This window comes from Streptomyces sp. NPDC023723 (genome assembly GCF_040639815.1).
Taxonomy (GTDB): Bacteria; Actinomycetota; Actinomycetes; order Streptomycetales; family Streptomycetaceae; genus Streptomyces.
This window is the reverse complement of the sequence record NZ_JBFAAP010000010.1, coordinates 1-55662: the sequence shown is the minus strand read 5'-3', so window position 1 is coordinate 55662 and position 55662 is coordinate 1. Positions and strand designations below refer to the sequence as shown.

The following is a 55662-nucleotide window of genomic DNA, read 5'->3' as shown; positions in this document are numbered from 1 at the left end:
ACACCTGGCTGGGCACGCGCCCAGCGCCCGGCCGCCGTCCTGAACGAAGGGCGGATCTGCCCGCCGGCAGTACGCGGACAGATAGCCATGTTCCCCGCGCCCTACCGACTGCTGGAACACCACGCCGTCCTGCTCCGCGACCGGCTCCGGGGCGATCTGGAACGACTGAAACCGCTGATCAACGAAGTACAGAAAGAGCACCGCCTGGGCCGCACCTGGCGCGTCAGCGCCAAGGACGCCTTGGCCCTCGCTCTGGCGGCCCGCGACGCCGCAGGCCAGGACCTGGTCGACGCCGCCATCCTTGACGCCCTGCCTCACCGGCCCTCCGGAGTCACTACGGTCCTGAACAAGGCCGGGCTGCTGGCGCCTGATCTCGACCACGGGGTGGCCGTACTGCCGCACGCCCAGCGGGCCCGCTCCCAACCTCAGCCGCGAAGCTGCGAACAGTGCCTTTCGTGGGGCCGAAACCAGTTGTGCGACGCCTGTAGGCACTGGCGTCGCAAAAACGCTGATCAGCAGGGATGTTGCGGGCGGTGTGGCGCCGGGCCGCTTCCCCTGCAGAACGGTCGATGCCGCGACTGCACAAGCCTTCGCCTGCGGCTGGGACCCGACACCGACGCCAGCACCTGGCGACAGCTGCGGTTCGCCGGGCCGTCCCGCCCGGCGGGCATCAGCGCAAGTCGCCCCGAAGTCCACCGCGCAGATCGACTGGTACTCAGCCCGCCGGTCGCGCAACATGCAGGCCAGTTGACGATCTTCGAAGCGGAGCGGGACTGGCGCCCGCTGGTCAACGCACTCCTGCCATCCCCGCCGCCATCGGTGACGACCCTCCTGGAGGATTTCGCCCGGCACGCCACCGAGCACCGCTGGAGCCGGCAGTCCCACGAGTCCACAGCTCGGGTCCTGCGGATGGCCGCCATCTGGCTGGGCGCCGAGACCACCTTCCGCGAGGATGACCTGCGGGCGCTGACCCGCGCGTGCCGCAGCGGTGGTCGCATCGGCGGTCTGGTCGCCTTCCTGAACCAACGCGAACAGCTCCTGGCCTCGCCCCCGCGCCGCAACCGCAACGAGGCCTTCGTCCAGCGCAGCATCGCCGCCTTTCCACCCCGAATCGGCGACGAACTCGGAACCTGGGTAAGGGTCCTGCGCGGAACCACCCGTTCCCACCACCTCGCCACCAACTACGGCACCATACGCCGCTACCTCTCCTACCTGGCCACACCTCTGGCTGACTGGACCAGCGGCTACACCACCTTGCGCCAAGTGACCACAACCGACGTCACCACCGCTGTCACCGCGGTCAAAGGCCCGCGCGCCCACGAGCGAGCAGTGGCCCTGCGATCACTCTTTCGTGCCCTGAAGCACGCCAAGCTCGTCTTCGCCGATCCCACCCGCAGTCTGCATGTCACCCGCCAGGAACTGTTGCCCACCACTCTGGCCCCCGACCGACTGGCCGGGCTCCTGGAGACGAGCGCCAATCCCGCTACCCGCCTGGTCCTGGCCTTGGTTGCCCTTCACGCAACCAGTGGCACCGACTTGCCTGACCTCACCCTCTCCGACGTTCTGCTCACCCGCCGGCAGCTTCTGATCCGCCGCCCTCACGGCCGCCACATCGTTCACCTCGACGACACCACCGCCGCCCTGCTGCACACCTGGCTCCGCTACCGCCATCGGCGATGGCCACGCACCGCCAACCCCCACCTCCTCGTTACCCAGCAGACCGCCAGCACCACAGATCCCGTCTGCACGGACTACATCTACAGACGATTCACCCCCGCCGGTGTGACTCTGCGCGCTGTTCGCGCCGACAGAATTCTGGACGAGGCCCGCGAGACCGAAGACCCCGTTCATCTCGTTCGTGTCTTCGGAATCTCCGTCACCACTGCCATGAAGTACATCCACACAGCTCACCCCCACCGCGGCGGCCCTGTTCCTCACTGAGGCAGACATCCGCCCCGGGAAGCACCAGCACCCCCAAATAGCGTCGCTCCAGGACCCTGACCTGCCTTCACGATGGCGGCAGCTCAGTGTTGAGCCTCTCGGCAGGCACTCGCTCGATGCGGGTCCATCCCCTCCAGCCCCGCTCCTCCAGGATCTCCAACAACCGTGCGGCGTGCGGTGAGGACTCGACCATGGTTGAGTCCAGCAGGTCGACGAACTGATCGTCGATGCCGTCGTCGGCACCCACCTCGCCGGCCTCCACAGCGCGGACCATCAAGCGCTCCATGATGTCGGCGACCTCGACGATCCGCGGATCGTTGGCCGGCCAGTCGAGTGCCCCGCTGAGAAGGCTGTAGAGCTTCACCATGTCGGGGTCGTTCAACTCCTCGTGTTTCTTGGCGATCACGGAGTCGATCGAGTGCGGCACCTGGGCGGCGATCATGATCCAGGCGTCCCGCTCCATCTCGATGTACCGCTCCTCAACGCCGAGACCGCGCAGCCGGTCGAGGTAGTCCACGACGCTCTGCGGGAGCGCCAGGTGCTCTCCGGCGGCGAGCTTGGCGAGTCGGCTGCGAGTGTCCTGCAGCCGCCGGATTTCGGCACGCAGGGCCTTGTCGATCTCCTGGACGCCGGCGGCGAACTCCTCCGGGCCGGCGGCGAGCAGTTCCTGCACCCGGGCCAGCGGCACGCCGGCGTCTGCGAGCGTGCGGATCCGGATCAGTCGCCCGACCGCGACCGCGTCGTAGGACCGGTATCCGGACCGGTCGCGCTCGGGTTCCGGCAGCAACCCGATCCGGTGGTAATGGCGTACCGCCCGCACCGTCACCCCGGCGTACGACGCAAGCTGGCTGATGGTGAGCATGGGTCTCAGCCTGCCTCAGGCGATCTTCCGGCGATAGGCGGCCATCGCGAAGACGTACGCCACGACGAGGATGCCGACGCACCACGCCAGGGCGGTCTAGATGTCGTCACCGACCGGCTGCTGGGCGAACAGGTTGCGGATCGTGTTGACGATCGACGTCACCGGCTGATGTTCGGCGAACCAGCGCACCGGGCCGGGCATGGTCTTTGTGGGCACGAACGCCGAGCTGACGAACGGCAGGAAGATGAGGGGGTAGGCGAACGCGCCTGCTCCCTCGACCGACGACGCGGAGAGCCCGGGGATCACGGCGAGCCAGGTCAGCGCCAGGGTGAACAGGAGCAGGAGGCCGGCGACCGCGAGCCATGCCGACACTCCTGCCCCTGAGCGGAAGCCCATGAGCACAGCGACGCCCACGACGAGCACGAGCGCGATCAAGTTGGCGACCAAAGAGGTGACGACGTGGGCCCACAGCACACCCGACCGCGCGATCGGCATGGACTGGAATCGTTCGAAGATCCCGCTCTTCACATCGGTGAACAGCCGGTACGCGGTGTAGGAGATGCCTGAGGCGATGGTCATGAGCAGGATGCCGGGCAGCATGTAGTTCACGTACGGAACCGACCCGGTATCGATGGCGCCGCCGAACACGTAGACGAACATCAGCATCATGGCGACCGGCGTGATGGCGGTCGTGATGATGGTGTCCATGCTGCGTGTGACGTGACGCAGGGTCCGCCCCGTGAGCGCGGCAGTGTCGTTGAAGAAGTACGTGGTCATCCTCGTCCCCCAGTTGTCGTGCCAGTGACGTGGCTCTTGTCGCTGCCGCCGATGACTGCGAGAAAGATTTCCTCGAGAGTCGGCTGCTTCTCGACGTACTCGACCTTGGCGGGCGGGAAAAGCTGCTTGAGCTCGGCGAGGGTGCCGTTCACGATGATCCGACCCTGGTGGAGGATCGCGATCCGGTCGGCCAGCTGCTCGGCCTCTTCCAGGTACTGCGTGGTGAGCAGCACCGTCGTTCCGTGACCGGCGAGCTCCTTGACCGCGTCCCACACCTCGATGCGCGCCTCTGGGTCGAGTCCTGCCGTTGGCTCGTCCAGGAAAATCACCGGCGAATTCCCGATGAGGCTCATCGCGATGTCCAGCCGGCGGCGCATCCCACCCGAATACGTGGACACTCGCCGCGCGCCCGCCTCGCTCAGCGAGAAACGCCTCAGCAGGTCATCCGCAGTCGCGCCAGGGTCCTTGAGGTGGCGCAGCCTGGCGACCAGGGCGAGGTTCTCCCGACCGCTGAGGATCTCGTCGACGGCCGCGAACTGCCCGGTGAGACTAATGGACTCCCGCACGTTCGCCGCTTGCGTGGCGACGTCGAAGCCATTGACGCTCGCCGCCCCCGCGTCGGCTCTCAGGAGCGTGGCGAGGATCCTCACGGTCGTGGTCTTGCCCGCCCCGTTGGAACCGAGCAGGGCGAAGATACTGCCCGGCACCACGTCGAAGTCCACACCGCGCAGCACTTCGAGCTTCCCGTACGACTTCTTGAGACCTTGCACGCGAATCGCCGGACCGGCGATCGATTGGGCTGTCATGGTCATCTGCCTCCTTCGCGGAGCTGTTCCAGGCGACTGCGCGGAAGCTCCTCCCGGAAGGATGGAGGGTTGACCCAGCGTCAAGGTCAAGCCCGTTCCGACCACGGCACTCAGATCGCCTACCGGCCAGACACACTGCAGCGATGACGGGCCGCTCGCCCCGAGCTCGTTCGGCCGCGAACCCGCCATACTCATAGCTGTCGGTGCACCACTCACGCGTCGGTTCCTGCGACTCACCGGCCAGAAATCGACGAACCCGCCTGCTTCGCCGGGCGGCCACGTCGACCCCGGCGAGACGAGCCTCGCAGCTGCGGCCCGAGAGGTCGGGGAGGAGACCGGCGTTCACGTCACCGCCGACAGTCTGCGCCCGATCGGCGTCTGGGACGCGCCCGGCCGCGACCCGCGCGGCCGGTACGTCACCGTCGCGTACGCGGCCGTCGTCCCCGCCGGCACCCAGATCGTCGCCGGAGACGACGCCCGGCGCGCTCGCTGGTGGCCCCTGGACAACCTGCCGAGTCTGGCGTTCGACCACGCCGACATCGTCCGCGCGGCGACGGCCCGCACCCGCTGAGACACCACCACGGCACAGGAACGCCGCCCCGGCCTTCCCAGCCGGGGCGGCGTTCCTGTGCCACCCCCGATATCGAGCCCTGGAGGCTGTCCGTGACGTCCCCTGACCCTGACGTGTTCATCGACTCCTACGGCGCCCGCTGGCAGGACCCGCCCCCACCCCGCTGCCGCGCCGCCGTCCTCGGCATCAACCTGACGAACGAGCTGCTGAACCCGCCGGACGACCCGGCCCTGGCCGGCATCGTCGCCCAGCAGACCGGACAGGACGCTGACGTACGCGACTACGTCCTGGGCACCCCGGGCGCGGCCCGCATCATCACCGACGCCGTCCACGAACTGACCGCGCTGCGCGGTGCCTCGCATGGCCGTCCGATCCAGCTCCTGGTGAACTGCTGGTACGGGAGGCACAGGGCACCCGCGATCGCCGACGCCATCGGCCGCCGGATGCGGAAAGCCGGCGCCCAGGTGCAGGTCACCCACCACCACATCAACCGGCCACCAGTCCCCCGTAAGCACCCGCGCCCCGACTGCCCGTTCTGCCGGATCGTCCACAGCGGCGCGCCCGCCACGATCGTCCACGAGTGGAGCGACGCCCTCGCCATAGTGCCCCGTAGTGGCGGCTGCACCGACGGCCACCTCCTGGTCCTGCCACGCGGCCACGTCGCCGACTTCACCACCGATCCCGTCGTCTCCGCCACCGTGCAGCTGCGCGCCGCCGAACTCGCTGCGCAGATCGGAGGCCAGTGGAACTACCTCACCTCCTGCGGCCCGGCCGCCACGCAGACCGTGTTCCACCTGCACGGCCACCTCGTGCCCCGCACCGCCGGCGACGGCGTTGCCCTGCCCTGGACCCACCTCGCCCACGAACAGGAGCCCACCCGATGAAACGCCTCCTCTTCCGCCGCTGCGGACACGCTCCCGGCGCCTCTTCACCAGTAGACCAGGCCGTCGTCGACCAGTTCCGCGCGATGCTCACCGCCGTACACAACCCCGAGCCCTGGACGCCCGGCACCGGTAGCGCCCGGGACATCGCCGTGAGGATCGGCCCGTTCGTGTAACGCGCACAGACCCGGCCCGGCGACGACCACGGACCCGACATGATCGCCGTGACCCTGGTCCACCCCGGCACCCCGCACGCCGGCGCCTACCTCCACGGCCGCCAGCTCGGCTACACCGAACGCGGCTGGCTGCGCTGCAAGACGACCGAGATCCTCGGAGTCTGGCAGCCCGGCTACGCGATGCTCACCCACGCCGCCGCGGGCCTGCCCCTGCCTGACGACGTCGGCATGGAACCCGCGCACTACGCCCTCCACATCGAGGCCCGCCGCCGGCGTGACGACAGCCTCGACGGCTTCACCCTGCTGCGCCTCGGCCCGTACACCCAGACCCGGCAAGCCCAGCAGGACTACGACCGGCTCACCGCCGCACTGGACGGACGCGAAACCACCCTCGTGCCCGGCCACCGGGTCTCCGTGCGGTTCGGGCCGTTCGTCGTCAGCGATTACCAAAAGTTCGCCGACCCGTACGAGGCTGACGCCGTCGCGCTCCTGGACGCCGCCGTTGCGGGGATGAGCGCATGACCGCCCCGGCCCTGTACGAGATCGAGACCAGCGAGGGCGACGACGGCACCATGTACCCCGCCGAACAGGTCTGGACGCCCTGCGACGGCACGGCCGACCACGGATTCATCGCCCACCAGGGCCTGTTCGTTGCCGGGATCGACGGTGGCGCCGACGATGACCTTTACCCGGTCGGCTTCCTGGTCCTCGGACACCAGCGGTGGGCCGACATCATCGAGGCCGCCGCCGCGTACATGGCCCGGACCCACGGCTGGCGCAACCTGCATCTGTACCCGGGCGACGACCCCTCCGTCCTCATCCCCCGCATCCCACGCGCCATCCACACCCACGGTGTCTTCTTACGACACCCCCACCCTGACCACGCCTGCGCGTGCGAGTGGGACACCACCTGGCGCATGGTGTGGGCGCCGGCCACCGAGCCCGGCGCCGTGCCGATCACCGCCATGCGGCACCCGGCCGCCCCGGCGACTGCCGCCGGCATCCCCAACCCCGACGAAGGGGCGCCCGCGACCTGGGCTGCCTGACCGCACGATTGACACGCGAAGGCCCGCACTGCCCGCTTGTCGCGGGGGTGCGGGCCTTTTGCGTTTGCGGAGCCCAGGGCCCGCGTGGATGCTTCGGGCCGTCGAAACAACTGTTTCCAAGTCGTTCGACCGCCTCGAACGACAACGAAGCTGTGGCTCGCGGTGCGGACTGCAAGTCATCCGGCTCGCCAACCGCGAACGAGCGCCAGGCTCTTAACCTGGTTAAGGCTGGCTCCCTATCTCTGTGCGCTCAGGCTCCTTCGATCTGAGCGCGCAGAGCTTCGTCCTCCTCCAAGCGCCTGCGATCGACGAAGGTGTCTGAAGCGAGGTTCATCCACAGGTCCTCATGGATGCTGCCATCGGCGTACGTAAACGTTGCGGCTGGCCCCATGGCGACATCTTCGTAGAGATGATCGAAGTAACCGAGAAGGTAGCCGTCCAGGGCGAAGCCGCAGACGCTGCACAGAAAGTGGCGAGTGACGAGGATGACCTGCGGCTCTTCCTCCGTGAAGCTGGTGTCCAGATCACCGCCGGCCCACCCGCGGTTGGAGCACGCAGGACAAACGCGCATCGCTGCGGCCTGCCCGGCGACCATGCTGTGTACCTCTGCGCTGGCTATGGCCTTGCGCCGCTCCTCGGTATCGCTGGTGCCGAACCGTGTCGCGTAGGTTTTCTGAGCGCGGATCTTCAGCGCTTCGATCCGGATCCAGTCCACACGACGCTTCTCATCAAGGATCTTGTCGTGCAGAGGCTGGAACTCTCCCCAATACTCGGCAGCATCCTCTTCAAGCGCGGCGAGTACCGCATCGATGATCTTGATCCCGGTACTGAGCAGGTCCTCGAGCTGGGTGGTGTCATGGACTCCGATGTGAGCGACGCCGTTGCGCGCGTCGGCGATCACGCGGAACTGCTCCTTAGTCACTTGCAGCTTGTCCTTCTCCAAGATCTGACTGACTCGCGAGAAGGCGTCGACCGCGCCGATGGTTTTGGTTAGAGGCAGTTCCTTCTTTGTGAGATCGCCTCGGCCAGCAGCGTGCAGCAGACTCGGGAGATCGCGACCGTCGGCGACAAGTGATGGGTGGATGTCGCACAGGTGTGCCTTTAGAGCGTGCTCTATGGCGACGCCTGCGTGCAGGACGACTACGTCAGCCTGTTGGTCGGCAGCACCGAGGTCTCCGAGGGCCAGGTGCATGAGCCGCCTGCTGGAGGCGAGGAGGTCGCTTTTGTTCACGTCTTCTTCCATGGCGGTTGTGGGGGCGTAGCGGAACCCGGAGAAGCACCCGGCATGTCTCGGACTCGACGAGAAGGGTCCGGACTCCGTAAGAGGATCCGGACCCTCAACCATCCAACCCGCTTGCTGGTTGTACGGGCGTCAGCTATCTGCCATGAGTAGCAGTACGAGCTCCTCGCGGTGCTCAGCCGACATGTGGGCGCGGAGCTGGTCGTTGAACCACTTCGGGTCGTTCCAGGGGAGGGCCGACCTGCTGTCGCCCGTCTGCTCCCGCCCCCCCTTAACCGGGTTAAGACCTTCGGTGCCCGTTCCCTTGGCTGCCGTCGCGGCAGCCGTCTGCGATGGAATCGCAGATGCTGCGGATTCCGCAGGCGGGACACTCGCTTCCTTGGACCTCGGCTTCCGGGGCGTCTTAACCCGGTTAAGGGCTGCGGTGGCCTCGGTTCGTTGCTGGTCGGCGGGGAGCCGACCAATGCGGCGTCCGTCCTTGACGGTCAGCTCGCCGGACTCCACCTTCTCCTGCAGATCCTCGGTCAGCCCGAGCAGCGCCAGGCGCTGCGACACCCAGGCCCCCGATTTCCCGAGCCTCTTGGCCACCTTCTCCTGGCTGCCATGCTTGCTGAGGAGCTCCTGGATGGCCTTCGCCTGGTCCAGCGGCGGGACATCAACCCGGTGAACGTTGGCGATCAGCGCACTCTCCAGCATGTCTTCCGCACTGGCAGCGAGATCGTCATTGACGTCGATCCGCAGCTCTGCCAGCCCGGCGACGGACGCGGCCGCCAAGCGCCTGTTGCCGTCGATGACGACGTATTCTGCGGCCCCAATCTCCTCTTCCCGGCTGGGGTGGGCAGTCAAGAAAGCCGCTCGCCGGACGACTGCGACGGGCTGAAGCTGTCCCTTCTCCTTCAGGGAGGCTGCGGTCTCTTCGATCTCGGTCAGCTCATCGCGAGGGTTGAGGGGATTGTGTGCCAACACGGACAGCGGCACAGCCGCCGGCGGGCGCTTCCCCTCCCCGTTCATGATCTGCTGCCGAGTCCGGATACGGCGGGGCGCAGGTTTCGCGTCCGGGCTGTCCTCATCGATGCTGAAGCCACGGGTGACCCGCTGCGTAGGGGGCGTCATACAGCCAGCTCCTTTGCCAGATCGCGCATCACTTGCGCGTGCTCACTGTCGGGTGCGTACTCCAGCAGCGGGATCTCACCGTCCGCCGCTTCACGCCCCTCTTTGAGGTCGCCGATCACGGCGAGGACAGACGGGGAGCTGCTTTTCTCCCACTGGTCCTTGTTCTCCTTCACGAGCTTGCCGCGGCGGCTGTCGTAGGCGTTGATGATCAGCCCCAGGTAGTCGACCTGGATGCGCCCCTTTCGGCAGAGGTCGTCCATCTGGGACTTCAGGAGCCGGAACGCACGGTGCGACGCCTTGTTCGCCCAGACGGGCGTGATGACGCCGGAGCGGTCGGCGAGTTCACCGTCGCGACGCCGTACGTAGTACAAGGCGGTGTCCATGTTCAGCCCGAGGCTGGGCGGTCCGTCGACGATGATGACGTCGTAGTCCGCCTCCAGCGGCTCCAGCGCACGCTCCAGGGCGGCCTCGCTGAAGCTCACCTTGGATAGAGCCACGTCACGCAGGAATGCGTCGTCAGACGCCGGCAGCAGGTGAAGCCGCTCCCCGAACCGCTCGCCGTCCAAGGCCACCAGCAAGTCATGGATGTCGCCCTTGGCGCTGCCATCCATGTGCATCATGAGGGTTTCGACGTCGTCCTCGTACATGAGGTCCTCGAAGCCCAGCTCCGCCGTCAAATGCCCCTGCGGGTCGTAGTCGACCAGCAGAACACGATGGCCGGCCTCCGCGAGAGCCTGCGCGATCCCGGAGGACAGGAACGTCTTCCCCACGCCGCCCTTCTGGTTCGCCACTATCACCCGCACCACCGGCTGAGCCACCAACGGAGCCGTGGGGGAGGGGTGGTTGTCGAGCCAAAGAGTGAGGGCCTGTGCCAGCCCCTGGACGTAGGTGACACCGCGCTCCGAGCAGGCCGCCTTGAACTTGTCCGGCCCGCCGACCGGGAGGAACGTGCCCCAAGTCTTCGCCCCGTCGGTCTTGACCTCGGGCAAGCCATCCGCCGAGTACCAGGCGTTGATCGCGTGCTCGGTCGCGTCTTGGATGTCCATGCCGTGCTCGAAGGCCCGGATCTTCAGATGCCTGCGTAGCTGGGGAGTGAGGGCTGTAATTAGCTTCTCTCGCTCTCCCCGAGGGTTGGGGATGCTCATGCGGCCGAACATTACTAGGCATGCTGCCGTTTGCTCCGCAACCTGGGTACACCTCATGCAGCTCGCGTCGGGTGAACGGACGGATCTCCTGAAGGGATGTCCCAGTTTTTCCATCGTGGGTGGGGTACGGACCTCTTCCGTGGCGTGATGGTCGGCGACGGCCACCAAGGTGGCCGCCACGATCCAGGACAGCAGGCTGGCGCGCGAAGCCGCCCACGGCCTGCGTCAGCCGCTTGCCTCCGCGCCCACCGACCAGATCAGTTTCACGCGTAAAAGTGGCCAGGATAACTCGGTCAGGGGCCCGTGAAGATGTCGTGCCCGCCCACGCGGCGCCAGACGATGTGCTGCACTCCCGGAACTATCTCCGGGCCGTACTGCCATGTTGCCCGGCCGTTCCCGTCCCAGGTGAGCTCAAAGACACCGTGAGCGCGGCGCACACCCTTCACGCGGAGGCCGGCGCGGAAGCGGCCTCCAGTGCGCAGATCCTCGACGAAGGCCGTCACGGTCTGGCGGAACCGGCGGCGTTGTTCTGGGGTGAGGCGGTCCAGGTCGGTGGCGAAGCGGGACGTGGTCTCGTAGGTCGGCACGTCGGTCCTCCAGGCAGCAAGAAGCCCCCGGCGATGCCGGGGGCGGCGGGTCCTACTCGGGTTGAAGGGAGTCAGTGACGTGGTGCGGGCTGGTGCGTCTTTGGCCGATGGGTGGGGGAGCGGTACGTAGATACGCGTTGTGGCAATAGCGATGTCTGCTGGCGGTTCCCGGGACGGATGAGGCGTGTGTGATCGGGAGCCGCGCAGGATTTGCATGGCCTCGGGGGCGTCCGCAGGACGGGCGCAATGTTGTCGCCGGCGCCCGCCCGGTGGGATCCGGCGCGAAGTTCCGGTGAACCCTCCCGCCCCACGGGAACGCTCTTTTCCGCAGGTCAGAGCCGGTGTTCGCTGCCCGGATGATCAGTGTTGCGAAGGTGCAGAGGCGGAATGCCTGGCGGTACTACGTGCGCGGAGTCGCGTTCGGGGACGGACGTCGTCCGGTCGGCCAGTCGTTGAAGGACGCGCAGGCGATGGCCGGCCTTCCGCCTGGGAGGTGGTTGGGGCGCGGCCTGGCCGCGCTCGGGCTCACCGCCGGGCAGACGGTGACGGAGCGGCAGATGGAGCTGCTGTTCGGGGAAGGCCGGCACCCGGACGCCGACCGTATGGAGGGCGAGCTCCTGGAGGACGGCGCCGACCCGGAGACGGCGCGGCTGGCCACGGTCCTCGGTCAGCCGATCGAGGAGATCGAGCAGCGCAAGCAGAAGCCGCTGCTCGCGTTGGACTTCGTGTTCCGGCCGCAGGCGTCACTGGTCGTGCTGTGGGCGCTGGGGGATGCCAGGACGCGCTGGGTCATCGAGCGGGCGCACAGGCGGGCCGTCGGCAAGACGCTGCGCTGGCTGGAGGATGAGGTCGCGGAGACCCGGTGGGCGTCCGGCCGTCAGCGCGCGAAGGCCCCGGCCCTGGTCGTCGCGGCGTTCCGGCACTACGACAACAGGAACGGATTTCCCCTCCTGCACGAGCACTGCCTGATCCTGAACCGGGTGCAGCGCCCGGACGGCTCCTGGTACGCGCTGGACACGGTCCGGCTCTACAAGAACATCGTGGCGGCCGACACGCTGTACACCTTGGAGATGACGACCGAGGTGTGCGAGGAGCTCGGGCTGGCGACCGTGCCCCGGGAGGTGACGCCGGGCCTGCGCCCGGTGATGGAGATAGCCGGCGTCGACCAGGAGCTCATCGACTGGTCGGCCACCCGCCGCCGCCGGATCGAGGACGTCCTTGAGGGCATCACCGACGACTACGTGAAGAAGCACGGCCGGCTGCCCAGCGAGCGAGCCCGCCACGGCCTGGCGTGGTGGGCGTCGCAGGAGACCCGCCCGGACAAGAAGACCCCGCGCCCGCTGGATCAGCTGCTCGCGTGGTGGCGTGTCTCCGCGCTCCTGAAGTTCGGGCAGCGGATGGTCGACGGGCTCCTTCAACGGTGCCGGTCGGCCGGGGCGGCGATCCGAGCCCGGGTGGGGCCCTGGGTGGACACCGCGCTCGCCACGGTCGATGTCGCCGCGATCGTCTTCACCGTGCGTGGAGTCTTCTCCCGCCGCCACGTCCTGGCCGAAGCGCGCCGGCACCTGCTGGAGACCCTGCGCGGCCGCGCCTACGTGCCCGGCATCGACAGCCACATCGCCGACCGGGCCCTGGAGCGCTACAGCCGTCAGCTCACCGTGCCCCAGAAAGGCCGACGAGCCCCGGCCCCGGATCAGCTCTCCTACACAGCCGAGTTCACCACGCCCAGCCGCTGGTGGGTCGCGGGCACCGATGGGAAGCCCCGGGAGTCGACCCGCTACGAGCGGGCCCGGGTCGCCAGCCTCGCCCTGCAGAACGCGATCCGCGCCGCCCTCACCGCACCGCCCGCACGGGACGAAGCCCCGGCCGCGACCGCGTCAGCCGCACCCCCGCCCACCGGCGACCACGACCAGGCCGCGCCGCACGGCGTCGACCATCCCGGCCGGGTGGCCGCTCAGACCGCGGCGCAGCGGGCCGCAGCAATCCACGCCCACCAGCAGGCCGCGATGCCGCAGGAGTACCTGGAGGGCCGCACAACGGACCCCGCGACGTGGTTGACCTCGCCGCAGAACCTCGCCCGCATCGCCGCCCTCACCCGCGCAGCCGAGGCCCGCGGCCGCACGGTCGAAGAGCAGGCGGACCAGACCAAGCACGCGCACCAGGCGAAGCAGACTCCGGCCGCCGACGCGCAGCAGCAGCACCATACGGCGCAGCCCGACCAGAGCAGGGGAGCCGGCCCCGACCGGTGAAGGGATGCCAACCGGCCAGCAGGTGGCCGATCTGCGCCTTCAACCGCGAGGCCCGGCGATCCTCAGTTGGACCCACAGAGCAGCGCGGCCGACTGCGGCGCGAACGAGCTGTTGCTGAGCGACCTCAAGGCCATGGTGCAGAACTGACCGCAGCCACGCCCGGACGCCCACGGAGCAGCCCGTCCGTGGGGCGTCCGCGCGTACGCCTCCCGCACGCCGGACTGGCAGCGTCCCTTCTCGCGGGGGACAGGGCGAAGTCGGCGGCGCACCTGCCGGGACGCGGTCGACGCGCACGTCCTGGAGGTGACAGCCAGGAGCGAGGGTGCAAGACCGCACCCGACTATGGAGGCCCGCATGGTTGCCCCGACCCCGCCGCATCTTTCGCCGGAGCAGCGCGAGCGCCTGAAGCGGCTCGCCGACGCGGCCCGGCTGCGCACGGCGCTGTACCCGTCGCCGAAGCCGTCACCCGCCCGGCGCCGCTCCCGCTCACGGCAGTACCCCGCTGGCCGGCCCAACCCGTGGCGCACCGCACGGGGCCGCCGCCGGGGATGAGTGGACACGGTGGACTCCACCGCACCCGATGGCCGGACGGGGTGGACTTCACTCGATCGACGGCACCGGGTGGGAGTGGGTGGCGGCGCGGCGGGGGAGTGGGGCGCCACCCGTTCCACGGTTCACGGCGAGTCGTGCCCCCCTTGTCCACTTCCGCTACCTCCGGCATCACCGCCGAAAACGGGCAGCACCCGGGGGAGGTCAGATCTCTGTCCCCGGGCGCTGCCCAGGCCGGTCCGGCTCAGGCCGCGGCCGCCGGCCGCCCGGCGTAGGCACCGCGGACGTCGTCGAGGAACTGGTGGACCTGATCGACCTCCTGCATGATTTCGATCAGGAACCCGGCCGCGATTCACGCGGTGTGCGCCCCGCCACCAGTGAGGCACCACCGCTTGAGGTACCGGCTCGCCACCGTCACCAGCTTCTCGGTGACGTACGCGGACTCGCAGTCGGCGTGCTCGTCGGGCACGGCGGTGAGGTAGTCGGCCAGCAGCAGCGCACCGAACTCACCGATCAGCCGTGCCAGCTCCGGGCCGTCCGCGTGGAACTCCGCCAGCGCGGCCTTCTCCTCCTCGCTGCCCTGCTCCCGCCAGACCAGCTCCACGTAGTCGGCGGCCCGCAGGATCTGCTCCGGGGCGAGCTGAGGCATCTTGGGCGACGTCGTATCCATGACGGCTCCTTGCTGTTCGCTGGCCGGATGCCTGCTGCGCCCGGCCGGTCGCCCTACGGTGCGCGCCCGGCCCTGTGGACAGAGTCCGCGCTCCGGGACGCGGTGTAGGCGTGACTCCGGTCACGGACAAACTCGGACTGCAAGGTGCGGTCAAGGAGGAATCGGGCGCTTGTTGTCGGTGGCCGTCAGACCGCGGTCAAGGGGTGGCTTCACACGGTGGCTCCGGCCCGTGCGCAGATCCGCGCGGGCCGGACGACTGCCGACCCGGCCTTGTGCGGCCGGAGAAACCCGAGGACACGATGACCACCGCACCCGACCCGCACACTCCGCCGGCCCTGGCGGACACCGCTGCGACGGCAAGCCCCGCTCCGAGCCCTGCGACAAGCCCCGCTCCCAGCCCTGCAGCCTCCAGCCGTCGACTGACGGTTGTTGCTGATCAGACCCCCGATTCGCCTGCTCCGGCCGGTTGCAACTCCGCTTCTACAGGTACTGATGTACCTGGAGAAGCGTCCCGGGCCCGGAAGGCGGCGGCGGCGAAGGCCGGCGCGGACCTCCGCGGTGAGGTCCTGCTCACCCTCACTCAACTGCGTCTGGCCACACCCCGCCAGCTCAAGGCGCTGCTGCTGCCCCATCAGCAGGACACCGACCATGTCCGCCGCGCGCTGCGCAATCTGCTCGCCGAATCCCCGGCCCTGGTCGGCCGGACCCACCGTGCCCAGCAGAGCTACTGGTACTGCACCCCGGCGGGTCTCGCCGAAGCCGCCGCCTCCGGTGAGCTCGCATCGCCGGTCGGCCGGACGACGGGGAAGCGCATCGCGGCCAGCAAGACGGGCCTTCGGGAGCACGGCCTCGCCCTGGTCGACACCGTCATCGCCTTCCACCAGGCGGAGATGGCTGACCATGCCGACTGGCGGGTGGAAGTTCCCCACCCCACCCCGGCCGGGAACCTTCTGCCCGACGCCGTGGTGCTCCTGGCCGACGGCTCCAGCGCGTTCGTGGAGATCGACCGCACCATGTCCTACGCCGGCCTGCTCGCCAAGCTGGAGCGCTACGACGCCTACCGCGTCGCCCCCGCGTCCGGGCGCGGCAACGCCGCCCGCGCCCCGCGCAGCCACTGGCAGGAGACCTACGCCGGGCCATCGCTGGAGCGGCCCTTCCCACCGCTGCTGTTCGTCTTCGCCCCCGCCCCACGCCGCGCGACCCCAGACACGAGGGAGGCCACCTTCCACGACCGCGCCCGGCCGAACTGGCGGATCACCGTGGCGACAACGACCCTGCACCAGCTCACCCACGACGGGGCCGGCCGGCCCGTGTGGCGGGTCGTCGGCCACGGTGAGGACCGGCGGGCGCTGACCGCATTGCCCAAGCCGCGGTGAGCACAGCGGGCCCGGCCGCCACCCAGGCCGGGCCCGCCGGCCCTGCCCGGCGTGGTGGCTGGAAAGCCGGCCCGCGTCCGGTCCGCCCTTCCGGACGGCGCGGGACGCGGGCGGGCGCAAGGACCTCGGAGGCTTACGCCGGTACGGGTGCCGGCTCCGGGCGCAGCGCCGCAAGGGGAGAGCGCCGGCCCTTCTCCACCGCGCGCAGCTGCTCCCAGTCGACCTCCGGGTGGGCGGGGACGACCGCGTCGACGGAGGCGGTGGTGTAGAGCGCGACGTCGACGGCTCCGGCCCGGCTGGTGCCGAAGCGGACCTCGATGGACTGCGGGGAGCGGACCCAGCCGAGCCGGACCATGTGGTCGAAGTCGGCACGGCGGACCCGAAGGCGGGCGGCGGCCTGCTCGGGTCCGAGCGGGGTATCGGCGGCGACCAGGTCCGCCAGGTCCTCGCGCTGGCAGACCTGGTCGACCTGGCCGGGGTGATGCAGCGTCCCGTCCGGGTTCGCGCTCAGGTCGACCAGGAGGCCGCGGTCGACGAACCGGCGCGCCACGAACGCCGTCACGTTCGCCTTCTCGCCGTGAACAGTCCGGTTCGGGGTACCGAGCGCGTCGGCGATCCGGTCGGCCGCCGCGCTGCCGGAGATCGGCGGGAAGGACATCGCGGCCCGGATGACGTCGGCGTCCAGAGCTTCCACGGCGGCCCGGGACCACTGGCAGGACGACGCGTTCGGGGCCGGGATCAGACCGGTGTGCCGGGCCCACCGGAAGGCGGCTGCGGGCACCTTCAGGCGCTTGGCGGCCTGTCCCGCGTCGTACTCGGTTCGTCGCATGAGATCACCTCTCGCTCGTTCGCCGGAAGTGGAAGACAGAACATGACAGAATGCATGAAAAGCTGTCAATACTCGTTAAAAATAGGCAAGTTGGAAGTGCACCGTCAGGACTGCGCCCGCGTACGCGAAGGGAAATCACCCGTCCGGCTGACAGGGTGATGGGCCGCCGGTCCGCCGTAGTGGCCGGGCGTGCAGGGCGCGGGACGGTCGTCCACGCAACTACGCGCAACCGGCACGCCACGGGTCCGCCGGCCACCCGTCCGGCCCACCGATCTGTCGCGCGCGCTCTACGATGACCGGGTGACTGATCGCCGCGCTCTCGGTGCCGGCCCGCAGGCCGCGCACACCATCCGTGCCGCCCAGGCCGACCTCCTCACTGACCTGCCCGGGGTCCGGCTGCCGGATCTGGACGAGCTGCGCGGGCGGGGCATGTTCGCCCCGCCCCGCACCGGTGCGTCCGCGGCCCGGCGGCCGTTGGGAGACGGCGGCAGCGCCACCTCGCAGCCGTAGGGCCGGGGCCTATTCCAGTTCGTCCAGCAGCCGGGCCCGCTCAGCTTCCTCGCGGACCAGGACCGCCTCGTACACGCCCCTGTCCAGGCGGTCCTCGATGGCCGTGCGCACAAGGGCGGCGAGCCGGTTGGGCGGGAGCGCCTCCAGCTGGGTGGTCCCGTGCGCGGTGAAGGAGCGCCGGTCGGTCGGCTTGGCCGGGGCGGAGGGCAGACGGTAGCGGGCGACCTGGTCCTCGGTGACCGCGACGCGCACCAGCTCGGTGCGGCCGCCGTGCACGGAGGCGAACGCCGCGACGTCCTCGGCCAGGGCGCGCGGCACATGGACGCCGGACGGGTCGAGGTCCCCCAGGTGCAGGGTCACCAGCGGTCTCCCGTACGAGGCAGCCCGCAGTGCCGCCTCGTGCTTGCCGGACAGCGAGTCGAAGCCGCCGCCGGAGCGGACGGTGAGCCCGTAGGGCTCGGCGATCCGCGCCAGCTGCGCGGTGGTGCCGGCGCTCTCGCTCCACAGCTCCAGCACCTGCTCCTGGCCCTCCTGCCGGTCGCGGCGGTAGCCCTCGGCTGCCCGGCGCATCATGGTGCGGAAGTCCTCCGGGCCGGCGAACGCCGGCGGCGGCGCAAGACAGGTACCCGAGTCGTCGCGGAGGGCGTCCCACGCGATCCGTCCGGAGCGCCGGCCCATCCCGACGGCCTCGCCCAGCCGCCGGTAGGCCCGCTCCGTCTTGTCCAGCACCCCGTCCGACACCGCGGCGTAGAAGCACTGCCGCAGCGAGATCGGAAGCAGTTTCGTGTAGCGGTCGAGGATCACGTCGACCGCGGCCAGCAGACCCAGCGTGGCAGGCCGCGGCCGCCACAGCGGCTGATATCCGCGAGGACGCTTGTCCGGCATGACATCCCACCCAGAGAGAGGGAAGGACGCCAAGACGTCCCTTCCCCGTCGGGGCCCGTCGCAAAGGCGAGGACCGTCCCACCGGTTCCTCCCGGCGCTGCGCCAGACCGCACAGCGCGCCGGATGGGGCCTGGAGGGCGCCGCCACCATGGCGTCGACGCAGGGCATCCAGATGGCCGGGCAGGCACTCGCCGCGCTGATGCAGTGGTTGCCTCAGCGCCACCACAGGCCCCGGCGCGCGGCACTGCCGTCACGCGGTAGCCACCCCCGGCCCTGCGTCCAAATCGCCCTTTCCCGCACCGCAGTCAGGCTGTGCGCGTGCGGTCGAGCAGCATCACGGCATACAGCGGGGAGTCCGGGAACGGCCGGCGCTCGCCGATCTTCCTGTATCCCCAGCCCTCGTACAGGGCCTGGAGCCGGGGCCGCTTGGTGTCCACCGTGAGCACGGCCAGGGCCTCGGTCCGGTCGGCGAGCAGCTCGCCGTGAAGCCGCTCCCCAAGGCCCCGCCGGCGCCACTTCGGCTTCAGCATCAGTTCCGAGACGGAGAACGTCGAGGGGTCCGCCGGCTTTTCGCTCAGGTACTCGCGCCACCATTCGCGCCCCGGCTCGCCCGGGGCCCCGTAGGTGAACCCGATCGGCTCGCCGTCGGCGTAGGCGACCACGCACGCGAATCCCGCGCGCCCGCCCCAGTGGTCCACGAACCAGGGGAAGCGCTTGACGAACTCCTCGTGCCGCCGCTCGAAGTAGGCGCTGGCGTGGACGTCGAGCAGGGTCTGCCGGATGCCGGGCAGGTCGTCGTGTGCGTAGCGGCGCAGGTCGATGACGGGTGCCGTGGTCACGCGGAGCTCCATTCGGATCGGTAACGGTCGGCCCACTCGCGCGCCACGGTGGCGGAGGGCGCGAGCGTGAGGAGATCACGGTAGAAGTCGCCGAGCAGGACGCGCAGCCGGCCCGGCAGCGGGCTGCCGGACATCAGGGCGAAGGCGTCCTGGGAGGTGGTGCAGGCGTGTTCGGCGTCGCCCTGGCGGAGCTGGGCGATGGCGAGGTCCAGGGTGGTCATGGCGCGGTTGCGCCGGTAGGCGGCCGGCAGCGCGGCCAGGGCGCGGTGCGAGGCCGCCTCCGCCTCCGCAGGCTGGCCCAGCCGGATGCGGACGATACCGGTCAGGGCGTGCAGTTCCGCGGGCCCGTAGAACGCGACCCACGACGGCCGGGGCCGCATCTCGGCCCGCGCCAGGGCCTCTTCGGCGTACCCGATCGAACGGAGCGCGGCCTGCTGATCACCCCGGTAGGCGTGCCCCACCGCGGCCCGGGCGTGCGCGAGGGAAGCGAACAGCGGATCACGGCGCGTGATCGCGCAGGACTGGGCCGCCTGCGCCGCCGCCACACCCTCGGCGTAGTGCCCGAGCTGGTGCGCCAGGAGCGCGGTCGAATTCCACACCCGCATCTGTGCCACGGGATCCTGCGACAGCCCGGCCAGCCTCAGCGCCTCGTTCACATGGCTGCGGGCGCGGTCGAGCTGGCGGGCGTCGATGCACGACCAGGCGGCCGTCGTTGTGTAGTCGGCGGCGGCAGCGAACAGCCGCTGGCGGATCGTCTGCGAGGCGGAGTGGTCCTGCAGGCCCACCGCCTCGGCCGCACCGGCGAGGGCGGCGCGCTCGAGGGCGGCGTGTCCGCCGCGTCTCTGGTCGAGCACGGTGAGCTGGTCCAGGCCGTCGCGCAGGCGGAGCACATCGGAGGTGCCCACGGCGGTGGGCCGGGTGCCGGCGGCCGGCAGGGCAGCGGCTGCGACGGTGGACGTGGCGGCTGTACAGAAGCGGCGGCGGAGCATGGCTGAGAGGTCCTCGTGGGGCGGCGTGGGCATGCCGGGGGGATAGAAGCCGAGGCAGGCGGGTGTGCACCCGAATACTGCCGTGAGGGCGTCCCGCTGGCGCCGGTGCGGCCAGCGGGTTTTTCCGGTTACCCAGTTGCGGACCGTGCGATCGCCGACGGTCCCCGCGTGACCGGCCGCCGTCAGCTCGCTGTTCACCCTGTCGGCCAGTACGGCCTGCTTGAAGGCGTGTTCGGTCATGTGGGCCTGCAACCGGAAATTTCCCTCCACACACTCACCGTAGCCGCGTGATCATGGAGCGTAGAGAGGTTGCGGGGAAAATCAACCCGCAGAAATTTCCGGTCACCGCGAGTAGCAAGCAGCGTACTTTTCCTACCGGTTGACCACGCTCCGGCGTTGGACTGGACACGCGCCCCGAAGGCCGAAGGCGCCGGTGGCCGTCCCGCCTCCCCCGAGGGATGGCCACCCCGGACTCACCGACCGCGAGCGCGAGGCACCCACCATGACGACGCGCAGCACGACGCCCGAGCCCTTTGCCGGTGGCTACGTGGACGCCCCGGCGATCCACCGCGAGCGGCTGAGCCCGCAGCAGATCGCCGGCCGCTCGTGCTGCTGGTGCAGCGGAACCCCCAATCCCAGGTTCCCGGTGCGGATACTCCGCGACGATGTCCTGCTCGCCTGCACCCCGTGCGCCTCGCTCTACGGGGTCCCGGCCGTGGAGCCGGACCGGTGAGCCGCCCCGGCACCGACGACTTCCCGGCCGGACTGGAGAAGTGGACCGCCCACGACTGGGAGGACTACCGGGCCCGGATCGCCGACGGCGAGGGCAGCGCGAGGGCGATCGACGCCATACAGCGCCACCGCCGCCGCCAAGCGCAGAACGAGATGTCGCAGGAGAAGGGGAGCACGCGGTGAGCGGCTCAACGGCATCCCGCACAGCGGAGGTGGGCGACCTCGTCCGCGCCACCGGCCGGGGCTGCCAGGCCGTGCTCACCGACGTGCGCGACGGCATCCCCTACCTGCGCCACCGCTACGGCGCCGCCACCTTCGCCGAGCCGTGGCCCACCACCTGGACGGCCGTCGAGCTGATCTCCAAGCGCGGCACCTGGGAGGGCCCGTGACCCGCCGTCGCCGCAGACGTCGCCGCGGCGGAGCGCCGTGGTGGGCCTGGTGGCAGACCTGGTACCTCGGCGCCGCGCTCCTGGCCCTGGCGTTCATCGTGCGCCGCCCGCTGTGAAGCTCTGGCGGGGCCGGGGCGGAACGTCACAGACTCCCGGCCCGCCGGTTGGCAACACCGGCCGCAGCCGTCCGGCCCGGCCGGCCCACCGAAGCACAGGAGGACTCCATGCCCCAATCCACCCAGCCCGCGTCCGGCGCGGCCCCGGCCCCGTCCGGCGGCCTGGTGCGTTCCCGGAAGCTGATCACCGCCGCCCGGTCGCGCGGCACCACCCCCTCGGACGGCGGCGGCACCGGCAAGAGCGACGGCAACGACTGACGGGACGGACCCCACGCGATGACAACGACGTCGATCGCGGCATGCCTGGGCGGCGACTTCGCCGCCCAGGCACTGCACCGCGACTACCGACACTTCCCCGCCGCCGTGGACGTGAGCGGGCTGATGACCTGGGACGACCTCAACAAGCTGCTGGCCACGCACCGGATGGAACCGCCCCGGATGCGGCTGCACCGCGACGGGACCCAACTGCCGCCCGGCGACTACACCGAGCCGGTCACCACCCGCCGGCACACGATCTGGCGGCGCCTGCAGCCCGCCGAGCTGCACGCCCGCCTCGCCGACGGCGCCTCCCTCGTCCTGGACTCCGCCGACGAGATGCACCGCCCGCTCGCCCACCTCGCCGAGGACATCGAGCGGACCCTGCGCACCCGTGTCCAGATCAACCTGTACGCCTCCTGGACGGCTAAGGAGGGCTTCGGCGTCCACTGGGACGACCACGACACGATCGTCGTCCAGCTCGACGGCAGCAAGCACTGGCACCTGTACGGCACCACCCGCCCCCACCCGCTGCACCACGACATCGAGTCACCCGCCCAACCACCCGCCGAGCCGGTCGCCGACCTGGTCCTGCACGCCGGCGACGTCCTGTACGTGCCGCGCGGCCTCTGGCACGCGGTCGCCGCCGACCAGGGCGCCCGCTCCCTGCACGTCACCTGCGGCCTGCAGACCCACACCCCCGTCAACCTCCTGGCCTGGGTGGGCGAACAGCTCCTCACCCACCAGGAATGGCGCCGCGACCTGCCCCTGCTCGCCGCCCCCGAAAAGCAGGCGCAGGCGCTGCACGGACTGCGCAAGCTGCTGGCCGAACAGCTCGACGACCCGAAGCTGATCACCCGCTACACCCGGGCCATGGACGGGCGCGCACCGGGCCGGATGGTGCCCAGCCTGCCGTATGCCGACGCCGTCCCGGCCGACGGGGACCTGCGGGTGCGGCTGACGACCGCCCGGGCGGTGCTGGAGATCGGTGACGACGCGGTGTTCCTGGACGCCGCCGGCAGCACCTACGAGTTCGCCCCGGCCGCCGAGGCGGTCCTGCGTCCGCTGGTCGACGGACAATCCGTGGCCCTGGCCACGCTCGCCGCGGCCGCCGGCCTCGACGTCGCCTCCGTCGCCGATCTGGTCCAGGAGCTCGTCGCCGGACAGGCCGCCGTGGTGGGGAGCATGCCGTGACCGCCGAGCTGGCCCTGGGCACCTACCGGTGCCGCGATATCCCCGAGGCGGCCGCCCGCGCGACCGCCTCCGGCGCCCGGTGGATCGACACCGCCCCCAACTACGCCGACGGACACGCCCAGAGACAGCTTGCGCAAGTTCTGATCACCCAGCCGGCCGTGCACGTCTCCACCAAGGTCGGCTTCTTCACCCCGGCGACCGGCACCGCCGCGGTGGACGCCGGGTTCCTCACCCCCGGCGAGGCCACGGCCGGGCACAGCCTGGCCCCCGAGTACGTGCGCTGGCAGCTCCACCGCAACCTGGCCGAACTCGCCCGCGACCGGCTCGACCTGGTGCTGCTGCACAACCCCGAGCGGACGCACCACGGCGACCGGGCCGGGCTGTACCGGACGGTCCGCCGCGCGTTCGCCGTGCTGGAACAGGAGGTGGCAGCCGGACGCGTCGCCGGGTACGGGGTGGCCACCTGGGACGGCTTCCAGCAAGGGGCGTTCTCCGTGCCGACGCTGCGGGCCCTGGCTGCCGAGGCCGCGGGCGGTGACCACCATCACCTGGCCGCGATCCAGCTGCCGGTCAGCCTGGTGATGATGGACCCGATCCAGCAGGCCCTCAACGGAGACGGGCCCATCAGCGCGGCCGCCCGCGCGGGCCTGCGGGTGATGGCCTCCGCCCCGCTGCACGGCGGCGGACTGCCCGCGATGGTCGACCCAGAACTCGCCGACCTGATCCGGCCCGGCCTCACCCCCGCCCAGGCGTCACTCCTGACCACGGCGTCATGCCCAGGAGTGACGCAGGTTCTCCTCTCCGCCTCCACTGCGCCACACTGGCGCCAGGCGGCCGACGCGCTCGCCCAATCCCCGCTGGATACCGCCCATCTGCGAAAGATCACCGGTGTACTCACCTCCCTCTGACCCCGCCGTCGAACAGCAGATGCGCACCCACCAGCACCGCGCTGCCAAGGCCCTGGCTGCCGACGTCGAACCGGGAGCAGAGTTCTGGGGCTGGGCCGGGCGCACCCTCGGCGCCCCGGTCCGCACTGCCGCCGGCGAGGCGGCATGGCTACGCCTGATCTCCGCCCCCGAAGACAAGGCGTCCGGCAAGCTCTGGGACGGCGCGGCCACCGCCCAGCAGGCACTGGGAGACCTCGACGGATACCGGCCGGCACTCCTCGCCATCCACGACGAAGCCGACAACGGGACCGCCTACCGGGCAGAGCTGTCGGTCCGCGTGCGCGAACCGCTCCTGTCCGACGACCCGGTCCTACAGCACGAACCCGACATCCCCCTCGGCTGGTGGGCGGACCTGATGCACGCCTTGCAGACGCTGGCAGCGGCCACCACCGACCGCATCGCCGTCCGCACCCCCTACATGGACCGCGCCATCCCCGCCTTCATCGGCATCCCCGCCCCCGCCGCACCCCATTGGGCGCCCGCCCACGGGGACCTGCACTGGGCCAACCTCACCACCCCGCTCCAGCTGCTCGACTGGGAATCATGGGGGCTGGCCCCGGCGGGCTTCGACGGCGCCACGCTCTACGCCTACTCCCTGCTCCAGCCCCTCACGACCGCCCGCATCCGGGCGGCCTTCCCCGTCCTGGGCACCCCGGCCGGCCTCGCCGCCGAGGCCACCGTGTGCGCCATGCTCCTGCAGACCGTCGACCGCGGAGACAACCTCCCCCTCGCCGAAGAACTTCAGAAGTGGGCCGCCGACCTAGGCTCCCGCGCCAGCCAGTGACCTGCCCGGGGCCGCACGTCTACTTGTACGGTGAAGCCCACTGACTGCTGAAGCCGGGTTGAGTGGGTGCTGCTCACCTACGACCAGGTCCATCGGCACGCCCTGCCCGCGACCGCAGGCAAGCGCGACGACCCGCGATGGTCGGCCTTCGCCCGCCGCTACGGCTTCGACATCGACAAACCCGTGCAGTGGGCAGTCGAAGCCCTCGAACCCGGCGAACTTCAGCGCCTGGTCCTCGCTGCCGTTGCCCCCTACGGCGACCGCGATGTCCTCGCCCGGCAGGTCGCCTTCGAGGATGAGCAATGCCGCGCCTTGGCTGTCTTCCTGGACAGCTGGGAGGCGGCGGGCGCGGGAGGATCGTCATAGCGCCGGACGGGCGCAGCGACGCGAGCGGAGAGCGTCGGTCCTCCTCTTTCGCGCGCAGCTGCTCCCAGTCGGCCCTCTTCCCGTTCGGACCACTCGATACCCCAGGTCAGGTCGTAGAGCTGATGTGTGCAAAGGACGGTCGCGGGCCACCCCGCTGAAGTCCACCGGATATAGGAGACCCGGTTCCCCGGTGTCGGAGGCGTTCAGCGTTGTGGCTGCTTCGTGTAGTTGTAGACGGTTGCCCGGGAGACGCCGAGTTGGTGGGCGATAAGTTGTGCGGAGCTCCGGGTCTCGAAGAAGCCCTCGCTGTGCAGCCGACGTACCAGCTCGCGCTTCTGGTCGCGGTTGAGGCTGCGCGGTGTGCTGGAGCGCTGCGCCGCAAAGGAGTCGATGGTTGAGCGAAGTTCGCGTCCGGTGCGGTCGCGCAGCGTCTCCAAGGTCTCGTCTTGGTGTTCGGCATTCGTGGTGACGAGGTTGGCGAGGGTTAGGGCCAGCGGGGACAGCGTGCTGACGTCCAGATTCAGGCACAGGGCCGCGACGTAACGTCCCTCGGCATTCTTGATGCCGATCGAGGTGCTCTTGGCCGGGCGCCCGTCGGGGAACTGGTTGCTGTAGTTCTGGATGACGCTGGGACAGTCGGGATCCGCGACGCGGCGCAGGCCCAGTTCGGTGGCGGAGTCGCCGACCTGCCGTCCGGACAGGTTGTTCTCAATGGCGCGGATGGCGTTGTCGGGGCGGCGTAGATCGTGCAGGACGACCTCGCACAGACCTGGGAACATACGTCCGACGGCGACAGCGATGCGCTCAGCTTCCTGTACAAGGTGCTCGTCTTCTGGTGCGGCGGGCTGGTCGGTGCTTTCATCGTCCAGTCGGCCGGTGGGGCGGGTCATTGCGTGCTGCTCGATTCCTCAGCGCCGTCGCGGTCCCCGGCGAACACCGCGGCCATCCTCTCGGCGGACTTCAGCCCCGTACCGGTGAGCACGACCACGGTCGTATCGTGCGGAGCGATCTCCCCGGTCGCGATGAAGTGGTCGAAGGTCGCTGCGGCGACGCTGCTGGTCGGCTCGGCGTACAAGCCGCGCGCGCTCAGGGTGCGGACCGCTGCGTGGATCTCCGCCTCGGGGACCGCGTAGGCCGCGCCGTCGGAGCGGCGGATGGCCTCCACCGCCTCGGGCAGCCGTACGGGGTGGGCGATGGACGCGCCCTCGGCGATCGTCGGCACCCGCTCGCCGCGGCTGGCCGGGTCGATGCCGTTGAACGTGTCGGCGATGGCCGCCCAGTGCTCGGGTTGCCCGACGAACAGGCGCGGGCGCCTATCGATCTGGCCAGCGGCGAGCAGTTCGCCGAACGCGATGTCGCACCCGATGATATTGCTGCCGGCCCCGGCCACGAGGACCACGTTGTCGGGCGCGGTGAAGCCGAGGGACTCCCACATCTCGTAGGCGATGGTCTTGGTGCCCTGGATGAACATCGGATGCCAGTTGTGGCTGGCGTAGGGGATCTGCTCCGACTGCCGGATCGCCTCGTCCGAGACCTCGTCGCGGGTGCCTTCCACGAGCTCGACTTCGGCTCCGTGGGCACGGGCCTGGAGGATCTTGGCCGCAGAGGTGGCGGCGGGAACGATGATCTTGGCGCGTATGCCGGCAGCGGCGGCGTAGGCGGCCACCGCGGAACCGCCGTTGCCCGAACTGTCCTCGAGTACGCGCTCGGCGCCGTGCCCGGCGAGGTGGGAAATCATCACCGATACGCCCCGGTCCTTGAAGCTGGAGGTCGGGTTGAACCACTCCAGCTTGAAGTGGACGTGCTGGCCGGCCCAGTCGACCGGGACCATCGGCGTACATCCTTCGCCCAGGCTCACCCGGCGGTCGGCCGGGACGGGCAGGGCCGCGTGGTAGCGCCACAGAGACCGTTCGGCGGTGTCGATCTGCTCGGGTCGCAGGCCCGGCAGTGCGCTGAGGGCGAGAGGGCTGCCGTCCTCGCCCCGCCAACGGGGGTCGTCCAGGGAGTAGCGCTTTCCGGATCGGTCATACAGGTCAGGGGCGGCGACGGCTGAGTGCTGTTCGACGTTCATAGGCGGTTTCGGCTTCCACTCGCTCGACGTGCTGTCGTGTCGCTTGGTCTTGTGGCCCAGCAGGCACCCTGCCCTCTTGCTTTAGATTTCCAATCCAGATATCGATAACAAGTCTAATCATGCGTGACTGTCGTCGCCAATCCGAGCTACCACCAGTAGTGCCTGCTCACTTCAACAAAGCTGGCGCTTAGCTGTTACGAGGGCAAGCAGAACGGTCTCGCGCCACAGGTCGCTCTCCTAGCGAACTCCTGCCCGTCCGGCAAGATCACAAGATCCTTCACGCCGACCCTGCCTGTCCGCGCAGCTGGTCCGGGTGCGCCACGAGAGCCGCTTTCCCGACCTGAGCGACACCGCCCGCGAAGTCCACGGCCTGTACGGCTCGGCCGGGCTCAAACATGTTCGTCGCGCAGCTGTAGCTGACCGGCTGAATCGCCAACGGATGCACCCGGCCTCGGTGTTCCGGAGCTCCGGCTCATAGCCGTACGCCGACGTCGTCCGTGTTTCAACAGTTTGTTGGCATCGGCTTGGCATCGATGTGACATCGCTGCTCCGTAACTTCATGGGCACGAAGAGGGGGACGCCTCTTCCCTTTAGCGTGGGGAGTGCATTTCGATGAGAACGGCCGTGCTGCAGCAGACGGAGATTCGTATTTCACCCGCTGACGCGCAGAAGGCATGGGAACTCTCTGTCCAGGCCGCTGGTCAGCCGGTCGGTGATATGTCCACACTGGCAGACCTGCTCCTGGACATGCCGCCGGCCATCCGCGACGGGCTCCTGTCCTTCGCCGACGGAACCTCGCAGGCGGGGTATGTGCTCCTGCGGGGGCTGACGATCGGCGACCTCCCTCCCACCCCCGTGGTGCACGGGTCTCACATGGACGATCACCCCACCTCGGGCACCCTGCGTCTGGTAGCTGACCTGGTGGGCTCGCTTATCGGCTATCAGGACGAGAAGGACGGTGCCCTGCTCCACGACGTGCACCCGGTCAAGGGCGAGGAAACCCGTATAGAGAACAGCGGTTCCATCGCGTTCGACTTCCACACCGAGAATGTGCACCACCCGCTGCGTCCGGACTTTCTCGGCTTGCTGTGCTTGCGCCGGGACCACGAAGGCGTAGGTGCCACACGCGTGGCCTCCGTGCGTGAAGCGCAGGCGCTCCTGACAGACCAACAACTGGACGTACTGCGCTCGGCCAGGTTCAGCAGCGCCTATCCGACCTCATTCGCCCGGAACATATCCGGTCCGCGGCCGACCGCAGGGCCGCACCCCGTCCTCTTCGGACAGGAGACGGAGCTCTTCATGCGGTTCAACTCCCACAACACCACGGCGCCCGATAGGCAGGGCACAGCCGCGCTTCAGGCGCTCTCCGAGGCCCTGGAGTCCGTCTGCAAGGACATCGTGCTCGCTCCTGGCGACATGGTCCTAGTGGACAACCACATCGCTGCACACGGGCGTTCCTCCTTCACACCGCGCTACGACGGGACGGACAGGTGGCTGCGCCGCTGCTACTCGCTGCGCGCGGTGCCTCGCTGGGCGGAGCTGATGATGCCGCGACGCCGGGTGATTCCCCAGCTTGCGGACATCAACGGCATCTTCTGACAGTTCTGTCCCCTACATGACCAACGATTAGCGCTGAGGAAACAGTCTTGGATGCCATAGACGTAGCGGGGCTCATGGCCGTTGCCGGCGCCGCCGGGTGGGTCGACGCGGTGGTCGGAGGCGGTGGTCTACTCCTGATTCCCACGCTGCTCCTGGCATTCCCGCAACTGTCACCGGCGGTCGCCCTGGGAACGAACAAGCTGACGGCCATCGCGGGAACCACGGTGGCCGCCGTGACATACGCACGACGAACAAAGCTCGACCGCTCGGTCGCGGTGCCGGCAGGTCTGCTGGCGGTGCCGGCTGCGAGCTTCGGGGCCTTGTCGGCTTCACACTTGCCGACGGGGTGGTTCCGGCCAGTGATTATGGCGCTGCTCATTGCAGTTGCGGTGTTCGTCGCCATGCGCCCGGCCTTCGGTGCTGTGGAAGGCGCTGAGGCCGTGGGAAGGCGGCGCCGGATGCTGGCCATTGCTCTGGCCGGCAGCGGTATCGGCTTCTACGACGGAATTTTTGGACCCGGCACCGGAACGTTCTTGATACTCACCTTCACCAGCCTGCTTTCTCTTGAGTTCGTTCAGAGTTCGGCGTTGGCGAAGGTCGTCAACGTGGGAACGAACTTTGGTGCACTCTGTGTGTTCGCCTTTCAGGGACAGGTGCTGTGGCTGCTGGGAGCGAGCATGGCAGTGTGCAACATCGCAGGGGCCGCCATCGGAGCACGCACGGCGCTACGGCGCGGCTCCGGATTCGTGAGAATCGTGTTGCTCGTGGCCGTGACGGGCATGGTGGTGAAACTCAGCATCGATCAGTTCGGGTGATGGCTGTGACAGGTGAGGGCACAGCAACAGATTTGCACTACGCAGCACTGCCGAATGCTGCTGTCTTGAGCAGCCACTACGACGAGGAGCGCATGCGCTCAGACCTGGCGCAGTTCGCTGCCCGGTCGGGAGCCGTCTTCTCCGCATCGACCGGGTGGCGAGTGCTGCCCCTGTACAGCGTGGCCGGTGACCCCTATCGCACCGACAGCGGAGGTCCGAGTCTAAGTGGCTTCCGACGAACCCCCTGGCTACGGCATCTGCCGTACTTCCAAGAAGTACTCGACTCGCTTCCCGCGCCGATACGTGCTGCCAGGCTATGGGCAGTGGGCCCAGGTGGAAAGGAGTTGACGCTGCGGGGAGACAAAATGGGCCCGCCGTGGGGGTTCTGCCGCCTTCACCTTCCGATTATGAGTGAAGATCAGACACATGTCATGTTCGTCGGCGAAAGACACTCCTGGTCACCCGGCACACTCTGGTTCGTCGCGGCTTGGCGGGAGTACGCGATCGTCAACCGAAGCCGGTCCGAACTCGTGCACCTCATCATTGACCTCTATCACACCGACGAACTCGAAGCTCTCTTCCCCCCCGGCACCCAGCATCTTCTGACCGGGACACAATCCGTGCGGCTGCGACCCCAAGCAGTTCTCCGGAACCCGGCTCGCTGTAAACGCAGGTTCTGGGTACCCGAGACGTTCGCCAACTGGGATCGGCCAGGGCTACTTTTGTACGCTGAGGCGCAGAGGGTTCGTTCCGCTAGGCGTCGGATTTTCGTTCCCGCCGAGATACGCGTCACGGCAGACACTCCGGTCTTGTACTTAGCCGGACGCCCCTTCTGCTCACTCGAACACGTCGGAGACGCCGAGTTCCGTCTTCGGGGATGGAGCGACGAGCGAACACTCCAGCTCACCGAAAAGGAAGATACGCCGGTCATTTTGTGCCTGCGTGAGGGCACCAGAACCTATCGGATCGAGCTTCCCGCAAACACAACGTCACCGGACGCAATAGTGACGGGAGAATAGCACCGGATCAACGTCCTGGGACAGGTCCGCCAGTGCCTCCTCGAACTGTTTCAATCGAAATGACGCATTCATATTCCTACACAGGGTCTTTCCCTGTTCCAGCAGGTCGAAAGCTTCGTCCGGCTTGCGTGCGAGGTATCGCGAGGCGGCAAGAGCGAGGAGAATGTCCGATTCCAGCAGCGGATCATGAATACTCTGAGCCAGAGCCTGCGCCTGGCGAAGGTGATTCTCTCCTTCTGCACGGCGCTCCGAGAGCAAAGCAACGCATCCCAGACCCCACAGTGCGTAGGTGCGAGCGCTCAGGTCACCGCTGCTGTCTGTCGCCTTCAAACTCCAGCCGAACTCAGCGCCGGCCTGGTCGAACTCACCGAGAACGAGGTAGTGCCCGCCCAAGGCAAGACGGACCTGTGCCACACTTCGGCCCCCGAAACCATCTACGACCTGCTCTGCTTCGCGAAGCAGAGCTCCCCCTTCTTCGGGCTGTCCAATCTCAAGCAAGGTCTGCCCGCTCCATCGCAGCACCTGAGCTTGAGCCTCGATGTCACCCGCCTCTCGCAAGATGGGAAGGCATTCCTCCCATCGGCTCAGAGCGCGATCGAAACAACCCTGGACACGATCCGCTGCAGCTGCCTTCCGTAGCGCGAGAGCATAACCGTAGCGATCGCCCACCTTCTGGAACAACTGATGTGCTTCTTCCAACAGGGGGACCGCTTGGGAGTAGTCCCGTCTGGTGAGGTGCAGATCCCCCAGCCCCAGGAGCATGGCTGCAGCACCGCGCTCATTGCCGTGCAGTCGTGACGCACGCAGTGCTGCCTCGTGTGTCGTTCTCCACTCGTCGAAGTGAAAGCGGAGACTGAACTGGCAACGTGCAGTTGAAGCCAGATCCCAGGCGAGTTCGTCCTGTCCTTGATCCGCCAAGCGCTGGCACAGTGCGGACAGCATGAGGCGATCGGCTTCGTACCAGGCGAGCGGGTCTCGCGCAATACGCTCCAGGACGTCCGGCATGACGGACGGAGGTTGGGCCCGGTTGTGGAGCACCGTGAAATCTCCGCCGCACACAGCCCGGTGAGCACGGTCTGCCAGCGCCAGCGTAGTCATGCCTAAACGGATGAGAGCAGCCGTACGCTGCTCTTGTGGTTCCAACTCGTGTGCCTGCTCCAGCGCATAGAGCCGTACCAAATCGTGCATTCGATAGCGCAACTCGCCTGCGCTCTCAGAACTGACCACATCGATCAGGCGTGCGTCAAGCAGCTCCTCAAGAAGATCTTCGGCCTGGTGTAATGGGAGTTCGGTCAAGGGCGCGCACACCCATTCGGCGAAATCTGACGTGGTCACCAGTGCGATTCTCCGGAAGAGCTGGCGGGCAGCCGGGCTGATCCCTTGATGTGACAATTCCAGGCTAGCCCTTACCTCGAGGTTGTCGTGCTTCAATTCATCGAGTCGCCGGTGTTCGTCCGATAACCGTGCAGCCGCCTTACGTAACGTCCAATGAGGTTTGGACGCAAGCTTAGCGCCTAAGATCCGGACCGCGAGAGGCAGTCGGCCGCAGTACTCCACGAGCTGATGCGCGGTCGCCGGATCCGATTCAACCCTGTGGTTGCCCACGAGTAAAGACAGCAGGGCAAGAGCCTGTCGTCGCTGGAATACATCGAGTTCCAATACCTGTGTGGCAGGAATGGCGGTGAGTCGGGACCGGCTGGTGACTAGGACGGCGCTGCTGTTTGTTCCCGGCAGTAGGGGAATCACCTGTGCCGCGTCCGCAGCGTCATCCAGCAAGATCAGCATACGCCGGTCAGCGAGCAGACTACGATATGAATCTGCGCGTTCATCGAGGGACTCGGGGACCGGCCCTGGCATTCCCAGTTCTCGTAGAAATCGCCCGAGAGCTTCGGCAGGCGTTACGGGGTCCCCGCTCATCCCGCGCAAGTTTATGTAGAGTTGCCCGTCACAAAAAACAGCACGCATGAGGTGCGCGGCGTGCACAGCCAGTGCTGTCTTTCCAGTGCCACCTGGGCCCGCGAGCAGTACTAGGGACACAGAGCCAGCATCCGAAGCAATGGCCGCCTGCACTGCGGCGAGCTCTCCCTCACGCCCAACGAACTCCGCAAGGTCACCCGGTAGTTGGCATGGAACTGACTTGGCTGCAGAGTGCTTTGGCGCCGAATTATATTGCACCGGAAGCGGAGACTTATTCCCCGTTTGCAATGTGATGGGGATTGAGTCGGCTACGACCGGTGGCAGAGATCCTCGCAGTATCTGTTCATGCAGTTGCTGCAGTTCATGCCCGGGTGCGACGCCGAGTTCCTCACGCAATTTCGTGTCCGTGTCACGGTATATCTGGAGGGCATCTGCTTGACGCCCGGATCGAGCAAAGGCGATCATAAGAGTGGCGCGACTTTGTTCCAAAAGTGGATATTGCTGAATAAAGACAGAGAGTTCGGCTATGAGGTCGTCGTAGTGGTGAAGATGCAATTGTATCTCTGAGCGTAATCTCCTGAGAGATACATACTCCTCCTCCCAGCGCTGAATTTCAGGGGCCCAGATGCGTCGATTGAAACCGGACAGGGTTGGGCCACGCCAAAGAGACAGTGCTTCATGAAGAATGGGAAGTGCCTGTGCAGGACCCCCCTTAGCCACTATGTCTTGCGCCTCTGAACGCAGCCGCAGAGCAGAATAAGTGTCTAGGTTCACCTCATCTGTAATGAAACGGTATCCTGGTGGTTGCGTAGCCAGTATTTCACCTGGGACACCGAAATCTCGAAATTTTCTTCGTAACATGGAAATGCAAGTGGCGACCTGATTTGACGGGTTCGAAGGAGGGCTGTCCTCCCAGATGCTTTCAATCAGATAATCCACGGTGACGATCTCATTGGCGCGCAGGAGAAGCGCCCCCAGTGTCGCCTGAAGTCGCGGGGCCGAGATGTGTAGAAGTCTCTCGGATAGTGTCACCTCGAGCGGTCCGAGCAGTCGTATAGCAAGCCTGCCACTATTTACTTTTGCAGCCGACACCGACTACTCTCCCTCGCTGTCTTCGTCTTGTAGTCGAAGATTAGATATAGCAAAAAGATGTCGGGGCTTAAGTGCCTGAGTGATCAATGTCACACGCCGTTGCCAAGTTTTTACTCTCAGTAATTACACAGGTGCGAGGAAGACATTCCTTGATATATCCGCCATCGGGGTAAGTGCTACCCAGCGTCGCGCTCAACCGTCCAAGCTTGCGGCCGCGCCACCGAAGCCTGGCCTGTAACTGCTCGAAGGAGAGGAGTCATGAACCGTGCGCGCCACATTCGAGGTCGAAGCTTCGGCCTGTGCCGTCGTAGAAACGGACAGCACTCGGACAGGGAGGAAGATCCGTCTCAGGTCTTGTTTTTTCTGGCCATGGTGGCGCATTGTGGCCGTCTCGCCGCCTCACCGGTGCCTCCCCCTTCGCGGGGAGCCGGCGCCTCCCGGGGGCGGCGGGACCCGGCGCCCCGTGACGCTTCCCAGGCGGGATCGCGGTGCCACGCCCCCGCTGAACCCTCGTCAGCGGGGGCCAACGCTGGGCGTCCAGGCACCGCCCGCTGACCAGGCCCCGTGTGTGACCGCCCGTCTACCAGCGCCGCGCGGCTGCTGCGGAACCAGCGACAGCAAACGCTGCGGTGACGGCGGCTACCGGGCCACTTCCACGGTGAACTTCTCATCCGGGCAGTCGGCCAGCTGGTCTTCGAGGGCCTCGTGCTCGGCTCGGTCGACGGACAGCCCCCAGCGGGTCTTCACCACGATCCACTCGGTGTTGTACTCGCACCGGTTGCCTTCCGCCGGCGGCTGCCACTGCGCGGGATCCTTCTCTCCCTTGGACCGGTTGCTGCTGCCGGACACCATCACCAGGGAACGAGGGTCGCCGAGATCGTTGGCGAAGTCCTGCCGCTCCTGGGCACTCCAGCCGGCGGCGCCGCTGTCCCATGCCTCGCCCAGCGGGACGCGGTGGTCGGCGTCCAGCCCGCCGGGACCGTCGATGTATTTGTCGTCGTAGGCGCTGTACCACCGGCCCCCGGTCAGCTTGCAGGGCTCGCCCTGCTCGGGTGTTTCGACGGCTTCCTCCAGGAGCAGTTCCATGCGGGTGTTGCAGCCGTCCTTGTCGGCGTCGATCCAGTGCTTGAAGTTGCTGCGCTTGTAGGCGGTGGTGTCCTCCTCGGCGACGTCCAGCGCGTCCAGGGCCTCGCGCACGGTCAGGGTGACCGTGTCCCCGGGCGCGACGGCCCGGACGGGGCTGGCGTGGGCGGAGGCAGGAAGAAGCAGAGCAGTCACAGCGGCGGCGAGCGCGACGGTACGGCGCACGGGTATCCCTTCGAAGAACCGGCCAGTCGTGGTCTTGGTACCGGTGCGAGGCGGTGCCGCGCCCGGGACCAGTACGGCGTCCACCGGATCGAGGGAAAAGTGGGCTGGTCTTCGAGGGTCGCGGGCGACCAGACACGGTCGGCCCTGAGCACGAGGCTGCGACTACCGGTTGCGCTGGAGGTTGCGACAGGGGGGTGCGCCTGCTGTTGGCCAACCCGGCGCCTGTCGGGTTGTCAGTGCCTGGTTCTACCGTCTATGCAACGACCTATGACGGTGAAGGCGGTGTGTGTTGGCGAATGCGGTCTGGCACAAGAAGCTCCGGATTCTCCTCGATCTGACCCGGGACGATCTCGACCACCCGGAGCTGCCCGACCTGTGGGAGACGGTCTACAAAACGGACCGCTTCTACGGACGCCTGGGTGTTCCGGTCGGGGAACGGGACCTGCAGTGCGGAGGCGTGTGCCGCGACGTGGGTGTGGAGGCTCCCATGCACCTGCGGATGCGCGGCGGCCGCCGCGAGGCCGTCCACGAACGCCGGGAAGACGAGGAACGCCACACCGCCCCGATGAGCGATGAGCACAAGGCTTACCAGGAACGCATTCTGCGCGCCGCGCAGGAAGGCGGATTCAACGGCGACAGCGAGGTCCGTACTCGGGTGGGGCGCAGCTGGATCCAGACCGACACTCTCGTAGAAGGAGCCGATGGCCGGCGCATCGGCTGGGAAGTTCAGCTGTCCGCTATCGACCCGAGCGGCCTGCGCGGCGTCCGCGCCCGCGCCGCCAAGGCCGCCAAGAACGGCATCACCCCGGCCTGGCACACCGACCGCGCCGCCTACGCCCAGCGCAACGACACCCACTGGACCCGCAGCGACCACCTCCCAGCCCACGTCATCGCCCGCAACGGCGACCTCCGGATCGTCTCCGGCTTCCGCGTCCTGGACTTCTGGCACTGCGACATCCACGCCCTCTACCCGTGCCCCCACGGGGTCCGCCGCTGCGGCAAAGCCCACGCCACACCCAAGCCCCGGGACGTCCTCTTCGACGACATGGTCCGCCGGACCGCCGCCGGCGCCATCGTGCCCATCCAGTTCCGCGCCGGGACCACGGTGCATCGCTACTGGGTGACTAACACCGACCGCGACCGGCTGGACGACCTCCACAGCGACGACACGCGCCTGCCGCCCGAGCGGGAAGCAGCGCCCGTGACCGGCGCCAGCCGCAACCGACCCACCTGCCAGCCCACACCCGCTCCGATCACCGTGCGCACCTCGCCGTCTCTGACTGCCCTTCCGGCCCTCCCTGTCCAACCGCCCGCGCCGAAGATCGAGACCGACTCAACAGCCGGGGAAGCGCAGAAACCTCACACTCGCCAGGCGGCCGACGACACGTCAGGACTGCCCAGCGAACTGATCACGCTGCAGCAAGCCGCCGACGAGGCCCATCTCCAGCTCCAGCAGCTTCACGACCACCACGATCGGGATCTGCAACGCCAGGTATGGCGGAACGCCGCAGCAGCCGTTCAGACGGCGGTGACGCGCTATGCCCGCACCAAGCGCCTGAACCGACACGAGGTCGAAGCACGTCTGCGACAGCTCGTGCGCCACAGCGCGCGGTAGGCATAGGCCAGCACCGGCCGGCACCGCGTGAGGCGAGCAAGGACAGCCAGTTCGTCGCCGGGGCCAGCGGTGCGGCTTCATGCTCTGCCGGACGCCGAGCAGGTCCGCGCACCGCCCCCCGACGGCGTCCGTCGTGTCGGCGGGCGATCGTCCAGGTGACCTCGGTCCGGTCCTTCATACCGGCCCAGTTGGCGCGGTGCCTGCCCGGTTGCCCTCGCTGACTGCGTCGTCCTGGTCGTCGTCGGGGTGGAGGTCCAGGAAGAGGCGCAGCCGTACCCCGGGCTCGCCCGGCTCGTGAACGGTGCGTTCCGCCGCGGCGATCGCGCACCGGGCGGCAAGCAGTTCCTGCACGGCGAACGCGGTCGCATCGTCCAGGGCGGCGACCTCCACCACGGCCAGCCCCGGCCGCGCCACGTGTGCCTCACTGATCGATCTCATGACCGCTGTCACGCGCACCGGTGCTCTGACAGTTCTCCGGCTCCCGTGCTGTCACCCGATCGAGGCGCCCACGCGGTCAGGGGCGGGTGCTGACAAAGCGCACCGTTGACCCCCACCGTTCCTTGGCCTACTCGAAGCACCACGTGCACAGCGGGCAGCCGCCCGAGCCGTACCTCCAGGTCGAACGCCGGCACCTGGCGCACGGGCCGACCTTGTCGCCGGGGCAGAGGTGCGCGGACGGATCGGGCTCGGTGACCGGGGAGGGGTGGTGCTCATCGTGGGGGTTCCCGTTCCTGGCGACGGTCCACCGCCGCCTCACTCGCAGGACACCGACCTGACCGGCACACCTGTTCGAGCAGCCGGCGGTGCGCCACGCATCCGGAAGTCGGGTTTACGCGGTGGCGGTGTAGTTGAGGAAGTCGGTGACGGCGGGGATGCCGCGGCGGCGGGCGAGCTTTTTGCGGAGGTCTTCGAGGGTGTGGGTGCCGCGGGCGGAGGTGACGCCGCCCATCCGGTCGATGGCGTCGTGGGCGGTGGCCACGGCCGCGTCGACGTCCCCGAGGGCGAGGTGGGCTTCGGCGAGCCGGGCCAGGTAGATGGCGTGGCCGCGGGGGAAGGCGTCGCCGTTGTACGCCTCCTGGCTGGTGTGGGCGGCAGAGGCCTCCAGGAAGTGGACGACGGCCCGTTTGGGGTTGCCGAGGTTGAGGGCGGAGCTGCCGATGAGCTGGTGGGCCTCTCCGAGGTTGTACCAGTACACGCACGGCAGGTCGTCCTGGATGGGGCCGGCGTTCTCGTAGGCGTCCAGTGCGGCGTTGGCGGCCCGGTCGGCGGCCCGGCTGTCACCGGCGTGTGCGTGGGCCCGGCAGGCACGGGCGTGGAGCATGGACGTCAGCCGGGCTGAGCCGGTCCTGGGTGCCTGGGACAGGGCGGCCTCGACCAGGTCGACAGCGCCGCGGGGATCGCCGGTGGAGTAGTGCTGGATCGCCCAGAACGCGAGGGTGTTCGCCGCCACCACGTGATCGCCGGCACTGGCGGCGGCCCGCAGGGCGGTGGAGTAATGGCGTTCGGCGGCGGCCGTCTTCCCGCTGTCGTAGGCTGTCCAGCCCGCACTGCGGGACGCTTCGGCCGCCGCGGCGAACAGCCGGCGCTCCACGCCTTCGCCGAAGGACGCGTTCTTGAGCGTGGCCCTGATCATGCGAAGTTCGGTGCGGGCCGCCTCGTAGACGTCGCCGGAGCCGACGGTGTCATCGAGCCGGCGCAGGCTCTCCAGGCGGCGCTCGAAATGGTCGGGGACGTCGCGGCCGATCCGGCTGCCCGCGGTGGGGGCCGCTCCCGCAGGCGCGGCGGCCGACCACTGCGCCACCGTGGCGCCCAGGGTGACGGATGTGGTGATCAGAAAAGCCCTGCGGTCCACCGAACCGACGCGGTGCGAACCACCCTCGCGGCGGTCGCCACCTGCGCCACCGGCCGCCGCGTGAGGCCCGGCGACCTCCCGCCCGACGCCCTGCGCCGCCCCCGCTGCGAGGTCCTGGCGCTCCTGGGTGTCGCAGACCCGGACGACGCGTGCGACCGCTGGTGGGACGGCGCGGCATCGGCGACCGCAGTCCACACGTTCCCCGGCGTCCTGTCCGGGCTGCTGGCCCTGCGCCTGCAGGGCACGGCCGTCGGCGCGGTCACGGTCCAGGACCCCGACCGCGTTCGGTGGCTGCTGCCCGAGGCCCTGGCCGAGCTGCTGGAGGTCGTCATCACCCGGCAGGACGCGCCGCCCAAACCGGCTCCCGACGGACTGCACCTCGCCCTGACCCGGCTGGACGTCACCCCGCGGCGCGCAATCTTCGTCGGGGACAGCCCCGGCGACATGACCGCGGCCCGCGCCGCCGGGGTCATCGCCCTCGCAGCGGCCTGGGGCTGGCACCCTCCCGCCGCACTGCGCGAGGCCGGCGCCGACCACCTCCTGCCCGATCCCACCAGCCACCTGCCCCCAATCGACAGCGCGTGACCCAGCCGCACGACTACAGTGAAGGGGCGCCCCTACAGGCGCCCCTTTTCGGTACTTGTGCACTCAGAGGACACAGGCGAATGCGCGTGATGCGGCGACGAGCGCCCGGCGTCGAGCTGGAGCACTGAGGACACTCCGTCCTCAGCCCCGACTCGCGGTCCGGCTCGGCGCGCACCCCCATCACCCCGCCACCCGTATCTCCATACCTCTGAAGGCTGCCCCGATGCCTGTACCGCCCACCAGCGGCCGTCTGCGATGGACTGACGTCCCCGCGCCGCTGCGCGCCCGCCTCGAAGACGAGCTCGGCGCACCCGTCACCGACACGGTCACTCCCGCCGGCGGCTTCGGCCACCAACTCGCCGCCGCGCTCCGCCTGACCGACGGCCGACGGGTCTTCGTCAAAGCGGCCCCCGACGACGACCCGCTCACCACCGCCAACGTCCACGAGGCCGCCGTCCTCGCCTCGCTGCCGCCCGGCGCACCGGCCCCGGACCTGCTGGGCATTTACCGCGCCGCCGACTGGACCGCTGTCGTCATCGCCCACCTCGACGGCCCGCACCCCGACCTCTCCCCGGCCTCCGGCGACGCCGCACAGACCTGGGCCCTGCTGGACAAGCTCACCTCCAGCCCCGCCCCGGCCCCCTACGTCGCAGCGGTGAACGGTACGCCCTCCACCACGGCGGCCCTGCACGGCTGGGATGAACTGCTCGCCGATCCGCCGGCCGACCTCGACCCCGTCGCCCGTGACCACCTTCCGCAGCTTGCCGAACTCGAGGCGGCCTGGCCCGCCCTCGTCCACGGCGACCGCATCGTCCACGGCGACCTGCGGGCCGACAACATGGTCCGCGACCACCACCTTGGCGTGACCTTCGTGGACTGGGCACACGCCACCACCGGCCCGGCCTGCATTGACGCGGCCTCGCTCGCCCCGCAGCTCATCCTCGCCGGACACGCGCCCGCCGACGTCGCCCAGCTGCTCCGCGACCACCCCGCCACCGCCAGCAGCTCTGAGACCACCACCGCTTTCCTCGCCGCACTCACCGGCCACTGGCACCGCAACGCCCGCGAGCCCGCGCCCCCTGGCGCCCCCGGACTGCGCGCCTACCAGCACCGCGCGGCGGCAGCCGGCCTCGCGCTCCTCAGCCACCGCCTGAGCTGAACCGCAGCTGTCCGACCCTCGTGTCAGTGGCTGGTCAGCCTTGTATCAGCGACGTCTGATCAGCCACGTGCTGTGCGGCCGCCTCCGCGAGCAACGCGCGTCGCCCCGTACCACCAGGCGTGGGGTGGGACGTCCGTGAGATCCTGCCGCGTCTCGCTGCGTACGCTGCGAGCATCGAGGTGTTTTCGAGGAAGAGCTGCGGATGACTGAGAAGGCGTCTGTGCCCGGGCCGCGCCGGGACATGGCGATGCACAACGACTGGTGGGTGTCGGGCTGGGAGCACGTCCTGCCCCGTCAGGGCTTCCCGCTGACCATGTTGATCGGGACGGCATGCCAGCCCGGCTTCAGCGGCTCCCTGGACGACCTGGTGCACGAGATCTTCGACGGGCACTGGGACATGATCGGCGGCGACCTCGACGGCGCGCTCACCTTCTCCTGGCCGGATGAGGAATGGGACTACGAGGCCGCGCCGGAGGGCCGCGAGGCATGTGAGGCGGCCCGCTGGGAGCAGTTCAGCGCCATGCTGACGACCGCCGGCTTCCCGGTGCCCATCACCGTGCGGGACCTGTCCGAGCTCTACTTGACGTGGGGCCTGGCCCGCCGCGAGGAGACGCCGGGCGGCACCCGGTGGTCGATGCCTGCCGCGCTGCCGCTGCCCGCCGACCTGCTGCCTCTGGACCCCGAACTCACCGAGCGCCTCGACGGGATCCGCTGGACGATGCGCACCGGCCCGCTCCTCGACACCCTCATCAACCACCTGGCCGACGATCTGGGTGAACCGGCAGAGACCCTCACCTCCCTGGACCGGCTGGCGGCAGCCACAGGCCAGGATGTCGACGACGTCCGGCTCGCTCTCGCGGAACTCGTGAAATCCGGCGACGCCCGTGTCCAGCGCGGCGAGAAACTGGCCGACGCGGAGCGCCTGGAGGCCCACCGCCGCTTCCGCCTGGTCATGGACTGGGAGCACTTCCACGACAACCGCATCCAGATCAGCCACGGTGACTGAGGCCGCACACGGCACCGTGGGAACCAGCGACACACGCCTGATCGTGCTCCGAGGCAACAGCGCCTCGGGCAAGTCGTCCGTCGCGGCCGGCCTGCGCGAGAAGTTCGGCCGCAACCTCGCCATCGTCGCCCAGGACAACCTCCGCCGGATCATGCTGCGCGAACGCGACCGGCCCGGCGGCGCCAACATCGGACTGATCGACCTCACCGCCCGCTACGCCCTCGACAACGGCTTCCACGTCGTCCTGGAGGGCATCCTGTACGCCGACCGCTACGGCACGATGCTCCAGGACCTGGTCCGCGCCCACCAGGGCGTCACACGGTGCTACTACTTCCACGTGCCCTTCGAGGAGATGGTGCTCCGGCACGCGACGAAACCAGATGCCGAGTACCTCATGCACGTCAACGAGGGCCACCTACGCGACTGGTACCGAAAGAAGGACCTGCTCCCCAACGGCCTGGAGATTGTTATCGGGGCGGCCAGCACCCTGGACGACACGGTCCAACAGATCCTCTCCGAGAGCGGCCTGGACGGCGTCCTCCCGATCGACCGCTGAGGGGCGCCACCGCAGGTACGGTCATCATCACGGCACCGACGACGGCACACACCACTGGACCCAGGGGGCAATGGGCGTGGAGAACGGACCGCAGAGCACCCCATGGGGCGGCGAGTGGCGACGTCACCTCCGCTCCGATGCCGAGATGGATCTCGTGCGCTCGTGGAGGCGCCGTGTCGAATGCCCGACCTGCAAGGCAGCCGCAGGGCGGGCCTGCCGCACCGCGGGCGGTCGCCCGACCAACGCACACCGTGCACGCCGTGACGCCGCCGGCCCCATCCCGTACGCGAAGTGGCGAAAGGAGGGCCTCATCCCGGAGAAACGGACGTACACGATTCCGTCCGTGCTCAAGGAGTCGGAGAAGGCCCGCGCCGACTACAACGTGGACACCGCCCTGGCCGACGGTGTGGCGGTCGTCCGGATGTTTCTCGCTGACCGGCTCAAGTTGTTCCTCAAGGGCGAGGAGGCCATGGACCGCATCGACGACACCGTGCGCAAATTGATCGAGGTCCGCGGCCCGGTGGGGACGGCCGACGTGGTCACTGTCCTCGCCAGCCAAGTCACCTCGCTGCTGGCTGCGAACGCCGGACCCGACGGCGATCCGGAGGCACTCTTCGACACGATGATCCGCGCACAGATCGACATGGTCCGCAGGATGAATGCGATCGAGAAGGAACGATCCGACGGCTGACCGGCCGGTCAACGCCCATCGCGACCGCGATCTGGGCAACGGCATGTGGGAGTACACGACGACCACGGCCGTCAGCGCGCGTACCCAGCACGCCCACCACGAAGACAGGCCGGGCACAGCCGTTCACACCCCGCACCGGTCCGGTCAATTCGCGACGTATGACGTCTACGCCTGCGGCTGCGCCCCTGGCCGTGCTGGACTGGCCCCGTCCCCGACACGGACTCCCGGAGGAGGGGGACCATGAGCGAGCCGGCCACCCCCGTCGGCGGGCCGACGCCCAGCGGGCCGTCGGGAGCGAACTCGCCCGAATCCCTTGACCGGTGCTGGTCGTGAGCGGCGCCCATCTGCTGCGCACACCGGCCCTGCACTGGCTCACCCCGTGACGGCACGGATATCCCGGCCCGTACCGAGCCCTGGTGCGACGCGGAAATGCGCCTGCCAGAAGCCCGGGAGCGGCGCGTGCCCGCGCCACGGGGCGGGAGGGGGCGAAGAAGCAACGCCCCGGGGAAAGCCACAGCAATGGGAGATTTCGTGAGGAGTCGTCATGGCGATGTCACGGCTGAGTGACCCGGACCGGCAGTGCGTTCTGCCCGGTGATGCCTCGTGGTTGCACGAGGTGCGCTACCTCGAGGAAGTGCTCCGTCTCATCGCCGGGGCCGCCGTGGTTGCCGCCGGGCGGTTCGATGAGGACCGGTTCGTGCTGTCGGCCGGCACCTTCGAGGGCGCGGCCGCCGTCATCGGCCGCCTGGCCGACGAGATGGAAGAGCCGGCCGACGGGGAGGAAGAGGCCATCACGGTGCTGTTCCTGCCGCCGTGGGAGCTGGACTACCTCTGGCAGGTCCTGGCCGTTATCCGCCGTGCGCAGGCCGGCGAGCCCGCGGCCGCCGATCTGTGCGAGCTGCTGCACGACCTCTCCTTGGGGCTCGGCCGCACCGTCGAGCAGATCACCGAGGATCTGCAGCGCGTCGTGGCCATGCTGATGCTGGACATCCCGGCCGTGCACACGCTGGCCACCGCGGCAGCACGCGCCGTCGGCCTGCCGTCCGGCTGTGCCGGGCCTGCGCCGGACGAGGCTGCCGTGCGCGAGGCGTTAGGGCAGGTCAAGGCCGGGTGGGCGGCGGCCGGTGTCCGCTGACCAGATACCAGCCATGGTGAAGAACTCCCTCGTGCTGCTGGACGGCCCACCGCTGTCGGGTGTGACGCGGTCGATGGACGAGACGGTGCGGCGGCGCCTTCCCAACGCGCGGCTGGCACCGTTCACCGCCCTCGGTCTCGCCGAGTTCAGCGCACGCTCCGACGTCGGCGCTCAGTTCAGCAGCGTCGAGCAGACCGTCCTGCGGCTCGACGACCTCTCGCCGGCAGACCTCGTGCTCCTGGGCCATGGAGTACTGGACGACGTTCTCCCACATGCCCTGGTGATGGCCACCATGGCCACCGCCTGGTGCGAGCGCCTCCTCAAGGACGGCTCCGCGGTCACCGCTCCGGCGCGGGCGGTCCTTGTGCAGTACGCGAAACGGGTCTCAGTAGCGTTCGCCATGACCCCACGCGAAGAAGCTGCGCTCCGCGAGATGGGCTTCCCCGTCAGCAAGGGATTCGCCGAGTCGATCGTCGGTGGCGAGAGCCTCGTCAGACGATATCGGCGCCGGGCCCGCAGCCATCGTGAAGGACACCTCCTCGTCCAGGCAGCCGTCGATGCACGCCGCTGCGGCATCCATCGCCCGCTCGGCACAGAAGAGATGTACAGGCTGTGGTGTGTTTTCGGTGACTATGAGCATGATCGATGCTGTCTTGCGTTCCCGCGCGCGCTCGACTGGGCCAGAGCCCTTCCGCGGGATGCCGGGACCGGGCTGCTCGTCCACGCGGCCGGTGGCACGTCGCCGCACTGGCGTGTACTCAGTTACGCGGCAGGAGCAGACGACGGGGACCACGGGCATGAGCCCCGTCCGCTCGGCGACCACGAGCGGAACGCGGTACTGACATCGCTGCCGGACGCCGCCGATCAGTTCGCCATCGGCATCGCCGCGCATCTCCATGACCGAAGGGACACAGCGAAGGCGGCCCTGACCCAGGCCGCCGAGGCTGCGGCCCAGGGCCACCCCGCCGGCGCCGCGGCAGCTGCCGCACTGTACTGAGCCTCCAACCGCACCCCGCTGTCACTTCCCGAAAAGTGCGATCTCCTCCGAGGACAGGTCCGGGCGGGCAGCTGGCACCAGGCACGTATTCGTGACTGGCGCTATTCCTCTCCCTGCACCTGCTCGGGGCTCCGGCGTTAGTGGCCGTATGTCCGTTTCGTTGCGATCGCTGCCAGGGTGCCCAGGGTGAGGGAGACAGCCATCACGGCTGCCATGGGCGCGGGGCTTTGGGTGCCGAACAGCCCGACCACGGGCGAGGCGGCTGCACCGAGAAGGAACTGGCCGCCTCCGAGAAGTGCGGATGTGGCTCCGGGGGCGGCTCGGCCGCGACTTTGAGCGATGGTGATGACGGCGGGGAAGAAGAGGCCGAATGCGCTGATGGTGATCAGAAGACAGAGCCAGGTCAGGGGCATGTTGCTGCCAGTAGTTGTCTGGAGGAGAAGCAGTGCCACTGCTCCCGCCGTAGCCAGGGCGCCACTGATGATGAGGAGGGCTTCGGGAGACCGATGCCTGGTCAGGTGCCCGTAGGCAAGGCTTCCGGACATGTTGCCGAGGGCGTTCACCCCGTAGACCAGGCTGGAGAGGGCTGGGGAGAGATGGTAGATGTCCTGGAAGACGAAGGTGGTGCCGGCGATGTAGGCGAAGACGGCGGCTCCGCCGCAGGCGAGCGACAGCACCGGGGCGAGGACGGCGGGCTGCGCGGCTGTCCGTCCGATGGCGCGAAGGCTGGGGGCCAGGCCGCCTGTGAGGCGGGCGTCGGGTGGGTGGGACTCTGGGATCCAGCGCCATACGCCCGCAGCGAGGAACACGCCCATAAGGGCGAGGACGGCGAAGACGTACCGCCAGGGAACGAGGAGGAGCAGGGCGCCGCCAGCAAGCGGAGCCAGTACCGGGGCCATGGCGCCGATCGCTCCCAGGCGGGAGAAGACCGTGGGGAGTTCGCGGTCGTCGAAAAGATCGGTGACGACAGCTCGGGAGACCACGATCCCGGCGGCCCCTGCGACGCCCTGTCCCACCCTCGCCGAGTTCAGCACAGCTACCGTGGGCGCCAGAGCGCACACGATGGAGAAGCCGGCGAACAAGACAGACCCGCCGATGAGAACGGGGCGGCGGCCGACCGCGTCGCTGAGCGGGCCGAGGGCAAGTTGCCCGGCGATGATGCCGACCAGGAAGCTGGTCAGGGACAGTTGCGCGCCGGAGGCGTCGGTTGCCAAGGAGCGGGCCAGGTCGGGCAGGGCGGCGACGTACATGTCTGTGGCCAGGGGGCTTACGCCGCTCAGTCCGGCCAGCACCAGAAGTAGGCGAAGACGCTTCGGCGCGATGGCGTACGGGCTGGCTGCGTCGGGCGCGGCCGCGGAGCGGGTGGTCATAGTGCGGCGGCCGCCCCTTCTTCTGGATCAGGCGTTTGCGCTCGCCCGGTGGGCCTGTCCAAGGCCGTTTCTGCTGCAGCCACCTGTTCCAGCAGGCCCGCCGCGATCTGTAGTACGGCGCGCTCAGCGGGCGACAAGTGCTGGCGGAGTGCCGTTGCCAGCCAGTAGTTGCCGTCCCTCACGTGCCCTCGCAGGGCTTCACGTCCTGCTTCGGTGATAGTGACGTTCTGGCGGCGGGCGTCGACGTCGCTGCGCGAGCGACGGATGCGGCCCTGCTCCTCCAGTTCGTTGAGCACGCGGGTCAGCGACTGTGTCTGTAGTCCTTCGATGGCGGCGAGTTCCGAGGGGGTCAGCGCCTCGCTGTGACGCAGGTTGGCCAACACCGAGGCGGCCAAGCGCGACAGGGCACGGCTGCTTCCGGGCTGCTCGGCACGCAATCGAGTCGCGAGCCTCGACACGCCCCACCGCAGCGCTTCGGCCAGCTTCAGGTCGGCCTGTCGCTGCCGCTCAACATCATCTTCCATGATTGCGAAGCTACAGCTTGGCTACTCGACATAGAAGCCGCACTTCTAGCCAAATATTGGTAAGCATCAGCTTGGCATCTCGTGATGCGGCAGGCTCGGTGCTGAGTTGGTCTTCGTGAACGGCCCTGTGTTCGGTCTCGGTGCTGGACGAGCCGCCAGATAGGCGTTCCAGTCCCGAGCAGCGCGGCGGGTCCACTTGAGAGCCGCGGTGATGCTGATTCCAAGAGTCTCGCTGAGCACTGAGGCGGGCAGGTCAGCTGCCAGAGCGAGCAGCGCAGTGTTCCTGCCGATACGCGCCGGCAGGTTATGGAGACGCAGCTTGCGCGCGAGATCGGCGGCGGAGCGGTGTGTCCCGGCGGCGTACCCAGGGAAAAGCCAGGCGGTTTGTGGGGTGATGCGGCCGATCGACGACTTCGGCTCGCCGTGTTCTGCCTGGCGAAGCAGAAGCCGGTGGACCAACGGCGGCAGCGCTGTGGGATGCGTGCCCATAAGCAGTCGCGGCTCGATGTCGCCAGTGAGGTCGGAGCGAGTGAGAGCGCCGATCCGCGTGATCGGCATTCCGTACAGCAGCACGAGGGCGCCCGCTGCTCGCACATCAGCGGGCAATGCCTCGTCATGCAGACAGCGTCGCAAATGCGTCCAGTCCTCGGTCTCCGTCCACCAGTGGTGGGGCTCATCTCGCGGGCGGTCAAGCACCTCATGCTTGCCCGTGAGGCGACGTTGGTGGGCCCAGCGAAGGAAGAGCCGGACATGCCGGCGATCCCGGCTCTCCGACAGCCACATGTCGACGTCCGTTTGCGCGAGGTCGGCCAGCGAGACGTTGCGGTCGTCGAGCCAGGTAAGAAACGCTGCGCTACAGCGAACGGCGTTGCGTACCCCCGCAGCGCTCGCTGGCGTAAAGCGCCCCCGGGCCGCGCGCCGCCGGGCCCGCCGCAACAGGGACCACTCGGCATAGAGGCGCAATATCCGGCGTTGCAGAGGCGGTAGATGGGCGAGCACACGCTCCAACCACGGACGCAAGGACGCCATGGACTCGTCGCGCTGTGGGAGGACACCAAGGTGAACGAGGGTGGCTCGCAAGGTTGCCACCCCTTGGCCCGGCCCAACCGAGTCAAGCGCTTCGTGGGTGAGCGGAAAACCGGAACGAATCAGTTGACGCAGAGACTCGGCACCACCGCGTGGCTTGTCCAGCCAGACCAGGACGGAACGGGCTCTGGGAACGCGCAGCAGCGCCTCGGTCAACGGCTGAACTTCTGCGGGCACCTCACCATGACCGTTCGAAAACTCGGTATCGAGGCGATCCCGGAGTTCGCAGCGCGCGCAGCGTGCCCCGCGGTCGGTTTCTCGGCCGGAACCGCAGGTTGCGCAGTTCCTCGCGACACCCGGCTCCTACTTCGCCGGAACCGAGATCAGCGGGACCGATCTGCACCAGGCGCTCGCCTACCTCGCAGAGCACAACCTCATCGAACACATCGACACCGACCCGGCCACGGTCGCCATCACACCCCAGGGCACCCGCTGCGCCCTGGCAGGAGGAAGCGTGCAGGACCACGTCAACCAGCCCCGCCCCGGCACCACGTTCAACACTTATCTGCCGAACGCCAAGGGCGTCATCATCGGCGAGCAGCAGAACTTCACGCAGAACAACACCGACGGCGTCGACCCGACGCTGTTCGTCCAGCTCGCCGGGTACATCGGCCAGGTCAGCCCCATCCTGGGCCTGTCCGACGAGGACCGCGTGGAACTGGAGCGCGTCGCCCAGGATCTCCACACCGAGGCGACCTCCGGCAACCCCGAGCCGGGCCGCCTGCGCCAGTTCGCCACCCAGCTCAAGGACAAGCTCCTGGAGAGCGCCACCACCATGGCGGCAACGCAGGGCATCCAGATGGCTGAGCAGGCACTCGCCGCGCTGATGTAGTAAGTCGGTTCAGCATCACCACGGGCCCCGGGGGACCAGCCATGACGTCCCAGGGGCCCGGCTTTATGGAGTCGCGCTGTCCAACGACGGCGCGGCCCCGGCGTCACGTCGTGGCCAGCTCCGGTACTTCGAGGGCTTCGGCCACCTTGCGGGCCAACTGCGCCACCTCCTGGCGGTGATGCCGCTCGCCTCGGTCTCGCTCGGGATCATCCCGTTCACCGCGCAGCGCACCGTCTGGCCGCTGGAGGCGTTCTACCTCCACGACGACACCGTGGCCGTGGTGGAGACGCTGACGGCGGAGATCAAGGTGACGCAGCCGCGCGAGCTCGCCGACTACGCCAAGGCGTTCGCCGGCCTCACGGAGATGGCCGTCTACGGCGACGCCGCCCGCGACCGCATCACGGCCGCGATCGACGCCCTGGGGTGAACTTCCGCAATTTCCCGCAATCTCGTTGAGGACGGAGCCGGAGCCTCCGTAGCGTCGAACGACACCGACGCGACCACTCAGCACACGGAGGCGGTGCCCATGAGCGCACCCACACCCGCCGGACCCGCACCCGACGGACCCGGCCTCCAGCGGCCCGACTTCGGCCGGCCTTCCCCCGCGCCGCTGGAGCGCGCCGTACGCGGCTACGCCCGCTTCCTCGCCGACCCGGACCCGGACGCCGACAGGGGCGACCACGACCAGGCCGACGACGCGGCGGGCCTGCGGTGAGCGGGGCCTACGCCGTGCTCCACGATCCCGAGGGCCTGCTGGACGCCGACTTGCCCCTGGACCGTGCCCCGCACGAGGCCCTCGTCACCGCCGTCCTCGCGTGGAAGGACCCGGACCTCGCTCTTTGCGACTACGAACAGATCGCCCTCCAGCTCACCGGGCACGCCCGCGCGGTCGCCGCCGATGTCCGGCGTCTCGCCGCCGCCCTGCCCAAGAGCGACGGCCGCGGCGCCCTCGCCGACGTCATCCTCCGCGAAGCCGACGGCCGCCTGTCCGCCCCGCTCAAGGGAACCGCCCGCTGCGTCCAGAACCGCGCCCGCCTCGTACAGGCCCTCTACGCCCGGCTGGACCGCCTCACAGAAGCCGTGACCGCCGCCAGGCAGCCGACAAGACCCCACCAGACCGGGAACAGGGGGAGCACTGTCAGCGATCTCCGGTAGATCTGGTGGCATGAACCTCAACGACCTCAGCTCGCTGATGGAGCGCCGTCAGGACGGCGGCCGCAGCTTCGAACTTTTCCGCACTGATCCGGCCTTGGCCAACCTGCGGTGGCCGGACGACGTGCTGCGGGACTTCCTCTTCGAGCACGGCGACCACGGCCCCTTCGTGGACGACTACGGCCACCTCGAGCTGAGTGCGATCACCTGGACACTTCAGACGATTCCGACCGTAAACTTCCACACCATGCCGACCGGTGAGAGCGAAGCCGGACTGATCGAGCACGTCGCACAGCACCCGGTGCACTGGGTCAAGGTGCGACCCCCGGAAGTCGGCCGGCACTGGGAAGACCACGGGACGTGGCTGCGCCCGCCGCTCCTCATCGACCGGCGCCTCCTGAATCCGGCGAACAGCGGATTGCAGGTCCTGGAGGGCCGCACCCGCGTCGGTGTCCTGCGTGGCCGTCTCCGAGAGCAGCTGCACGTCGCCCCCCAGCACCAGGCGTGGGTGGGACGTCCGTGAGAACCTGCCGCGTCTCGCTGCGTACGCTGCGAGCATCGAGGTGCCTTCGAGGAAGAGCTGCGGATGACTGAGAGGACGTCTGTTTCCGGGCCGCGCCGGGACCTGGCCATGCATAACGACTGGTGGGTGTTGGGTTGGGAGCACGTCCTGCCCCGTCAGGGCTTCCTGCTGACCGTGCTGATCCGGACGGCGTGCCAGCCCGGTTTCACCGACTCCCTCTACGGCTGTCGGGCGATCACGCGCTGAGGGCAGACGGAAAATGCGTCTCGCCTGTCGGACCTGATTGCCACACTGGGCGTATGAACGAGGGATCATCCAATCCGTGGCTGGTGGCGGCGCAGCAGATCGATGCCCGGATCAAGGAACTGCGGCCCGAGGCCGATCGCCACGTGGTCGGTCAGCACGTGATCTCTAAGGTGCTGCTCAAGCGCTTTGCCACTCCGTTTGGCAGCCATGGGTTCAAGCTCGTGCCCTTCGACCTTGACCACCCCGACCGTTTGCACAAGGTGGCGAGTCCGCGCGAGTGCGGCAAGGTCAAGTACTTCGCCCGCTTTGCTTCCGCCTCCCTGGAACAGGTGTGGGGCAAGCTCGAGACACGGATACCCGAGGCCGCGCGCGCGGTGGAACGGGGCGACGTCTTCCAGCACGAGCAGCATGTGCAGACCCTGAAGGACCTGATCGCCCTGCATCTGGTCCGCTCGCTGCACTTCCGCAACGTCCATGAACGTACCTTCGCCAAGGTCTACACCGAGCATCGCACGGCCCTGCTTACCGATCAGTCCGACCTGCTGCGCCTCGCGGTACTGCAACGCAGCGGACTTCACCTTCCCGGACCGCAGGGCCTGGCTGCGGCGGCGGACCAGATCTTGAGTCCGCACCTGACGAACTTCGAGAACGGCGCGGACTTCCGGGTGCGGATCGAGGTCACCTTCGACAAGGCGAAGGAGATGATCAGCAGCGCAGGGTTGGAGATCCTGGTGCCCGCCGCCGGGGAGTTCCTCCTGGGCGACACCCCGGCCCTGGCTATTCAGCAGAGTGAAACCAGAACCACTTTCCCTGTTGCGATTGGTGACTCCACCGCGATCGTGCTGCCTTTCGGCCCCAAGCATCTCTTGGTCGGCAGGACACCCCGCAACGGTATGAGTACTGCCACCGAGGAGACGGTCGGATTTCTCAACCGGCTTCAGATCGAGGCAGCGCAGCAGCGCGTCTACTTCCGGCCTCGCAGCGGCCAGGAGGCCATCGTCCGTGGTTATCTCAAACAGGGCGGCCGGAGTGCTAGGAGATAGCGGCTTCACTTCTTGCCGTGGGCTGTCACGGTTGAGGTGGAAGGCTCCTCGTCACCGCGGAAGTGCTGAGGAGCTGAACGAGGAGCACCGCGATGTGGACGGCGGCCTTGGCGGCTTCCGGGGTGATGGGTGCGCTGGTCTGTCCTCCGGGGTGTCGGTCGCGGTGTCCGTGCCAGAGAAGTTTCATGAGGGAGAGGATCGTTTCGACCTTGGCGGGGACCGCATTGTTGTCGAGGATCACCATCGAGTAGGCCGTTGCGTTGCGATCCAGTTCCCGGATGACGGAGCCGAGGGTCGCCCGGGGATCGGCGCTCGCGTACAGGGGGATCGCGACATCTTCCACTGCCCGCACCGCATCGACGTAAGCGCCACTTGCGTCGGGGTGCAGGGCGTACGCCTTGGCCCAGGAGCTGCGTAGATAGAAGCTGGCATCGTCGCGGCCGGAGGATTCGGCCTGCTGCATGGCCATGACGGCGGAGTCGGCGACGGTGGCGTCGACAACCCGCTCCAGGCCGGCGTGCGAGGCGTCGTCGGCCTCGCGAACTTGGTAGGCGGAGGCGGCATCACCGAGGAGCGCGTCCAGTGTGTTGACCGGATCCACGAACTTCGGAGGCCTAGAGAGTACTGCCGCCAAGGGAAAGGCTGAGTTCGGGTGCTTGACGAGGTACTCGTGATGGGCGACCTCACCGACATCGAGGTAGAGCAGACAGTCGACGACGTCGAGAAGCAGGTTGACGGGCACCCTGGACAGATCACGTGCGCTCGACGGGAGACGGCCGTTGTCGAAGGCGTGGGTTTCGCTGCTCAATCTCAACGCGGCTACGACGCGGTGGACAAGGGATTCCGTCACCACCGCCTCCCGTACCCAAGACCGCAGCCCTGGTTCCAGGTGCTCGGGAACTCCGTCATGGACTGTCCGGTCTACAGGAAGCCCGGCCTCGCGGTCGGAGAGCGGCTGCCAGGGTGATGTCGTCATTCCTGGACCGTAGTGCCAGGTACCGTCACCGCGCGGCTCGATTTCTCAGTCTGCGGCGAACCGACTGGACCGCCGCACTGAACCTGCCGCGGCCGCCCCGTAGTTCACCGGGGGAGCACCCCAAGATCCCAGTCCCTACACGCACACCAGTGCGATGCCGCAGCTCAGAACCCCCGGGCATCGCACCCCAGTGCGTGTAGGCCCTGGGAGCGGCGCCGCTGGCCCCGGACAGCGAAGGACCCCGGGCGCCCGTGCGCTCGGGGTCCTTCGCCGCTCTCACCGCCGCCGCTCACCAGTCGTCAGGTGCACTGCCCACCCACGCGATCGGTCGGCCCTCGCTGTTGCGGCCCCAGTGCGGTTCCTCCATCGAGGTCTCGTGTCCGTCGGGCAGGACGCAGATCCGTCCCCAGCGGCCGTGCTTGCCCCCACAGAGCCCGGCGAGCCCTTCCGGGTCGCCCGCCGTCACGGCCTGGTCGTAGCGGTCCTGGAACGGCTGGAGACGGGCGCACAGCTCCAGCCCGAGCTCCGTCTCCGCCGCCTCCACCCGCTCTCGGGCCGCCTGCACCCCCGGGTCGGACAGCACAGCCGAGATGACGTCCTCCGCCTCCGCGAAGGCCCTGGTGCGGGCATGCCGCCGCACGGCGTCCCGCACCCGCTGCTCCCCGGTCTCCTGGTCGTCCGCGCTCATCACGCCGCTCCTTCCGTGGCCGCCCACTCCAGCCCGAGGCCGGCCAACGTGGCGAGCTTGTCGACGGTCAGCTTGGCCCGGCGGCTCTTGCTGTTGCTGAGGAACACCCCGAGCTTGACCTCCGTCCCGTCCGGCAACGCCTCTACGTGGGCCCTGGGGACCGTCACAGAGCCCGTACGGGCCTTGTACTGCGCCAGGGCCGCAACGCCCCTCTCGAAGGCGCTCACGGGCGCCCTGGGCGGCTCCGTCGGCGCGGCCTGCTCCACCGGGGCCGGAGCGGCGAGCGGGGCGACGCCAACGGCCTCCAGGCGCTCGCGCTGCCCGTCGGCCAGGGCCTCCCACACCTCGGGCTTCCGCTGCCGGGCCAGCCACTTCCCGATGTCCATGCCGTGCACGGTGAAGCCGGGCAGGACCTCCGCCGGGCCTTCCTCGTCACGCACCAGCTCGCGCAGCGCGGCGTAGTGCCGCTGCCACTCGGTGGGCCACGACGGGTTCCAGTCCTCGTCGATCGCCTCCAACGCGGCCTCCCACTCCGGGTGTTCGGCCAGCGCACCGGGACGGCGCAGGTTGCTCAACCACTGCCCCACCGGCTTGTCCAGCGCGGCCGCCGACCGGGGAGCGCACAGCGTCCAGTGCTCCTGGTAGTACACGCGGGCCGCCGCCAGGTTCTCCTGGAACCGCGCATCGGCCGCCGACCAGGCCATGCCCAGCTTCTCCAGCCGCGCCGCGCGCCGGCCGTTCATCTGCCCCGCCCCGTACGCCCGTCGCTGCTCCGCGACCCAGGTCCCCAGCGGGAACGCACCCTCCTTGTGCTCGTACGGCACCCGGGCGTGGCCCTCACGCTCCGTGTACTCCTTGAGCTTCGCCCAGCCCCTCGCCCAGTCCTGCCGCTCCGTGTCGATCACGTTGAAGGACACCCAGTTCGCGACCATCACCGGATCACGTGGAGCCGCAAAACGGAGCAGCAGACGGGTTTCTTCCTCGTTATCACCGGGCGCGGCACCGATGTATTCGGAGGGCTGCGCGACGTCCTTCTGAGGCTCCTGCGGGATCGCCAGCAATTCCACGGCCTCTTCATCGTGAGCCCGCAGACCTTCCAATACCTTCACCAACGGCTTGTACGAACCCGAGGTGAACATGTCCTCCGGGCTTTCGTCAGGCTGGAGGAAAACCGGCACGATCAGAGAGGCGAGCTTTCCCTGTCCGGGCTTCTGGCGCAGTGCGCGGCCGATCGCCTGCACGATGTCGTGCGGGGCGCCCTTGGGGTCCAGCAGGGCCACGGAGTCCACGGCCCGGATGTCCACGCCCTCCCCGAGGACGCGGCAGTTGGAGAGCACGGCCCGCCGGGCGGTGGAGCCGAACTTGCCCAGGACGTCGCGCCGGCGCTCCGGGACGTGCTCGCCGCACAGCCAGTCCGCCCAGATCTCGGCCGGGTATTTCTCGGGCTGGTCGGCGTGCAGCCGCTTGGCCACGCGCTCCAGGCCCTCCGCGTACGCCGCGGCCTCTATGGTCCGGTGGTGGAAGGTGATGCAGGTCTGGAGGTTGTGCTGCTCCATCGTGTGCAGCAGCGCGGCCTGGAGCGCCCCGAGGCGCTGCCCGCGGACCTCCTCGGTGTGCCGCTCCTCGCCCATCAGCCGCTCGGGCGTGACCACCGGGTCCTGGAGCTCCAGGACGATGATCTGGTACCGCGCCAGCAGCTTCCGTGACACCGCCGACGCCAACGAGAGCTTGTAGAGGACCGGCCCGAAGACCTTCTCGTCGTCCATCGAGGCCGCCATCTCGCGCGGCAGCGGATCGCGCACCCCTTCGGCGACCTCGCGGTTCAGCCGCTCCTCCCAAATCCGCGGCGTCGCCGTCAGATACAGCCGGCGGTGCGCCGGGATCTTCGTCTGGTCGTGGATGTCCGCCCACGCCTTACCCATCGACCCACTGGTCCGGTGCGCCTCATCGACCACCGCAAGGTCCACCGGGGCGAGCTTCTGCCCGTAGGCGCCCTCGAAGGCTTCTACCAGCACGCCCAGCGAGGCGTAGGTGGCGTAGATGGTCACCGGCCCCGTGGAGTGCCATAGCGCCAGCTGCACGGGGTTGGTGGTGCTCCGCACCCCCAGGTGGAACAGCTCCGGGTCGTCCAGGGGCGAGCACACCATGACAGCCGGCCCCTTGTGCCCGGCGCTGCTCCACGCCTTCACGGTCTGCGCCAGGAGATCGAGGGTCGGCACCACAACGAGAATGCGGCCCTTGGGCACAATCCGCTTTGCGGAGGCCGCCGCGATGATGGTCTTTCCCGTCCCGCACGCGGCGTGCACCTGCCCGCGCAGACCATTCCAGGGAATGCCGCCCGGCGGGATATCGAGGCCGCGCACGATGGCGGCTACGGCCTTAATCTGGTGTTCACGCAGTTTCACGGCCATTCCCGTGTTCTCCTTTTCGCGGAATGCGACGCGTAATAGGAATGAGAGTCCGGCGCGGTGACTGGCGGGCCGGGGTGGTGGTGACTGGTCCCAGACTCTACACACCCGGCACCCGTGATGCATAACCCACGCGACAGCTTCCCTCTGTAGGCTGATACTTGGCCGAATATCGCCCCGCACGCACGGTTCATAGGGTATGCTGGCGGGGTATTCGTGAACGTGAGCGGCCGGTTTCGAGGGTGGGGGAGTGGTCAGGGTGGAGCGCAGCGGAGCCCATCACTGCGGTAGGGCCGGCACCCGATCGGGCCGACGGTCCGTCAGTCTCGTTGCGGGGGTGGTGGTCAGTAACCCCAAGCCCTACACAGGCCCGCGCGTGATGCACCTCCCCTCGTAGCCAGCCCCGGTGATCGCGCTTGCGCGGTCGCCTCCAATTCGCGCTTGCGCGAATTGCATTCCGTTCGGAATTCCGCTTGCGGAATTCCATTCCCCCGCTTGCGGGGGAATCCGAATTGCGCTTGCGCAATTCGCGCTCTATGCCCCGGCTTGCCGGGGCATATCCCGCTCCGCGGG

At 68.7% G+C, this 55662-nt stretch carries 60 protein-coding genes and 1 pseudogene (1 of these 61 only partly in view); 37 read left to right on the top strand and 24 right to left on the bottom strand.

Features of this window, described 5'->3' with window-relative positions; all coding sequences use genetic code 11:
- Positions 1 to 1941, top strand: the 3' portion of a protein-coding gene (locus AB0G32_RS14175) for a hypothetical protein (protein ID WP_361162451.1). The gene continues 159 nt to the left of window position 1, outside the view; the window shows 1941 of its 2100 coding nt (coding positions 160-2100); its start codon lies beyond the left edge, outside the window; it ends in the stop codon at positions 1939 to 1941.
- A gap of 67 nt (positions 1942 to 2008) precedes the next feature.
- On the opposite strand, the gene AB0G32_RS14170 is transcribed toward AB0G32_RS14175, so the two are convergent.
- The 3 genes from AB0G32_RS14170 to AB0G32_RS14160 all read right to left on the bottom strand — a co-directional run bounded on the left by AB0G32_RS14170 (position 2009) and on the right by AB0G32_RS14160 (position 4386).
- On the bottom strand, positions 2009 to 2803 hold the full coding sequence (locus AB0G32_RS14170) for a MerR family transcriptional regulator (RefSeq protein ID WP_361162450.1): 795 nt from the start codon (positions 2801 to 2803) through the stop codon (positions 2009 to 2011).
- 96 nt (positions 2804 to 2899) lie between these two features.
- Positions 2900 to 3580: an ABC transporter permease gene (locus AB0G32_RS14165; RefSeq protein WP_361162449.1), complete on the bottom strand. Its 681-nt coding sequence runs from the start codon at positions 3578 to 3580 to the stop codon at positions 2900 to 2902.
- Positions 3577 to 4386: an ATP-binding cassette domain-containing protein gene (locus tag AB0G32_RS14160; RefSeq protein ID WP_361162602.1), complete on the bottom strand. Its 810-nt coding sequence runs from the start codon at positions 4384 to 4386 to the stop codon at positions 3577 to 3579. Before AB0G32_RS14160 ends, AB0G32_RS14165 begins: the two co-directional genes overlap by 4 nt.
- A 187-nt stretch (positions 4387 to 4573) precedes the next feature.
- Between AB0G32_RS14160 and AB0G32_RS14155 the strand changes: the two genes are divergently transcribed.
- The 5 genes from AB0G32_RS14155 to AB0G32_RS14135 all read left to right on the top strand — a co-directional run bounded on the left by AB0G32_RS14155 (position 4574) and on the right by AB0G32_RS14135 (position 7060).
- Complete coding sequence (locus AB0G32_RS14155; RefSeq protein ID WP_361162601.1) at positions 4574 to 4957, top strand: NUDIX hydrolase; 384 nt, start codon at positions 4574 to 4576, stop codon at positions 4955 to 4957.
- 92 nt (positions 4958 to 5049) lie between these two features.
- The gene (locus AB0G32_RS14150; protein WP_361162448.1) at positions 5050 to 5841 is read left to right on the top strand and encodes an HIT domain-containing protein; all 792 of its coding nucleotides are present in this window, start codon (positions 5050 to 5052) and stop codon (positions 5839 to 5841) included.
- Positions 5838 to 6014: a hypothetical protein gene (locus tag AB0G32_RS14145; protein WP_361162447.1), complete on the top strand. Its 177-nt coding sequence runs from the start codon at positions 5838 to 5840 to the stop codon at positions 6012 to 6014. Before AB0G32_RS14150 ends, AB0G32_RS14145 begins: the two co-directional genes overlap by 4 nt.
- A 39-nt stretch (positions 6015 to 6053) precedes the next feature.
- On the top strand, positions 6054 to 6536 hold the full coding sequence (locus AB0G32_RS14140; protein ID WP_361162446.1) for a hypothetical protein: 483 nt from the start codon (positions 6054 to 6056) through the stop codon (positions 6534 to 6536).
- Positions 6533 to 7060, top strand: a complete 528-nt coding sequence (locus tag AB0G32_RS14135) for a hypothetical protein (protein WP_361162445.1) — start codon at positions 6533 to 6535, stop codon at positions 7058 to 7060. The genes AB0G32_RS14140 and AB0G32_RS14135 overlap by 4 nt, the downstream gene beginning before the upstream one ends.
- A gap of 250 nt (positions 7061 to 7310) precedes the next feature.
- Here the strand turns inward: AB0G32_RS14135 and AB0G32_RS14130 are convergent, their stop codons facing one another.
- The 4 genes from AB0G32_RS14130 to AB0G32_RS14115 all read right to left on the bottom strand — a co-directional run bounded on the left by AB0G32_RS14130 (position 7311) and on the right by AB0G32_RS14115 (position 11145).
- Entirely contained in the window at positions 7311 to 8291 is a 981-nt protein-coding gene (locus AB0G32_RS14130) for a hypothetical protein (RefSeq protein WP_361162444.1), read from the bottom strand.
- 141 nt (positions 8292 to 8432) lie between these two features.
- Positions 8433 to 9413 (bottom strand): ParB/RepB/Spo0J family partition protein, encoded by a 981-nt coding sequence (locus tag AB0G32_RS14125; RefSeq protein ID WP_361162443.1) that lies wholly within the window; start codon positions 9411 to 9413, stop codon positions 8433 to 8435.
- A complete protein-coding gene (locus AB0G32_RS14120) occupies positions 9410 to 10558 on the bottom strand; it encodes a ParA family protein (RefSeq protein ID WP_361162442.1) in 1149 nt (382 codons plus the stop codon). Before AB0G32_RS14120 ends, AB0G32_RS14125 begins: the two co-directional genes overlap by 4 nt.
- Positions 10559 to 10851: 293 nt before the next feature.
- Entirely contained in the window at positions 10852 to 11145 is a 294-nt protein-coding gene (locus tag AB0G32_RS14115) for a hypothetical protein (RefSeq protein WP_361162441.1), read from the bottom strand.
- 356 nt (positions 11146 to 11501) lie between these two features.
- Here AB0G32_RS14115 and mobF point away from each other — a divergent pair, with 356 nt between their 5' ends.
- Together mobF and AB0G32_RS14105 are read left to right on the top strand one after the other, a co-directional pair.
- Complete coding sequence (gene mobF / locus AB0G32_RS14110) at positions 11502 to 13394, top strand: MobF family relaxase (protein WP_361162440.1); 1893 nt, start codon at positions 11502 to 11504, stop codon at positions 13392 to 13394.
- Between the two features lie 354 nt (positions 13395 to 13748).
- Entirely contained in the window at positions 13749 to 13946 is a 198-nt protein-coding gene (locus AB0G32_RS14105) for a hypothetical protein (protein ID WP_361162439.1), read from the top strand.
- A gap of 349 nt (positions 13947 to 14295) precedes the next feature.
- On the opposite strand, the gene AB0G32_RS14100 is transcribed toward AB0G32_RS14105, so the two are convergent.
- Positions 14296 to 14613 carry a hypothetical protein gene (locus tag AB0G32_RS14100; RefSeq protein ID WP_361162438.1) on the bottom strand — a complete coding sequence of 106 codons (318 nt, stop codon included), beginning with the start codon at positions 14611 to 14613 and terminating at the stop codon, positions 14296 to 14298.
- Between the two features lie 299 nt (positions 14614 to 14912).
- Here AB0G32_RS14100 and AB0G32_RS14095 point away from each other — a divergent pair, with 299 nt between their 5' ends.
- On the top strand, positions 14913 to 15989 hold the full coding sequence (locus tag AB0G32_RS14095; protein WP_361162437.1) for a replication-relaxation family protein: 1077 nt from the start codon (positions 14913 to 14915) through the stop codon (positions 15987 to 15989).
- A 133-nt stretch (positions 15990 to 16122) separates the two neighbouring features.
- Here the strand turns inward: AB0G32_RS14095 and AB0G32_RS14090 are convergent, their stop codons facing one another.
- Positions 16123 to 16818, bottom strand: a complete 696-nt coding sequence (locus tag AB0G32_RS14090; protein ID WP_361162436.1) for a hypothetical protein — start codon at positions 16816 to 16818, stop codon at positions 16123 to 16125.
- A gap of 300 nt (positions 16819 to 17118) precedes the next feature.
- On the opposite strand from AB0G32_RS14090, the gene AB0G32_RS14085 reads away from it, so the two are divergent.
- Entirely contained in the window at positions 17119 to 17328 is a 210-nt protein-coding gene (locus tag AB0G32_RS14085) for a hypothetical protein (protein WP_361162435.1), read from the top strand.
- Positions 17329 to 17337: 9 nt separating this feature from the next.
- Here the strand turns inward: AB0G32_RS14085 and AB0G32_RS14080 are convergent, their stop codons facing one another.
- The 3 genes from AB0G32_RS14080 to AB0G32_RS14070 form a co-directional block, all read right to left on the bottom strand.
- A complete protein-coding gene (locus tag AB0G32_RS14080) occupies positions 17338 to 18213 on the bottom strand; it encodes a hypothetical protein (RefSeq protein ID WP_361162434.1) in 876 nt (291 codons plus the stop codon).
- Between the two features lie 305 nt (positions 18214 to 18518).
- The gene (locus AB0G32_RS14075; protein ID WP_361162433.1) at positions 18519 to 19064 is read right to left on the bottom strand and encodes a GNAT family N-acetyltransferase; all 546 of its coding nucleotides are present in this window, start codon (positions 19062 to 19064) and stop codon (positions 18519 to 18521) included.
- Positions 19049 to 20074, bottom strand: coding sequence for a hypothetical protein (locus AB0G32_RS14070; protein WP_361162432.1), 1026 nt, complete (start codon positions 20072 to 20074; stop codon positions 19049 to 19051). Before AB0G32_RS14070 ends, AB0G32_RS14075 begins: the two co-directional genes overlap by 16 nt.
- A gap of 135 nt (positions 20075 to 20209) precedes the next feature.
- Between AB0G32_RS14070 and AB0G32_RS14065 the strand changes: the two genes are divergently transcribed.
- The 9 genes from AB0G32_RS14065 (at position 20210) to AB0G32_RS14025 (ending at position 24824) form a co-directional block, all read left to right on the top strand.
- Positions 20210 to 20332, top strand: a complete 123-nt coding sequence (locus AB0G32_RS14065) for a hypothetical protein (protein WP_361162431.1) — start codon at positions 20210 to 20212, stop codon at positions 20330 to 20332.
- A 211-nt stretch (positions 20333 to 20543) separates the two neighbouring features.
- Entirely contained in the window at positions 20544 to 20774 is a 231-nt protein-coding gene (locus AB0G32_RS14060) for a hypothetical protein (protein ID WP_361162430.1), read from the top strand.
- Entirely contained in the window at positions 20771 to 20956 is a 186-nt protein-coding gene (locus AB0G32_RS14055) for a hypothetical protein (RefSeq protein ID WP_361162429.1), read from the top strand. Before AB0G32_RS14060 ends, AB0G32_RS14055 begins: the two co-directional genes overlap by 4 nt.
- Positions 20953 to 21162 (top strand): hypothetical protein, encoded by a 210-nt coding sequence (locus tag AB0G32_RS14050; protein ID WP_361162428.1) that lies wholly within the window; start codon positions 20953 to 20955, stop codon positions 21160 to 21162. The genes AB0G32_RS14055 and AB0G32_RS14050 overlap by 4 nt, the downstream gene beginning before the upstream one ends.
- A 224-nt stretch (positions 21163 to 21386) precedes the next feature.
- Positions 21387 to 21536, top strand: a complete 150-nt coding sequence (locus AB0G32_RS14045) for a hypothetical protein (protein ID WP_361162427.1) — start codon at positions 21387 to 21389, stop codon at positions 21534 to 21536.
- An 18-nt stretch (positions 21537 to 21554) separates the two neighbouring features.
- Positions 21555 to 22727 (top strand): cupin domain-containing protein, encoded by a 1173-nt coding sequence (locus tag AB0G32_RS14040; RefSeq protein ID WP_361162426.1) that lies wholly within the window; start codon positions 21555 to 21557, stop codon positions 22725 to 22727.
- The gene (locus AB0G32_RS14035; protein ID WP_361162425.1) at positions 22724 to 23635 is read left to right on the top strand and encodes an aldo/keto reductase; all 912 of its coding nucleotides are present in this window, start codon (positions 22724 to 22726) and stop codon (positions 23633 to 23635) included. The genes AB0G32_RS14040 and AB0G32_RS14035 overlap by 4 nt, the downstream gene beginning before the upstream one ends.
- On the top strand, positions 23616 to 24458 hold the full coding sequence (locus tag AB0G32_RS14030; RefSeq protein ID WP_361162424.1) for a hypothetical protein: 843 nt from the start codon (positions 23616 to 23618) through the stop codon (positions 24456 to 24458). The genes AB0G32_RS14035 and AB0G32_RS14030 overlap by 20 nt, the downstream gene beginning before the upstream one ends.
- A 66-nt stretch (positions 24459 to 24524) precedes the next feature.
- Positions 24525 to 24824 carry a hypothetical protein gene (locus AB0G32_RS14025; RefSeq protein ID WP_361162423.1) on the top strand — a complete coding sequence of 100 codons (300 nt, stop codon included), beginning with the start codon at positions 24525 to 24527 and terminating at the stop codon, positions 24822 to 24824.
- A gap of 203 nt (positions 24825 to 25027) precedes the next feature.
- On the opposite strand, the gene AB0G32_RS14020 is transcribed toward AB0G32_RS14025, so the two are convergent.
- Positions 25028 to 25714 (bottom strand): PAS domain-containing protein, encoded by a 687-nt coding sequence (locus tag AB0G32_RS14020; RefSeq protein ID WP_361162422.1) that lies wholly within the window; start codon positions 25712 to 25714, stop codon positions 25028 to 25030.
- Complete coding sequence (locus AB0G32_RS14015) at positions 25711 to 26895, bottom strand: pyridoxal-phosphate dependent enzyme (RefSeq protein WP_361162421.1); 1185 nt, start codon at positions 26893 to 26895, stop codon at positions 25711 to 25713. Before AB0G32_RS14015 ends, AB0G32_RS14020 begins: the two co-directional genes overlap by 4 nt.
- Before the next feature lie 624 nt (positions 26896 to 27519).
- On the opposite strand from AB0G32_RS14015, the gene AB0G32_RS14010 reads away from it, so the two are divergent.
- From AB0G32_RS14010 to AB0G32_RS14000, 3 genes are read left to right on the top strand one after another with little or no spacing between them, the layout of a single operon-like run.
- Positions 27520 to 28494, top strand: a complete 975-nt coding sequence (locus AB0G32_RS14010; RefSeq protein WP_361162420.1) for a TauD/TfdA family dioxygenase — start codon at positions 27520 to 27522, stop codon at positions 28492 to 28494.
- Positions 28495 to 28541: 47 nt separating this feature from the next.
- Positions 28542 to 29309, top strand: a complete 768-nt coding sequence (locus tag AB0G32_RS14005; protein WP_361162419.1) for a TSUP family transporter — start codon at positions 28542 to 28544, stop codon at positions 29307 to 29309.
- Positions 29309 to 30328, top strand: a complete 1020-nt coding sequence (locus AB0G32_RS14000; protein ID WP_361162418.1) for an aspartyl/asparaginyl beta-hydroxylase domain-containing protein — start codon at positions 29309 to 29311, stop codon at positions 30326 to 30328. Before AB0G32_RS14005 ends, AB0G32_RS14000 begins: the two co-directional genes overlap by 1 nt.
- Here AB0G32_RS14000 and AB0G32_RS13995 read toward each other — a convergent pair.
- Together AB0G32_RS13995 and AB0G32_RS13990 are read right to left on the bottom strand one after the other, a co-directional pair.
- Complete coding sequence (locus tag AB0G32_RS13995) at positions 30299 to 33277, bottom strand: BTAD domain-containing putative transcriptional regulator (RefSeq protein ID WP_361162600.1); 2979 nt, start codon at positions 33275 to 33277, stop codon at positions 30299 to 30301. The two genes, AB0G32_RS14000 and AB0G32_RS13995, sit on opposite strands and share 30 nt — an antisense overlap.
- A 699-nt stretch (positions 33278 to 33976) precedes the next feature.
- A complete protein-coding gene (locus AB0G32_RS13990; protein WP_361162417.1) occupies positions 33977 to 34645 on the bottom strand; it encodes an HNH endonuclease family protein in 669 nt (222 codons plus the stop codon).
- A 289-nt stretch (positions 34646 to 34934) separates the two neighbouring features.
- Here AB0G32_RS13990 and AB0G32_RS13985 point away from each other — a divergent pair, with 289 nt between their 5' ends.
- Complete coding sequence (locus AB0G32_RS13985; protein WP_361162416.1) at positions 34935 to 36260, top strand: hypothetical protein; 1326 nt, start codon at positions 34935 to 34937, stop codon at positions 36258 to 36260.
- Between the two features lie 174 nt (positions 36261 to 36434).
- Here the strand turns inward: AB0G32_RS13985 and AB0G32_RS13980 are convergent, their stop codons facing one another.
- Complete coding sequence (locus AB0G32_RS13980; protein WP_361162415.1) at positions 36435 to 36698, bottom strand: DUF6207 family protein; 264 nt, start codon at positions 36696 to 36698, stop codon at positions 36435 to 36437.
- A 391-nt stretch (positions 36699 to 37089) separates the two neighbouring features.
- Entirely contained in the window at positions 37090 to 38112 is a 1023-nt protein-coding gene (locus tag AB0G32_RS13975) for a transcriptional regulator (protein WP_361162414.1), read from the bottom strand.
- Positions 38113 to 38124: 12 nt separating this feature from the next.
- Between AB0G32_RS13975 and AB0G32_RS13970 the strand changes: the two genes are divergently transcribed.
- The 7 genes from AB0G32_RS13970 (at position 38125) to AB0G32_RS13940 (ending at position 44241) form a co-directional block, all read left to right on the top strand.
- On the top strand, positions 38125 to 38697 hold the full coding sequence (locus tag AB0G32_RS13970) for an HAD-IA family hydrolase (RefSeq protein ID WP_361162413.1): 573 nt from the start codon (positions 38125 to 38127) through the stop codon (positions 38695 to 38697).
- Positions 38698 to 38920: 223 nt separating this feature from the next.
- Positions 38921 to 39856 (top strand): phosphotransferase, encoded by a 936-nt coding sequence (locus AB0G32_RS13965; RefSeq protein ID WP_361162412.1) that lies wholly within the window; start codon positions 38921 to 38923, stop codon positions 39854 to 39856.
- 202 nt (positions 39857 to 40058) lie between these two features.
- On the top strand, positions 40059 to 40862 hold the full coding sequence (locus AB0G32_RS13960; RefSeq protein WP_361162411.1) for a DUF6042 family protein: 804 nt from the start codon (positions 40059 to 40061) through the stop codon (positions 40860 to 40862).
- Positions 40855 to 41418: an AAA family ATPase gene (locus AB0G32_RS13955; RefSeq protein ID WP_361162410.1), complete on the top strand. Its 564-nt coding sequence runs from the start codon at positions 40855 to 40857 to the stop codon at positions 41416 to 41418. Before AB0G32_RS13960 ends, AB0G32_RS13955 begins: the two co-directional genes overlap by 8 nt.
- A gap of 343 nt (positions 41419 to 41761) precedes the next feature.
- A complete protein-coding gene (locus AB0G32_RS13950; RefSeq protein ID WP_361162409.1) occupies positions 41762 to 42109 on the top strand; it encodes a hypothetical protein in 348 nt (115 codons plus the stop codon).
- A gap of 544 nt (positions 42110 to 42653) precedes the next feature.
- Positions 42654 to 43244, top strand: coding sequence for a hypothetical protein (locus tag AB0G32_RS13945; protein ID WP_361162408.1), 591 nt, complete (start codon positions 42654 to 42656; stop codon positions 43242 to 43244).
- Between the two features lie 13 nt (positions 43245 to 43257).
- Entirely contained in the window at positions 43258 to 44241 is a 984-nt protein-coding gene (locus AB0G32_RS13940) for a hypothetical protein (RefSeq protein WP_361162407.1), read from the top strand.
- Positions 44242 to 44378: 137 nt separating this feature from the next.
- Here AB0G32_RS13940 and AB0G32_RS13935 read toward each other — a convergent pair whose 3' ends face one another.
- The 3 genes from AB0G32_RS13935 to AB0G32_RS13925 form a co-directional block, all read right to left on the bottom strand.
- Positions 44379 to 45611, bottom strand: a complete 1233-nt coding sequence (locus AB0G32_RS13935; RefSeq protein ID WP_361162405.1) for a multidrug effflux MFS transporter — start codon at positions 45609 to 45611, stop codon at positions 44379 to 44381.
- Positions 45608 to 46135 (bottom strand): MarR family transcriptional regulator, encoded by a 528-nt coding sequence (locus AB0G32_RS13930; RefSeq protein WP_361162403.1) that lies wholly within the window; start codon positions 46133 to 46135, stop codon positions 45608 to 45610. The genes AB0G32_RS13935 and AB0G32_RS13930 overlap by 4 nt, the downstream gene beginning before the upstream one ends.
- A 66-nt stretch (positions 46136 to 46201) precedes the next feature.
- Positions 46202 to 47377, bottom strand: a complete 1176-nt coding sequence (locus tag AB0G32_RS13925) for a hypothetical protein (RefSeq protein ID WP_361162401.1) — start codon at positions 47375 to 47377, stop codon at positions 46202 to 46204.
- A 298-nt stretch (positions 47378 to 47675) separates the two neighbouring features.
- Between AB0G32_RS13925 and AB0G32_RS13920 the strand changes: the two genes are divergently transcribed.
- From AB0G32_RS13920 to AB0G32_RS13890, 7 genes and pseudogenes are all read left to right on the top strand, one after another.
- Positions 47676 to 48053, top strand: a complete 378-nt coding sequence (locus AB0G32_RS13920) for a hypothetical protein (RefSeq protein ID WP_361162399.1) — start codon at positions 47676 to 47678, stop codon at positions 48051 to 48053.
- A 151-nt stretch (positions 48054 to 48204) separates the two neighbouring features.
- Positions 48205 to 48480: pseudogene (locus tag AB0G32_RS13915) on the top strand (Scr1 family TA system antitoxin-like transcriptional regulator); the annotation flags it as partial.
- A gap of 99 nt (positions 48481 to 48579) precedes the next feature.
- Positions 48580 to 48768: a hypothetical protein gene (locus AB0G32_RS13910; RefSeq protein WP_361162397.1), complete on the top strand. Its 189-nt coding sequence runs from the start codon at positions 48580 to 48582 to the stop codon at positions 48766 to 48768.
- Complete coding sequence (locus tag AB0G32_RS13905) at positions 48765 to 49208, top strand: restriction endonuclease (protein ID WP_361162395.1); 444 nt, start codon at positions 48765 to 48767, stop codon at positions 49206 to 49208. The genes AB0G32_RS13910 and AB0G32_RS13905 overlap by 4 nt, the downstream gene beginning before the upstream one ends.
- Positions 49209 to 49218: 10 nt before the next feature.
- On the top strand, positions 49219 to 49728 hold the full coding sequence (locus AB0G32_RS13900) for a hypothetical protein (RefSeq protein ID WP_361162393.1): 510 nt from the start codon (positions 49219 to 49221) through the stop codon (positions 49726 to 49728).
- Positions 49729 to 49791: 63 nt separating this feature from the next.
- Entirely contained in the window at positions 49792 to 49974 is a 183-nt protein-coding gene (locus AB0G32_RS13895; protein ID WP_361162391.1) for a DUF6042 family protein, read from the top strand.
- A 53-nt stretch (positions 49975 to 50027) separates the two neighbouring features.
- Entirely contained in the window at positions 50028 to 51017 is a 990-nt protein-coding gene (locus AB0G32_RS13890) for a DUF4238 domain-containing protein (RefSeq protein WP_361162389.1), read from the top strand.
- Positions 51018 to 51042: 25 nt separating this feature from the next.
- On the opposite strand, the gene AB0G32_RS13885 is transcribed toward AB0G32_RS13890, so the two are convergent.
- The 3 genes from AB0G32_RS13885 to AB0G32_RS13875 all read right to left on the bottom strand — a co-directional run bounded on the left by AB0G32_RS13885 (position 51043) and on the right by AB0G32_RS13875 (position 55092).
- Positions 51043 to 51993: a hypothetical protein gene (locus AB0G32_RS13885; RefSeq protein WP_361162387.1), complete on the bottom strand. Its 951-nt coding sequence runs from the start codon at positions 51991 to 51993 to the stop codon at positions 51043 to 51045.
- A 289-nt stretch (positions 51994 to 52282) separates the two neighbouring features.
- Complete coding sequence (locus AB0G32_RS13880) at positions 52283 to 52681, bottom strand: hypothetical protein (RefSeq protein ID WP_361162385.1); 399 nt, start codon at positions 52679 to 52681, stop codon at positions 52283 to 52285.
- Complete coding sequence (locus AB0G32_RS13875; RefSeq protein ID WP_361162383.1) at positions 52681 to 55092, bottom strand: Helicase associated domain protein; 2412 nt, start codon at positions 55090 to 55092, stop codon at positions 52681 to 52683. Before AB0G32_RS13875 ends, AB0G32_RS13880 begins: the two co-directional genes overlap by 1 nt.
- Between the last annotated feature and the right edge of the window lie 570 nt (positions 55093 to 55662).

Coding starts and splice junctions, on each gene's coding strand:
- AB0G32_RS14170 (WP_361162450.1), bottom strand. CDS start 2,803: ATGCTCACCATCAGCCAGCTTGCGTCGTACGCCGGGGTGACGGTGCGG.
- AB0G32_RS14165 (WP_361162449.1), bottom strand. CDS start 3,580: ATGACCACGTACTTCTTCAACGACACTGCCGCGCTCACGGGGCGGACC.
- AB0G32_RS14160 (WP_361162602.1), bottom strand. CDS start 4,386: ATGACAGCCCAATCGATCGCCGGTCCGGCGATTCGCGTGCAAGGTCTC.
- AB0G32_RS14145 (WP_361162447.1), top strand. CDS start 5,838: ATGAAACGCCTCCTCTTCCGCCGCTGCGGACACGCTCCCGGCGCCTCT.
- AB0G32_RS14140 (WP_361162446.1), top strand. CDS start 6,054: ATGATCGCCGTGACCCTGGTCCACCCCGGCACCCCGCACGCCGGCGCC.
- AB0G32_RS14135 (WP_361162445.1), top strand. CDS start 6,533: ATGACCGCCCCGGCCCTGTACGAGATCGAGACCAGCGAGGGCGACGAC.
- AB0G32_RS14125 (WP_361162443.1), bottom strand. CDS start 9,413: ATGACGCCCCCTACGCAGCGGGTCACCCGTGGCTTCAGCATCGATGAG.
- AB0G32_RS14120 (WP_361162442.1), bottom strand. CDS start 10,558: ATGAGCATCCCCAACCCTCGGGGAGAGCGAGAGAAGCTAATTACAGCC.
- mobF (WP_361162440.1), top strand. CDS start 11,502: ATGATCAGTGTTGCGAAGGTGCAGAGGCGGAATGCCTGGCGGTACTAC.
- AB0G32_RS14105 (WP_361162439.1), top strand. CDS start 13,749: ATGGTTGCCCCGACCCCGCCGCATCTTTCGCCGGAGCAGCGCGAGCGC.
- AB0G32_RS14100 (WP_361162438.1), bottom strand. CDS start 14,613: ATGGATACGACGTCGCCCAAGATGCCTCAGCTCGCCCCGGAGCAGATC.
- AB0G32_RS14095 (WP_361162437.1), top strand. CDS start 14,913: ATGACCACCGCACCCGACCCGCACACTCCGCCGGCCCTGGCGGACACC.
- AB0G32_RS14090 (WP_361162436.1), bottom strand. CDS start 16,818: ATGCGACGAACCGAGTACGACGCGGGACAGGCCGCCAAGCGCCTGAAG.
- AB0G32_RS14080 (WP_361162434.1), bottom strand. CDS start 18,213: ATGCCGGACAAGCGTCCTCGCGGATATCAGCCGCTGTGGCGGCCGCGG.
- AB0G32_RS14075 (WP_361162433.1), bottom strand. CDS start 19,064: ATGGAGCTCCGCGTGACCACGGCACCCGTCATCGACCTGCGCCGCTAC.
- AB0G32_RS14070 (WP_361162432.1), bottom strand. CDS start 20,074: ATGCCCACGCCGCCCCACGAGGACCTCTCAGCCATGCTCCGCCGCCGC.
- AB0G32_RS14060 (WP_361162430.1), top strand. CDS start 20,544: ATGACGACGCGCAGCACGACGCCCGAGCCCTTTGCCGGTGGCTACGTG.
- AB0G32_RS14045 (WP_361162427.1), top strand. CDS start 21,387: ATGCCCCAATCCACCCAGCCCGCGTCCGGCGCGGCCCCGGCCCCGTCC.
- AB0G32_RS14040 (WP_361162426.1), top strand. CDS start 21,555: ATGACAACGACGTCGATCGCGGCATGCCTGGGCGGCGACTTCGCCGCC.
- AB0G32_RS14020 (WP_361162422.1), bottom strand. CDS start 25,714: ATGACCCGCCCCACCGGCCGACTGGACGATGAAAGCACCGACCAGCCC.
- AB0G32_RS14015 (WP_361162421.1), bottom strand. CDS start 26,895: ATGAACGTCGAACAGCACTCAGCCGTCGCCGCCCCTGACCTGTATGAC.
- AB0G32_RS14000 (WP_361162418.1), top strand. CDS start 29,309: ATGGCTGTGACAGGTGAGGGCACAGCAACAGATTTGCACTACGCAGCA.
- AB0G32_RS13980 (WP_361162415.1), bottom strand. CDS start 36,698: ATGAGATCGATCAGTGAGGCACACGTGGCGCGGCCGGGGCTGGCCGTG.
- AB0G32_RS13965 (WP_361162412.1), top strand. CDS start 38,921: ATGCCTGTACCGCCCACCAGCGGCCGTCTGCGATGGACTGACGTCCCC.
- AB0G32_RS13960 (WP_361162411.1), top strand. CDS start 40,059: ATGACTGAGAAGGCGTCTGTGCCCGGGCCGCGCCGGGACATGGCGATG.
- AB0G32_RS13945 (WP_361162408.1), top strand. CDS start 42,654: ATGGCGATGTCACGGCTGAGTGACCCGGACCGGCAGTGCGTTCTGCCC.
- AB0G32_RS13940 (WP_361162407.1), top strand. CDS start 43,258: ATGGTGAAGAACTCCCTCGTGCTGCTGGACGGCCCACCGCTGTCGGGT.
- AB0G32_RS13935 (WP_361162405.1), bottom strand. CDS start 45,611: ATGACCACCCGCTCCGCGGCCGCGCCCGACGCAGCCAGCCCGTACGCC.
- AB0G32_RS13930 (WP_361162403.1), bottom strand. CDS start 46,135: ATGGAAGATGATGTTGAGCGGCAGCGACAGGCCGACCTGAAGCTGGCC.
- AB0G32_RS13910 (WP_361162397.1), top strand. CDS start 48,580: ATGAGCGCACCCACACCCGCCGGACCCGCACCCGACGGACCCGGCCTC.
- AB0G32_RS13900 (WP_361162393.1), top strand. CDS start 49,219: ATGAACCTCAACGACCTCAGCTCGCTGATGGAGCGCCGTCAGGACGGC.
- AB0G32_RS13895 (WP_361162391.1), top strand. CDS start 49,792: ATGACTGAGAGGACGTCTGTTTCCGGGCCGCGCCGGGACCTGGCCATG.
- AB0G32_RS13890 (WP_361162389.1), top strand. CDS start 50,028: ATGAACGAGGGATCATCCAATCCGTGGCTGGTGGCGGCGCAGCAGATC.
- AB0G32_RS13885 (WP_361162387.1), bottom strand. CDS start 51,993: ATGACGACATCACCCTGGCAGCCGCTCTCCGACCGCGAGGCCGGGCTT.
- AB0G32_RS13880 (WP_361162385.1), bottom strand. CDS start 52,681: ATGAGCGCGGACGACCAGGAGACCGGGGAGCAGCGGGTGCGGGACGCC.
- AB0G32_RS13875 (WP_361162383.1), bottom strand. CDS start 55,092: ATGGCCGTGAAACTGCGTGAACACCAGATTAAGGCCGTAGCCGCCATC.